The 47,531-nt window shown below is 36.2% G+C and carries 40 protein-coding genes and 3 tRNA genes; 20 read left to right on the top strand and 23 right to left on the bottom strand.

Annotation, left to right across the window (positions count from 1 at the left end):
• Positions 1-109: 109 nt before the first annotated feature.
• The 10 genes from HMPREF9144_RS07115 to HMPREF9144_RS07075 all read right to left on the bottom strand — a co-directional run bounded on the left by HMPREF9144_RS07115 (position 110) and on the right by HMPREF9144_RS07075 (position 8,982).
• Positions 110-433: a cupin domain-containing protein gene (locus HMPREF9144_RS07115; RefSeq protein WP_174262614.1), complete on the bottom strand. Its 324-nt coding sequence runs from the start codon at positions 431-433 to the stop codon at positions 110-112.
• A 342-nt stretch (positions 434-775) separates the two neighbouring features.
• A tRNA-Lys gene (locus tag HMPREF9144_RS07110) sits at positions 776-848 on the bottom strand.
• Positions 849-1,052: 204 nt separating this feature from the next.
• Positions 1,053-2,411, bottom strand: coding sequence for an MATE family efflux transporter (locus HMPREF9144_RS07105; protein WP_006045249.1), 1,359 nt, complete (start codon positions 2,409-2,411; stop codon positions 1,053-1,055).
• A gap of 7 nt (positions 2,412-2,418) precedes the next feature.
• Positions 2,419-2,556 (bottom strand): hypothetical protein, encoded by a 138-nt coding sequence (locus HMPREF9144_RS13535; protein WP_006045248.1) that lies wholly within the window; start codon positions 2,554-2,556, stop codon positions 2,419-2,421.
• A gap of 2 nt (positions 2,557-2,558) precedes the next feature.
• The gene (locus HMPREF9144_RS07100; RefSeq protein ID WP_006045247.1) at positions 2,559-2,804 is read right to left on the bottom strand and encodes a hypothetical protein; all 246 of its coding nucleotides are present in this window, start codon (positions 2,802-2,804) and stop codon (positions 2,559-2,561) included.
• A 22-nt stretch (positions 2,805-2,826) separates the two neighbouring features.
• Entirely contained in the window at positions 2,827-3,300 is a 474-nt protein-coding gene (locus HMPREF9144_RS07095; protein WP_006045246.1) for an alanyl-tRNA editing protein, read from the bottom strand.
• Positions 3,301-3,303: 3 nt separating this feature from the next.
• Positions 3,304-4,998, bottom strand: coding sequence for an alpha-amylase family glycosyl hydrolase (locus tag HMPREF9144_RS07090; RefSeq protein WP_006045245.1), 1,695 nt, complete (start codon positions 4,996-4,998; stop codon positions 3,304-3,306).
• Between the two features lie 174 nt (positions 4,999-5,172).
• Positions 5,173-6,072 carry an ACP S-malonyltransferase gene (gene fabD, locus HMPREF9144_RS07085; RefSeq protein ID WP_006045244.1) on the bottom strand — a complete coding sequence of 300 codons (900 nt, stop codon included), beginning with the start codon at positions 6,070-6,072 and terminating at the stop codon, positions 5,173-5,175.
• A gap of 555 nt (positions 6,073-6,627) precedes the next feature.
• On the bottom strand, positions 6,628-7,404 hold the full coding sequence (truA, locus tag HMPREF9144_RS07080; RefSeq protein WP_006045243.1) for a tRNA pseudouridine(38-40) synthase TruA: 777 nt from the start codon (positions 7,402-7,404) through the stop codon (positions 6,628-6,630).
• A 24-nt stretch (positions 7,405-7,428) separates the two neighbouring features.
• Positions 7,429-8,982: a ComEC/Rec2 family competence protein gene (locus HMPREF9144_RS07075; RefSeq protein WP_040595640.1), complete on the bottom strand. Its 1,554-nt coding sequence runs from the start codon at positions 8,980-8,982 to the stop codon at positions 7,429-7,431.
• A gap of 855 nt (positions 8,983-9,837) precedes the next feature.
• Between HMPREF9144_RS07075 and HMPREF9144_RS07070 the strand changes: the two genes are divergently transcribed.
• Positions 9,838-10,035, top strand: a complete 198-nt coding sequence (locus HMPREF9144_RS07070) for a hypothetical protein (RefSeq protein WP_006045241.1) — start codon at positions 9,838-9,840, stop codon at positions 10,033-10,035.
• Positions 10,036-10,092: 57 nt separating this feature from the next.
• Here HMPREF9144_RS07070 and HMPREF9144_RS07065 read toward each other — a convergent pair whose 3' ends face one another.
• The 6 genes from HMPREF9144_RS07065 to HMPREF9144_RS07040 all read right to left on the bottom strand — a co-directional run bounded on the left by HMPREF9144_RS07065 (position 10,093) and on the right by HMPREF9144_RS07040 (position 20,573).
• Positions 10,093-10,854 carry a hypothetical protein gene (locus HMPREF9144_RS07065; RefSeq protein ID WP_006045240.1) on the bottom strand — a complete coding sequence of 254 codons (762 nt, stop codon included), beginning with the start codon at positions 10,852-10,854 and terminating at the stop codon, positions 10,093-10,095.
• A 771-nt stretch (positions 10,855-11,625) separates the two neighbouring features.
• Positions 11,626-14,850, bottom strand: a complete 3,225-nt coding sequence (gene carB, locus HMPREF9144_RS07060) for a carbamoyl-phosphate synthase (glutamine-hydrolyzing) large subunit (RefSeq protein WP_006045238.1) — start codon at positions 14,848-14,850, stop codon at positions 11,626-11,628.
• Positions 14,850-15,926, bottom strand: a complete 1,077-nt coding sequence (gene carA, locus HMPREF9144_RS07055; RefSeq protein ID WP_006045237.1) for a glutamine-hydrolyzing carbamoyl-phosphate synthase small subunit — start codon at positions 15,924-15,926, stop codon at positions 14,850-14,852. The genes carB and carA overlap by 1 nt, the downstream gene beginning before the upstream one ends.
• A 36-nt stretch (positions 15,927-15,962) precedes the next feature.
• Positions 15,963-17,852, bottom strand: coding sequence for an amidophosphoribosyltransferase (locus tag HMPREF9144_RS07050; RefSeq protein ID WP_006045236.1), 1,890 nt, complete (start codon positions 17,850-17,852; stop codon positions 15,963-15,965).
• A gap of 25 nt (positions 17,853-17,877) precedes the next feature.
• On the bottom strand, positions 17,878-19,725 hold the full coding sequence (gene glmS, locus HMPREF9144_RS07045; RefSeq protein WP_006045235.1) for a glutamine--fructose-6-phosphate transaminase (isomerizing): 1,848 nt from the start codon (positions 19,723-19,725) through the stop codon (positions 17,878-17,880).
• Between the two features lie 71 nt (positions 19,726-19,796).
• Positions 19,797-20,573, bottom strand: coding sequence for a polysaccharide biosynthesis/export family protein (locus HMPREF9144_RS07040; protein ID WP_006045234.1), 777 nt, complete (start codon positions 20,571-20,573; stop codon positions 19,797-19,799).
• A gap of 393 nt (positions 20,574-20,966) precedes the next feature.
• Here HMPREF9144_RS07040 and HMPREF9144_RS07035 point away from each other — a divergent pair, with 393 nt between their 5' ends.
• On the top strand, positions 20,967-22,016 hold the full coding sequence (locus HMPREF9144_RS07035; protein ID WP_040595414.1) for an asparaginase: 1,050 nt from the start codon (positions 20,967-20,969) through the stop codon (positions 22,014-22,016).
• An 82-nt stretch (positions 22,017-22,098) separates the two neighbouring features.
• Here the strand turns inward: HMPREF9144_RS07035 and dapA are convergent, their stop codons facing one another.
• The gene (gene dapA, locus HMPREF9144_RS07030) at positions 22,099-22,989 is read right to left on the bottom strand and encodes a 4-hydroxy-tetrahydrodipicolinate synthase (RefSeq protein WP_006045232.1); all 891 of its coding nucleotides are present in this window, start codon (positions 22,987-22,989) and stop codon (positions 22,099-22,101) included.
• Between the two features lie 224 nt (positions 22,990-23,213).
• Between dapA and HMPREF9144_RS07025 the strand changes: the two genes are divergently transcribed.
• From HMPREF9144_RS07025 to HMPREF9144_RS06990, 8 genes are all read left to right on the top strand, one after another.
• Positions 23,214-25,184 (top strand): LTA synthase family protein, encoded by a 1,971-nt coding sequence (locus HMPREF9144_RS07025; RefSeq protein WP_006045231.1) that lies wholly within the window; start codon positions 23,214-23,216, stop codon positions 25,182-25,184.
• 617 nt (positions 25,185-25,801) lie between these two features.
• Complete coding sequence (xseA, locus tag HMPREF9144_RS07020; protein ID WP_006045230.1) at positions 25,802-27,100, top strand: exodeoxyribonuclease VII large subunit; 1,299 nt, start codon at positions 25,802-25,804, stop codon at positions 27,098-27,100.
• A gap of 18 nt (positions 27,101-27,118) precedes the next feature.
• Positions 27,119-27,298 carry an exodeoxyribonuclease VII small subunit gene (xseB, locus tag HMPREF9144_RS07015; protein ID WP_006045229.1) on the top strand — a complete coding sequence of 60 codons (180 nt, stop codon included), beginning with the start codon at positions 27,119-27,121 and terminating at the stop codon, positions 27,296-27,298.
• Between the two features lie 105 nt (positions 27,299-27,403).
• Positions 27,404-28,417 (top strand): branched-chain amino acid aminotransferase, encoded by a 1,014-nt coding sequence (locus tag HMPREF9144_RS07010; RefSeq protein WP_006045228.1) that lies wholly within the window; start codon positions 27,404-27,406, stop codon positions 28,415-28,417.
• Positions 28,418-28,434: 17 nt separating this feature from the next.
• Positions 28,435-29,439 carry a hypothetical protein gene (locus HMPREF9144_RS07005; protein WP_006045227.1) on the top strand — a complete coding sequence of 335 codons (1,005 nt, stop codon included), beginning with the start codon at positions 28,435-28,437 and terminating at the stop codon, positions 29,437-29,439.
• Between the two features lie 129 nt (positions 29,440-29,568).
• Entirely contained in the window at positions 29,569-30,480 is a 912-nt protein-coding gene (locus HMPREF9144_RS07000; protein ID WP_006045226.1) for a DMT family transporter, read from the top strand.
• Between the two features lie 98 nt (positions 30,481-30,578).
• The gene (locus HMPREF9144_RS06995; RefSeq protein WP_006045225.1) at positions 30,579-31,895 is read left to right on the top strand and encodes a toxin-antitoxin system YwqK family antitoxin; all 1,317 of its coding nucleotides are present in this window, start codon (positions 30,579-30,581) and stop codon (positions 31,893-31,895) included.
• A gap of 159 nt (positions 31,896-32,054) precedes the next feature.
• Positions 32,055-32,675, top strand: coding sequence for a DUF4738 domain-containing protein (locus HMPREF9144_RS06990; protein WP_006045224.1), 621 nt, complete (start codon positions 32,055-32,057; stop codon positions 32,673-32,675).
• A gap of 625 nt (positions 32,676-33,300) precedes the next feature.
• On the opposite strand, the gene HMPREF9144_RS06980 is transcribed toward HMPREF9144_RS06990, so the two are convergent.
• From HMPREF9144_RS06980 to HMPREF9144_RS06970, 3 genes are read right to left on the bottom strand one after another with little or no spacing between them, the layout of a single operon-like run.
• Positions 33,301-34,671: an MATE family efflux transporter gene (locus tag HMPREF9144_RS06980; RefSeq protein WP_006045222.1), complete on the bottom strand. Its 1,371-nt coding sequence runs from the start codon at positions 34,669-34,671 to the stop codon at positions 33,301-33,303.
• Between the two features lie 29 nt (positions 34,672-34,700).
• The gene (locus HMPREF9144_RS06975) at positions 34,701-35,333 is read right to left on the bottom strand and encodes a DUF4230 domain-containing protein (RefSeq protein ID WP_006045221.1); all 633 of its coding nucleotides are present in this window, start codon (positions 35,331-35,333) and stop codon (positions 34,701-34,703) included.
• The gene (locus tag HMPREF9144_RS06970) at positions 35,326-36,012 is read right to left on the bottom strand and encodes a DUF4230 domain-containing protein (RefSeq protein ID WP_006045220.1); all 687 of its coding nucleotides are present in this window, start codon (positions 36,010-36,012) and stop codon (positions 35,326-35,328) included. The genes HMPREF9144_RS06975 and HMPREF9144_RS06970 overlap by 8 nt, the downstream gene beginning before the upstream one ends.
• Before the next feature lie 195 nt (positions 36,013-36,207).
• On the opposite strand from HMPREF9144_RS06970, the gene HMPREF9144_RS06965 reads away from it, so the two are divergent.
• Positions 36,208-36,831, top strand: a complete 624-nt coding sequence (locus tag HMPREF9144_RS06965; protein WP_249031142.1) for a hypothetical protein — start codon at positions 36,208-36,210, stop codon at positions 36,829-36,831.
• A 427-nt stretch (positions 36,832-37,258) separates the two neighbouring features.
• On the opposite strand, the gene HMPREF9144_RS06960 is transcribed toward HMPREF9144_RS06965, so the two are convergent.
• The 3 genes from HMPREF9144_RS06960 to HMPREF9144_RS06950 all read right to left on the bottom strand — a co-directional run bounded on the left by HMPREF9144_RS06960 (position 37,259) and on the right by HMPREF9144_RS06950 (position 38,791).
• Positions 37,259-37,340 (bottom strand) — tRNA-Tyr (locus HMPREF9144_RS06960).
• 7 nt (positions 37,341-37,347) lie between these two features.
• Positions 37,348-37,422: transfer RNA gene (locus HMPREF9144_RS06955), tRNA-Val, on the bottom strand.
• A gap of 487 nt (positions 37,423-37,909) precedes the next feature.
• The gene (locus tag HMPREF9144_RS06950; protein WP_006045216.1) at positions 37,910-38,791 is read right to left on the bottom strand and encodes a DUF4339 domain-containing protein; all 882 of its coding nucleotides are present in this window, start codon (positions 38,789-38,791) and stop codon (positions 37,910-37,912) included.
• Positions 38,792-39,009: 218 nt separating this feature from the next.
• Here HMPREF9144_RS06950 and ffh point away from each other — a divergent pair, with 218 nt between their 5' ends.
• The 9 genes from ffh (at position 39,010) to HMPREF9144_RS06905 (ending at position 47,403) form a co-directional block, all read left to right on the top strand.
• Positions 39,010-40,362 (top strand): signal recognition particle protein, encoded by a 1,353-nt coding sequence (gene ffh / locus HMPREF9144_RS06945; RefSeq protein WP_006045215.1) that lies wholly within the window; start codon positions 39,010-39,012, stop codon positions 40,360-40,362.
• Positions 40,363-40,402: 40 nt separating this feature from the next.
• The gene (folD, locus tag HMPREF9144_RS06940; RefSeq protein ID WP_006045214.1) at positions 40,403-41,287 is read left to right on the top strand and encodes a bifunctional methylenetetrahydrofolate dehydrogenase/methenyltetrahydrofolate cyclohydrolase FolD; all 885 of its coding nucleotides are present in this window, start codon (positions 40,403-40,405) and stop codon (positions 41,285-41,287) included.
• A 118-nt stretch (positions 41,288-41,405) separates the two neighbouring features.
• Positions 41,406-41,585, top strand: a complete 180-nt coding sequence (locus tag HMPREF9144_RS06935; protein ID WP_006045213.1) for a tetratricopeptide repeat protein — start codon at positions 41,406-41,408, stop codon at positions 41,583-41,585.
• 13 nt (positions 41,586-41,598) lie between these two features.
• On the top strand, positions 41,599-41,832 hold the full coding sequence (locus HMPREF9144_RS06930) for a 4Fe-4S dicluster domain-containing protein (RefSeq protein ID WP_006045212.1): 234 nt from the start codon (positions 41,599-41,601) through the stop codon (positions 41,830-41,832).
• Between the two features lie 2 nt (positions 41,833-41,834).
• Positions 41,835-42,920 (top strand): 3-methyl-2-oxobutanoate dehydrogenase subunit VorB, encoded by a 1,086-nt coding sequence (locus tag HMPREF9144_RS06925; protein ID WP_006045211.1) that lies wholly within the window; start codon positions 41,835-41,837, stop codon positions 42,918-42,920.
• A 17-nt stretch (positions 42,921-42,937) separates the two neighbouring features.
• Positions 42,938-43,708 (top strand): thiamine pyrophosphate-dependent enzyme, encoded by a 771-nt coding sequence (locus tag HMPREF9144_RS06920; protein WP_006045210.1) that lies wholly within the window; start codon positions 42,938-42,940, stop codon positions 43,706-43,708.
• Between the two features lie 22 nt (positions 43,709-43,730).
• Positions 43,731-44,276: a 2-oxoacid:ferredoxin oxidoreductase subunit gamma family protein gene (locus HMPREF9144_RS06915; RefSeq protein WP_006045209.1), complete on the top strand. Its 546-nt coding sequence runs from the start codon at positions 43,731-43,733 to the stop codon at positions 44,274-44,276.
• A gap of 777 nt (positions 44,277-45,053) precedes the next feature.
• Positions 45,054-46,205 (top strand): OmpA family protein, encoded by a 1,152-nt coding sequence (locus HMPREF9144_RS06910; protein ID WP_006045208.1) that lies wholly within the window; start codon positions 45,054-45,056, stop codon positions 46,203-46,205.
• 427 nt (positions 46,206-46,632) lie between these two features.
• Positions 46,633-47,403, top strand: coding sequence for an acyl-[acyl-carrier-protein] thioesterase (locus HMPREF9144_RS06905; RefSeq protein WP_040595413.1), 771 nt, complete (start codon positions 46,633-46,635; stop codon positions 47,401-47,403).
• Positions 47,404-47,531 lie beyond the last annotated feature (128 nt).

Genomic DNA, 47,531 nt, shown 5'->3' with positions numbered 1-47,531 from the left:
TTTCTAATTACATTTTTCCCGATAATTATAAAAAATAACAAGACTATCTATGTAGAAATAGCCTTGTTAATATTTTGTATATATAATAGCCGCAAAAATATGCTCTATTTTATCCTCTTACCATTGTAATAATCATCTTAAAACGTTGTTCTGCTTTTACAGAATGAAGCGCACCTGCTGGAATAATAAAGCTTTCTCCAGCTTTAATATGGTTGTCTATACCTTCAACATTGAGCACCATTTCTCCATCTATTACTTGAATAAAAGCATCGAAGGGCGCAGTGTGTTGTGAAAGTCCCTGTCCAGCATCGAAACTAAAAAGCGTAACACTACCAGCATTGTTATGAATTAACTCTTTGCTTACTACGCCTCCTTCTGTATAATTAACCAATTCATTGGCATTGAAAATTTTTCCTTTTTCAAACTTCATAATCTCGTCTTTTTATTTTGTTGTTATTATTAATATAAAACAAACACACAATATGTGTGCCATAAGTGTGTAATATAAAGACTGTAAATAAAATTAAAGGGAAATAATATTAAAATATGGAAAAATAAGATAGAAATGGCTGAGAAATAGATGCGAACAGTAATAATGCGAATGGTATAATGTCAGTTCTTATCTGACAAACAATAACATTTGTTACTATCTTGTCTGAGCTTTTTAGCAAGATAGTGCTAAACAAACAGTAAATGTAGTTATAAATTCTTATGGAATACAGCAATAATGTATATAAAAAAGAAAGGATTTCGTAGTAGAAACCCTTTCATTTTGTGATCCGCATGGGGCTCGAACCCATGACCCCAACATTAAAAGTGTTGTGCTCTACCAGCTGAGCTAGCGGATCAAACCTAATTTTTTTGAAAACGAATGCAAAGGTATATCTTTTTTTTGTAGAATCAAATTATTCGTGAAGTTTTTATTAAATTTCATACCTTAATCGGTATCTTATAGACCGTAGGAATCTTAATAATGTGCACTATGTTGTAGGAAAAGAGTATTTTATGAGTAAATTAGAGTTATATTTTGGAGGCGCTAATGTTTTTAGACTTCATATTTTTTTGTTAGATGCACTGAAACGATTTAGAACAAATTTCTTCGCCCAAAAGAATTGAAGGATACCACGCAGAGAAAGAAATAAAAGGAAAGCTATCCATAATGCATTGTTCTCCCAAAACGGTTTGGCAATATAGTAGAAAGCAAAGAAACAAACCATTGCTATAGCAGAAGTAATGAGCATTCCTTTGGTTTCTGTCATTCCAATAAATATACCATCATAAATAAAACCAGCTACTCCTGTAAGTGGAATAAAATAAGTCCAAACAAGATAAGGCAAAGATGCACAGATAACAGAACTGTTGTCGGTGAGAAGATGGAGAAAGTTTTTCCCACTAAGTGTATAAATTGCAGTAAATAGAATCACCATAATTCCGCCGAACCCGAATAAACTATGTACCATTTGCATAAATCCGCTCTTGTTATTTGCACCATACAATTTTCCACTCAAAGCTTCTCCAGCATAAGCGAAGCCGTCCATAAAGTAGGAAAAGAGCGTAAACATTGTCATAAGCAATGTATTAACTGAGAGTATTAGTGCTCCTTGTTTTCCACCTGCACTGGTGAAGAATAAATTTACAGCTACTAAACATAGTGTGCGCAAGAAGATATCACGATTTACAGAAAAGAAACGCTGCCAAGCTTCTATGTGAGTAAGTGTAGATTTGAAAAGCGAGAACGATAACTGTGTAATAGTAGGCGATGTATAAAATGTTTTATTTTTAAGTCCACGGTGCACAAAAAATAAAGCTATTAGAAAACCACTCCATTGTGCAATTAGAGTGCCCGATGCAACACCTTCTATTTTCCACCCAACACCAAACACAAATAAAAGTGAGGCGAATATATTAATAAGGTTCTGCACAATGGCAATTAACATTGGTATTTTTGTGTTTTGCATACCAATAAACCACCCATTTAGTCCATATAAACCAAGCATAGCAGGTGCTCCCCAAATAACAATGTGAAAATATGAATGTACTAATGGTAAAGAACTTCCGGGAGTATTCATTGCGCAAATCATAATCCATTCTATAACAGATTGGCAAATAATAAAGATAACACCCATACCTACGCCTATAGTTAAGGCACGAAATAGCACTCTTATGGCTTCTTCCCAAACTTTTCTGCCGTATGCTTGCGATGTCATTCCGCTTGTTCCCATACGCAGAAACCCTAATATCCAATACATAATATTGAATATCATTGAACCTATGGCAATAGCTCCAATATAGTTTTCGTTTCCAATATGTCCAACAATGGTTAAATCTGCCAAACCTAAAAGAGGCACTGTGATGTTGCTAACTATTGATGGAAGTGCAAGACGGAGTATTTCTTTGTTTGTTTTATTCACGTTGTTCTTATCGTATATAGTCTTTTGATACTAAGTCGTAGTATAATGCTTCGAGTTCGGCAAGCGATAAATGTTCTACCGAATGTTCTATCATTCGTATTAGTTCTGTTCTTCTTGCGTCGTCGTGTATTTTATCGAAGTTCATTTTTATAATCTTGTTTCTAATTCGTTTATAGCCTCTTGCATATCAGCATCAAAAGTTGTATGGTTACAAAGAAATTCTTCTCTACCTTTGGCAAGCTGTGCATAAAGTTCTTTGTTCATCTCTTCTACGTAAGATGCAATGGCAAATTCTATGTCGTCGCGTTGTGTTTCGTTGTTAGAAAACTTGTATACACGATACTTCTGGTGTAAGAAACAATAGGCTGATTCTATACTGTCTTTACTTATCATAGGAGTTTATTTACTTGAAATATTATGGTATTACTTTAAAACGTATGCGAAACGACTTGCTGTGTTCGTCCCAATTTGTACCTAACAGCTCGAATTTGCCTATTTGTTTTGTAGAACGAACGTGTTTACCAATGCACGGACACACATCGTAATTGCCAATTCTTACTAGTCTTATTTTTTCAGAAGCATCTTCGGGCAATCGTTCTAGTGTTACGTTTTCTGGCAAATTGTTGCGTTCCACAAGTTCGTATGTTACAGGAAGGTCTTCGTCTATAAGTCTATTCATTTCATCTGTTATGGCTTTTTCTTCTTTTCGCGATGGTTTTTGTTGAAGCACGAAAGTCATTTTGCTTTTCTTTCGTTCTATGTGTGCATTTCTGCTGCGTTCTGTTCCAAACATTCTTACCATAAGTTGGTTTAGCAAATGTTCGGCTGTGTGTGCAGGTGGAAATTCCTCTTTGTTGTGTACATTGAATGTATAGTTGTCTACTTCCATAATCTAAAATTTATATACTCTTCCATTGAGTGCAGGAACTACTATTTCTATAGAACTGTCTTTCTGCAGTACCACAGATTGATGATTGCCTGAAAGTAAGTCTACCATATCCTTCTTACCTTCTTTAATTTCCATATAATCAAATGCGTGGGCAGGTATGTTTACACGAATATGTGCTTCTGTTTTGCTAAAGTTAGCAACAATAAGTAGGGTAGTGTTATTCGAACTACGCAAAAAAGCAAACTGTTTGTTGCTATCAAAGGCATCGTTTGTTTCGTTGGCATACATAAGGTCGAATGTTTTTCCATTGCTGATAGCTTTTTCGCTATTGCAGAGCGTTAATATTTTGCGATATTCTTTTTCTAATTGCACTTGTTCTGCCGACAATTTGCTACGTTCAAAGAAACCTTTACGAATGGCATCAATGCTCCAATAGTCGAAAATGGTAGACCGACCGTCTATTCCCGAGAAACCTTCACCGTCCATTCCTTTTTCGCCAAACTCTTGTCCGGCATAAATCATTATGGGATTGCACTGAAATAGGGCAGCAACAATAAGGGCAGGAATGCCTTTTTGCATATTCCCACAGAAGAAGTTGGACGCTATTCGTTGTTCGTCGTGATTTTCAAGAAAGTATAACACGTGTTTGCCAATATCGTCGGTTGCTTGCCATTGGCGTGTAATATCGTTTGCCGAGCGATGTTCGCACATTACATCGCGTAAGCAATCGTACATACCCACCTTGTCGTACAAATAGTCGAAACCTGCTGCAATGTATGTTCTGTATTGATTAGGGTCGTATACTTCGCCAATAAAAACAATGTGAGGATATTGTGCTTTTACCTTTTCTGTTGCATATTTCCAAAACTCGTGTGGCACCATTTCTGCCATATCGCAACGAAAACCATCTATTCCTTTGGCTGCCCAGAACAATAGTATATCGGTCATTTTGTGCCATGTGTCTGGTATTGGATTGAAATGGTTGCTTCGTCCGCCCCAATCGCAATAGTCTATGCCGTAGTTTAGTTTTATGGTTTCGTACCAATCGTTGGCTTGTGGGTGTGCATCAAACCTATCGTTTCCGGTGCAACGTGCCACTGTTTCTGTGTATTCTGCTGATTTGTGGTCGGGTTTTGTTGCTTCGTTGTTTATTGAGCGTGGTATGGCTGAAGTGTCTAATGGCTCGTTCGGACAATAATAGAAGTTGTTGTTTGCATCGAAGTGTTTATTTTTATCGTCGGTTTCTCCCAAATCTTTCACGCCATTTGGTTTACAAATGCTTTTGTATTCGCGTGCCACATGGTTAGGAACAAAGTCTATAATTACTTTTAAGCCTTCGTTATGGGTTCGTTTTACCAAGTCTTCAAACTCGTTCATACGTTTCGTTACGTTGTCTGCAATGTCTGGATCTACATCGTAATAGTCGGTAATGGCGTAGGGCGAGCCTGCTTTTCCTTTCACAACACGTGGAGTTTGGCGTGGTATTCCAAATGCAGAATAGTCGGTGCAGGTGGCGTGGCGTATAATGCCAGTGTACCAAATAGTGTTTGCACCGAGCTTTTTTATTTGTTGTAGCGTTGTTTTGTTAAAGTCGCTCATTTTTCCAACTCCGTTATCGGCAATTGTTCCGTTAGGTTGGTTGTTGGTATTTTTGTTGCCAAAAGTGCGTGTAAACACTTGGTAAATTACTAATTTCATTACTTATAGCTTATATCTGGTGAAACAAAAAGAGACACAATGCCCTGTAATCCTAATGTTCGCTTTATTGGGTTTACCAACTATTTGCGAGTTGTGTAAATGGATATACAGGGGCTTGTGTCCCTACATAGGTATTATTGAGGTTGCGAAGCAAACGCTACAACCAAATATCGATTACATTCTGTGTAGCAGTAATCCGTGTGCATCTACATTTTTGTCTATTCTGCCAATCATACCCTGAAGTGCTTTACCTGGACCGCATTCTATAAATTCGGTTGCTCCATCGGCTATCATATTTTGTACGCTTTCGGTCCAACGAACACTTGATGTAAGTTGTGCTATAAGGTTTGCCTTAATTTCGGCAGCATCGGTGTGTGGCTTTCCGTCTACATTCTGATAAACTGGGCATTTTGGCGATGTTATATTGGTGGCTTCAATGCCAGCTTGTAATTCGTCTTTTGCTGGTTGCATAAATGGCGAATGGAAGGCTCCACCCACTTTTAAAGGCAATGCGCGTTTAGCACCAGCCTCTTTTAGCAAGGCACAAGCTTCGTCGATACCTTCTTTTGAACCTGATATTACTAACTGACCAGGACAGTTAAAGTTGGCTGCAACAACCATTTTACCACCATCGGTAACTTGTTTGCAAATTTCAACCACTTTTTCGTCGGCTACGCCTATAATGGCTGCCATTGTTCCTGGATTTTGTTCGCAAGCTTTCTGCATGCTGTTAGCACGTAAGGCAACAAGTTTTAAACCATCTTCGAACGATAGTGCACCTGCTGCTACTAATGCTGAAAATTCGCCAAGAGAGTGGCCCGCTACCATATCGGGCTTAAACTCGCTGCCCAAACAGAGTGCTGAGATAACACTGTGGAGAAACACTGCTGGTTGTGTTACGTTGGTTTGCTTCAGTTGTTCGTCTGTTCCTGCAAACATTATATCGGTTATTTTGAAGCCTAAAATCTCGTCAGCTTTATCGAAAAGTTCTTTTGCTAATTGTTCGTTGTCGTAGATGTCTTTGCCCATACCTACGAACTGTGAGCCCTGTCCTGGGAATACAAATGCTTTCATTTTTTTGTTTTAATTAAATTGTTACGCTGCAAAAGTACAACAATAATATGAAACACACAAATTTCGTTCTTGTATGCTATATATAATAAGGTGTAAATAGGAATGGGAGCTGTTTGTTTCTGCGTTAGATACTATTTATATGGCATTTATTGGCTCTTTATGGCTTTGTGTTTATGGGTTTAACAGTCTAACAAGTTTATAATGCGCTTTAGGGTATAGCTTGTTAAATGTGTGTATGGCGAGGCGCGATAGTGCGAATGTGCGATAATTCTTTCATAGTGTTCTTTCGTTTCTTATATAGTTTCGCAACTTTTTCATAGGCGAGTTATGTTATTATTTACACGTAAGTAAAGTTTTACTTACATGTAAATAAAGTTTTACTTACGTGTAAATAAAACCATATCATCATTGTATCGTTGATGTGGTATGCGCATATAATTGTAATAAGATGCGTGAGAAAATTGCTACTTACACTCTACGTAAATGTAGAGTGTAAGCATTGGCACTGCACAGCGTGTGTGCATGCTCTAACTATTAAGAGTTAGGCTGTGATAGCTATAGAGATGGATACTCTATGTTCCAAAGAAACAATGCGTTGCCTGGCATACTTTCGCCAGCATCGCTACGTGTGCCTGTGTCTACTATTTTGCAGAAGTCGTCAATCGATAGTCTGCCACGTCCCACTTCTACCAGCGTGCCTACAACTGCTCGAACCATATTGCGAAGAAATCGGTTGGCAGTAATAACAAAGCACCAACTCTCGGTTTCGGCTGTATTGTCGTAAATGGAAAGTTCGGTATTGCAACGCACCCATTGTGCTTCGGTTAGGTTGCAGATGGTTGTTTTGTTGTCGCCTCCAGCCTTACAAAAGCATTTAAAGTTGCGTTCGCCAATAAGATAACTTGCAGCCTCGTTCATTTGGTTGTAGTTTAAGGCGTAAGGCATTTCGCACGAGTATGCTTTTTGGAATGGGTTTCTGGCATGGTGCATATAATAGTGATACGTGCGCGATGTGGCAGAAAAGCGTGCATGCAATTCGTTGTTTACTGGATAGGCTGCCGTTACAGCAACATCGCGCGGCAATATGCGGTTTAGTTTATAACAGAGTTGCTTGCAATCTATGCTGTTTTCTGTAAAGTCGAAATGAGCAACCATTGTGCGTGCGTGCACTCCAGAGTCGGTTCGTCCAGCACCTATAACACTTATTTTAGTGCGTAATAATGTAGATAAAGCTTTTTCTAAAACTTCTTGCACCGTTATTCCGTTAGGTTGAATTTGCCAACCGTGATAATTAGTGCCATCGTACGAGAATTGTATGAAATACCTTTGCATAAGTGGTTGCAAAGGTACGTAAATTTATTGCAAGTCAGCTTGTTTGCTGAAAAAAGTGGTTAAGCAGTACGCACAAAGCAGAAGAATATAGCAAAAAAACAGCTGCAATATGCTGGGGTGTAGCTCTTCTATGCTTGCACCTGGCAAATGGGCTATGCTATGTAGGGCAGTGTTCATAGCACCAACTATTGTTTGCAATGCTTTTCCTATAAATAGTTGCACAACTGGCATAAAAAAGCATACAAACAACAGAACTGTGGTGTAGAGAATAATAGTAGCACAAGGAATTACAATGAAGTTGGAAAGTAGGAAGTAGCAACTAAATCGTCCGAAGTAGTAAGCCACCAATGGTGCAGTACCCAATTGTGCCGCTACCGAAACCGTAATAAGTGTCCATATCCAACGCAACAGCCAATGGTGCTGAAGTTGTTCGTACGAGAATAATCCATAAAGTGTGGGTGCGAAGAGAATAATGGAAAGCACAGCCATAAACGACAATTGGAAGCCTACGTCCCATAAGTTCTGTGGGTGTAGCACCAATAGAATAATAGCCGTAAGCGCCAATGTGTTGAGCGAAGAACGGTCTCTATTCAGTAATCTAACAACACTGTACACAGTTATCATTGTTGCCGACCGCAATACTGATGGGGAGAAATCAACCAACAACGCATACAGCCAGATAAGCAGTAGCACCAACAAATCGCTAATGTGATATCGCACAAGAACATTTAAGTAGGGAATGCCTTTACAAAGATTGAATCCGAAAAGAAAGATAACATAGATAATACCAAGATGCAACCCCGACAGAGCTAAGATATGACTTGCCCCCGAGACGGAATAATCGTCTTTTACGTCTTTCGATATAAGTTGCTTGTTACCCAAAGTCATCGCAATAGTAACAGCAGCAGTCTGTTCTTCGAGTCCTACACGTGCATAAGTTCGTAACCATTGTTGTTTTGCTCGTTTTAGTTCAATCAATGTTCGGTCTACAATGCTAAGGAACGAAAGATTTACTGCAGTCTTTTTCCAATTCCTATAGAAAATAAAAGTTTCTGCACTAATACCGTGCAAATGTAACCAACGAGCATAGTCAAAGTCTGTATCGCAGAAGTTTACGGGCTTTTCCAACTCAGAGAAGGCAGTGATACCATCTCCTACGTGTAACCGTTTATAGTTTTCAGAAACAGTATCGCATAATATAGCAGCCTTAATTTTCATAGGGGCATCAGTCGTTTGAATAGCCAATTCGGTTTGTATAACTTTCCCGTGTCGCACAGGTTCGGTCAGCAATACCGCATTGTAGCGCAAAAGCTTTGTAGGAATAAACTTCTGCATCTCCATTTCTGTGTTTGCCATCAGCCATCCACCAATTGAAGCCACAGCAAGAAGCAATGCGCAGCTGTTAAATATTCGTCTATTCCTACTAAGAAAAATAACCACTAAACACAGCATAGCCATTGCAAGCCAACTCCATATTGGTATAATGGTTAAAGCAAATCGCCCCAGAACCATACCAATAATTAACGCTGTAGCAACTTTCACCAAAGGATTAATGTCGTTGGCAATACCTTGTTTCATAGTATAGGTAGTTATTTTTTGTTTCGTTTGCAAAAGTAATAAATATTTTTCTGCTTCTATCATTATATTAACCCATCTTCGCCCACCCCTCGTAATAAATCTCAATCGAATCATTAAACCATAATACCATTATGTATTGTTTGTACTATTAATTTCTGTTATTCTTTATTTTATTGCAAGTATAGTGTTATCCTTTTTAACCAACCGTAATACATTGCATCTACGTTATAAAGTCAATTAATCAGTCTAATAATGAAACGAAATCTACAGAGCTCTAACAACTAATTTAGAATAAATAGTCTCTTAATTTAAAATAAATAGTCTCCATTCTGCATACGAACCACAACACTTCACAAACAAATTTGAGTCGCCGTCCGTTCGTTCACTACTACCTTATATATTATAACTACTACCTTATATATAATAGCTATTACCTTATATGTATTATATCTGCTACCTTATATATAATAGCTATTACCTTATATGTATTATATCTGCTACCTTATATATAATAGCTATTACCTTATATGTATTATATCTGCTACCTTATATATTATATACGAACGAAGATACTTCACGAACCTTATTTCTCTATATATACACACCGAATAAATGTTTACTGTTTATCAGCATATATACTTGATGTACATAGTTTTATGGCGAGAATAAAAATGCTTTAATAATATTTAACAGCAATAACCATATTATAAATGCTTAATAATCAGTGATATATAGAAGTGCTTCAGAAAAATAAAAAAAAAGTATAAAAAAAAGTATGGCTATTAAAAAAAAATATCTACCTTTGCATCGTTTTAAGAAATTAATGATCGTTTTACAGATTAAAAAGCAAAGAAAATGAAAAAGTTATTATTTGTAGCAGTAGCTTGTGCAGCTATCTCTTTGACATCTTGCAATGGTAAAGGTAAACCTGCTGGTACAGCAGATTCTTCAAAAGTTGATACAACAAAAGTTGATACAACAAAGCAAGATACAAACAAGGTTGATTCACCTGCAGTAGGCACTCATACTGATTCAACACACGTTAATAAGTAATCAAGTTACTTAGCTATTAAAGAAATCCCGCTGGACTCTTAGAGTCCAGCGGTTTTTTTATTTATTTATGATGAACTTTTCTGATTTCTGAGTACCATTCTTGAATTTAGTTTGTTTAATAGCAATACCTTCGTTAGGTTTAGTGCGTTTGCGACCAGAAATATCATAGTATGTTTCTTCTGCCACTTCAAGTTTATTCTCCTTATTTATAATGTTTATATTATTCGCTGTTTTTTCTTTATTTAGGGTGTAAATAGCTCCTGTATATTCGCTCATTCTAAACCAAGAATCGTCTGCAGCTATACACGAAAGAACGTATGTCTTATCGTTTTTAGGAGCATCGAGTGTTATCTGGTCTTCGTTCATTGTATAGGTAATATCTACAGAAGGATTCATAGGAACAGCCTGATTATTGTCTATTCCATAGTATCCCATATAAATGGATACGTTCTCGCCTTGATCTGTTTGAGTAGAAAAAATTAATGATTTGTGTGGAATAGTGATTTTATTTCCTTTTATGCTTCCTTTAACCCAGCGATTGGTTACATCTGCAAATGTTTCGGGTAAGGCGACTATAGGATTCTTAACATAAACAGTTTTGTTATCAGCCATAAAAACAACCTCAAAATCAGTTGCTTCAGATAGATTGAGTGTTGTCATTTCAAGAGATCCGTCGTCAGCCTGTTGTAGTTTAATTCCCTTTCCAGAACGGTCGTAAACTTTAACAAGTCCATCAGGACGATTAGAAAGTAATGCCTCTTGTGCATTCATACTTAAGCCAAAATTAATGGCAAGTGCTAAAAGTAATAGTTTCCTCATATATAAAAAGTTTATTAATAAAATTATTCTTCAGATATTCTGTAAACCTTGCGGTCTATTTGTTTATAGACACGTTCTAAAATGCCTATAATTAGTTATTTTTTATTGTTACAAAGGTATACAAAACGTCTGAATGTACAAAATGTTTCTAACTTAAACTGCTATTTTAGCTAAGTCTGTTTTATTTATATTCTTCTTATCTGAGGTAGCTATATTAGAGATAATTGATATCTAATTTATAACAGATAGATATCTAAGACGTAGCTGATAGATATCTGAAATAAACGTGATAGATATCTGAAATAAACGTGATAGATATCTGAAACAAGAATAACTATAATTGAGAGACTTTTCGAGTCCTCTGCAATATTTTCTTGTGAGTAAACAGTAGGCATTACTTATAATTATCCTACTTATGATGATGGCGAATACTAATAATTGAAGCTAGTTTAATATAGATTAGTCGTTAAACCCAAATTAGTCATTAGACGGCAATAGGTATAGTTTTTATTACTATGATATTGTCTCCTAACATCTTTTACTTTCTTATTGGCATCTTGTTTGTCTTTGTAACTTGATGTAGCCCGCTACACATACGTTGCAAAGACAGATAATCTACCTGATAATAAAACAAAGTATGTTTAGGCTCTAATGACGGATTTGGGTTAAAACTTATATTAATTTTAGTATTCAATATCATTTGTATACAATAAAGACCTACACGAAAACAATAATCGTATAGGTCTTTGATTAATGGTATGGATTTGTAATTTAATATTCTCCCCAAGCCTTAATGTCAATATCGTTTAACTTAACATTGCAGAAGGCTGCAATAAATGCACTTGCAAGTCGGCTGTTTGTAAGCAACGGTATATTAAGGTCGATGGAAGCACGTCTAATTTTGTAGCCGTTAGTAAGCTCTCGTGGTGTAAGATCTTTCGGAATGTTTACCACCATATCAATCTTCTTTTCGTGTAGAAGGTCTAATGCCTGTGGTTGTTTTCCTTCGTCTGATGGCCAATATACTAATGTGTTATCTATGCCATTCTCTGTTAGGTAGTTAGAGGTGCCACCAGTGGCAAAGAGATTGTATCCGTGGTCTTTCAATATTTTTGCAGCATCAAGCATTTCTGCTTTTTGTTTTGCTCCACCAGTAGACAGCAGTATATTTTTTGCAGGTATTCTTTGTCCAACAGAAAGCATACTCTTTAGTAGCGCAGTATAGGTATCTTCGCCAATACAGCCAACTTCTCCTGTAGAACTCATATCTACACCCAGTACAGGGTCAGCTTTCTGTAAGCGATTGAATGAGAATTGCGATGCTTTGATACCCACATAGTCGAGATCGAAGAGATTTTTGCTTGGTTTTTCTACAGGTATACCAAGCATAATTTTAGTAGCTAAGTCGATGAAATTTAGTTTCAAAACTTTGCTAACAAATGGGAATGACCGACTGGCGCGAAGGTTACATTCAATAACAAGTATATCGTTATCGCGTGCCATAAACTGTATGTTGAATGGACCATTAATGTGCAGTGCCTTAGCAATTTGTCTGCTGATGCGTTTTACACGGCGTACAGTTTCTACATAAAGTTTTTGAGGTGGGAACTGAATAGTGGCATCACCAGAGTGAACACCTGCAAACTCAATATGTTCTGATATAGCATAAGCCATGATTTCGCCATTGCGTGCAACGGCATCCATTTCTATTTCTTTCGCATGTTCAATGAATTTGCTTACAACTACCGGGTGGTCTTCACTCACGTTGGCTGCTAATTTCAGGAATCGTTCTAATTCATCGTTGTTGGAACATACATTCATAGCAGCTCCAGAAAGAACATACGAAGGGCGAACGAGTACGGGGAATCCTACACGGTCTACAAATTCTTGAATGTCTGCCATACTTGTTAGTGCGCGCCACTCTGGTTGGTTCACACCTATATCGTTGAGCATAGCTGAGAATTTGGCACGGTCTTCTGCATTATCAATATCTTTCGCCTTTGTTCCGAGTATGTTCACATTTTCCGCATCAAGATATACAGCAAGGTTGTTAGGAATCTGCCCACCAGTAGAGACTATAACACCATGTGGTGTTTCCAAATCAATTATATCCATAACGCGCTCGAATGTAAGTTCATCAAAATAGAGACGATCGCACATATCGTAGTCAGTCGATACTGTTTCTGGATTATAATTTATCATAATAGAGCGATAGCCCTGTTTGCGAATCGTATTTAGTGCTTGTACACCACACCAGTCGAATTCAACAGAAGAACCAATACGATAAGCACCAGACCCTAGAACAATAACACTTTTACGGTCGGTTTCAAACTTAATATCGGAATCTACCCCCGAGTAAGTAACATAAAGATAGTTGGTTTGTGCTGGATATTCGGCAGCAAGTGTATCTATTTGTTTTACAACTGGTAGAATACCATAACTCTTACGTAATTGACGAACAACTAATACAGCTTTATGCATATTATCTACTTCGTCTTCTAATCCAACTGCACGTGCAATTTGGAAGTCTGTGAAGCCGTAGATTTTAGCAGTACGGAGTAAAGTCTTATCAAGTGTGTTGATATTACAATTCTTTAATTGTTCATCAACGTCAATAATATGTTTCAGTTTATATAGGAACCAATGGTCGATTTTAGTAAGTTCGTGAATTTGATCAACCGTATAACCCTTATGCATAGCCTTTGAGATAACGAAGATACGTTTATCCGTTGGCTCTCTCAATGCTGCTTCTATATCCTTAATTTCTAATTCTTTGTTTTCTACGAAGCCATGCATACCTTGTCCAATCATGCGCAAACCTTTTTGTATGGCTTCTTCAAAGTTACGACCAATTGCCATAACTTCACCAACAGACTTCATACTTGAGCCTAATTCTTTGTCTACGCCACGGAATTTACTTAAATCCCAACGTGGTATTTTACAAACAACATAGTCGAGTGCTGGTTCAAAGAAAGCTGATGTTGTTTTGGTAACAGAGTTCTTTAGTTCGAATAAACCGTATCCCATTCCTAATTTAGCAGCAACAAATGCAAGTGGGTAGCCAGTTGCTTTACTTGCTAATGCGGAAGAACGCGAGAGACGAGCATTTACTTCAATTACACGGTAATCTTCACTTTTAGGATCAAAGGCATATTGTACATTACATTCGCCTACAATTCCAATGTGGCGAACAATCTTTATTGCTAATTTACGAAGTTTATGATATTCACTGTTAGTGAGGGTTTGTGAAGGTGCAATTACGATAGATTCGCCTGTATGGATACCCAATGGGTCGAAATTTTCCATATTACAAACCGTAATACAATTGTCGTATTGGTCGCGAACCACCTCGTATTCTATTTCTTTCCAGCCTTTTAAACTCTTCTCAACCAATACTTGTGGTGAGAATGAGAATGCTTTTTCACAAATCTTATCAAGTTCTTCTTCGTTATCTGCAAAACCACTGCCGAGCCCTCCCAGTGCATAAGCAGCACGAATAATAACAGGATAACCTAATGTTGTAGCAGCTTTTCGTGCTTGTTCTACTGTCTCACACGCTTCGCTCTTAATAGTTTTAATGTCTATTTCGTCTAACTGTTGTACGAAAAGTTCACGGTCCTCAGTGTTCATTATAGCCTTAACAGGTGTACCGAGTACTTTTACATTGTACTTCTCAAGTATCCCGAGACGGTCTAATTCTACACCGCAATTTAAGGCTGTCTGTCCACCAAATGCTAATAGAATGCCATCAGGGCGTTCTTTTTGGATAACACGTTCTACGAAATATGGCTGTATTGGTAAAAAATAAATCTGGTCTGCTACGCCTTCTGATGTTTGAACTGTAGCTATATTTGGATTAATAAGAACGGTAGAAACACCTTCTTCACGTAGTGCTTTTAACGCTTGAGAACCTGAATAGTCAAATTCTCCAGCCTCACCTATTTTTAATGCGCCTGAACCAAGTAGCAGGACTTTTTTTATTGATTCGTCTTTCATTATTTCAGTGCTTCTACAAATTTGTCAAACATAAATACAGTATCTACTGGACCAGAACTTGCTTCTGGGTGGAATTGCGAACTGAACCAAGGATTCGTTTTGTGTCGGATACCTTCATTACTACCATCGTTCATATTTACAAATAGTTCTTCCCAATCTTTATTAAGAGTTTTTGCATCAACGGCATAACCGTGGTTTTGTGATGTAACATAGCATTGGTTTGTTCCAACCAATCGAACAGGTTGATTATGTCCGCGATGACCATATTTCAGTTTAAAGATAGTTGCGTTAGCAGCCTTTCCCATGAGTTGATTTCCCATACAAATACCACAGATAGGCTTTCTAGTCTCATTCATCTGTTTACGGATAATCTCTACAGCATCATTGCACATATCAGGATCTCCTGGACCGTTGGCAAGGAATAGACCATCATATTCTAATGATGTGTAATCGTAATTCCAAGGAACTCGAATTATTTCTATATTTCTGTTTATTAATTCACGCAAGATATTTGCTTTTACACCACAATCAACTAATACAACTTTCTTACCTCCACCTTCATTATAGCGAATGATTTCTTTTGTTGAGACCAGGTCTACAAAGTTAACTCCTTCATAATGCGCAGTAGGAATGTTGTCGGCTTCATCATCGAAAATAATTTGTCCCATCATTACGCCGTGTTCGCGTAAAACTTTTGTAAGTTCACGTGTATCAATACCTGTGATGGCTGGAACTTTTTCTCGTTTAAGCCATGATGCTAGACTTTCAACAGCATTCCAATGTGAGTATTCTTCGGTATAATCGGAAACGATAAGTGCAGACACATAAATCTTGTCACTTTCCATAAATGAAGGAATATGGTTTTTCTCCATTGTAAAAGGTGGAACACCATAGTTTCCAACTAACGGGAATGTCATAACAAGCATTTGTCCTGCATAAGAAGGGTCGGTAAGGCTTTCAGGATACCCCATCATAGCTGTATTGAATACTACTTCACCTGCAACAGGCTTCTCGTATCCAAATGATTTTCCATAAAATTTTGTACCGTCATTTAAGACTAAAGTTACATTCCTCATTTTTATTCGTATGTTGATGATTTAATGTTTGCTGATTTACTTACGATAATTCTGTTCGTAGAAGTTTATGAATGCTTTGTTTACAAGTAGCATTCCTCCAGGAGTAGGATAATTCCCTGTAAAATACCAATCTCCTTTATGTTTTGGTATGGCTTTGTGTAAGCCTTCTATACTTTGGTAAACAAGTTCTACTGGAGTTGTCATTTCTATAGGTCGTAGCATCTCTACGATCTTCTCGTTGATTTCTTCTATAGTAAACGGAGCATAAATTTTACGAACAGCATTATTAATTGTCTCACTCTTAGTTTTGTTTATCTCTCTTTTACAAGCTTCATAAACTTCTGTTAAGAGTGATTCCATATTCCGTTCTTTAATTAACTGAATAGTTGCACTGAACACACAAAATTCTTCTAAGCGTGGCATATCAATACCATAATAATCAGGATAGCGGATTTGTGGTGCGCTTGATACAATGATAATTTTCTTAGGGTGGAGTCTATCGAGTATTCGTAGGATACTTTCCTTTAGAGTTGTTCCACGAACAATAGAATCATCAATGATAACAAGATTATCTTCATTTGGTGTAATGCTTTCGTAGCTAATATCGTAGACGTGCGATGCTAAGTCGTTTCGTGAATTACTCTCTGTGATAAAAGTACGTAATTTAATATCTTTCCACGCCACTTTCTCAGAGCGGATAGATTGATTTAGTATTCTCTCTATATCTTTATTGGTTGCATTGTTTCCTAATGCTTTTATTTCTTGAACCTTTCTAGCATTCAACCATTTCTCGAATCCTTGTAATAATCCGTAGAAAGCAACCTCTGCCGTATTTGGAATAAATGAAATCACAGTGTGATTTGTGTCGTAGTCAATAGCCTCTAGGACTTTTTCAGTAAGTTGCTCACCTAATTTTTTACGTTCTTTATATATATCTCTATCAGAGCCACGTGAGAAATAAATACGTTCGAATGAGCAAGCTGAATTTTCCTTAGGTTCTAATATTTGATGCAACGAACTTTCACCGTGTTTGTTTACAATCAACGCCTGACCTGGTAAAAGTTCTTTTATATCTTCACAATCTAAATCAAATGTAGTTTGAAGTACTGGGCGCTCACTAGCCAATGCCATATATTCTTCGTTCTTATAGAAGAAAGCTGGACGAATGCCCCAAGGGTCTCGCATTGCATACATCTCTCCGGACCCTGTAATACCACATATTACATAACCTCCATCGAAATATTGCATAGTGGTTTGTAATACATTTTTCATTTCGACATGGTCTTCAATATAATGTGTAATATCGAATTTCTCTAACCCTAACAGTTTTGCTTCACGGTAATTACGTTCGACTTCACGGTCTAAACGGTGTCCCATAAATTCAAGGAGCAAGTAAGTATCGCTATATTTACGTGGGCATTGACCATAATCAGTGAGATGTTCGAATATCTCACTGATATTAGTCATATTGAAGTTACCACAAAATGAGAGGTTCTTAGCTCTCCAGTTGTTACGTCTTAAGAAAGGGTGAACATACGATAAGCCACTTTTTCCTGTGGTAGAATAGCGTAAATGCCCCATATAAAGCTCGCCTGCGAACGGTAAATTACGCTGTGCAAAATCGACATCTGCAATTTCTACTTCGGTGTAATCTTTATATTGTTTATGAATATTTGCAAAAATCTCAGTAACAGCATTCTTTCCTTCTGCTCGTTCTCGGAACATATATTCGTTTCCTGGTTGAGTTTCTAGTTTAACGCTTGCAATACCAGCTCCTTCTTGTCCTCGGTTGTGCTGCTTTTCCATCATAAGATACATCTTATTTAAGCCATACATCCAAGTTCCATATTTTTCTTTAAAGTAGCTTAGAGGCTTTAGCAATCTTAACATTGCGACACCACAATCTTCATGTATGTTCTTTTCCATTTACTAAGGTTTCTTTTTATTGTTTTTATTCTACTGTTACAGATTTAGCTAGATTTCGTGGTTGGTCCACATCTTTTCCTTTACATACAGCCACATGGTAAGCTAACAATTGTAATGGTATTGTTGCTACGAGTGGTTCTAAACAATCCATTGTATCTGGAAGTTCTATAACGGCATCTGCAATTTGCGAAATTGTTTTGTCCCCCTTCGAAACCAATGCAATAACACGACCATTTCGAGCTTTAATCTCTTGTATATTACTACGAACTTTCTCGTACATAGCGTTATGCGTAGCAATAACAACAACAGGCATATCAGAGTCTATCAGAGCAATAGGCCCATGTTTCATCTCTGCTGCTGGATAGCCTTCTGCGTGTATATATGATATTTCCTTTAGTTTCAGCGCTCCTTCCAAAGCAACTGGATAGCTAAATCCTCTACCTAAGTATAAGAAGTTGTGTGCGTAAGTAAATGTTCTAGCTAAATCGGCAATTGCATCGTTTGATTTCAATACTTCTTTTATTTTTTCAGGAATAGCCGTTAATTCTTCCACAACTTTTACGTATTCATCTCGTTTTATAGTTCCTTTTGCTTCTGCTAGCGTAAGTGCAAGCATAGTAAGAACTGTTACTTGTCCAGTAAATGCTTTTGTTGAGGCTACACCTATTTCTGGACCTACATGAATATAAGTACCTGTATGTGTTGCTCGTGGAATACTTGAACCGATAGCATTACATATTCCATAGATAAATGCACCATGTTCTTTTGCTAATTCTATCGCTGCAAGCGTATCAGCTGTCTCACCACTTTGTGATAATGCTATTACAACATCGTCAGCAGAAACTACTGGGTTTCTGTATCTAAATTCGCTTGCATATTCTACATTTACAGGTATCCGGCAGAATGTTTCGAGTAATTGTTTGCCAATAAGCCCAGCATGCCAGCTAGTTCCGCATGCTACAATAATAATGCGTTTTGCATTTAGTAGCTGTTGTCGATGGTCAATAATGGCACTTAATGTAACATTATCGTTATTAACATTGATACGTCCTCTCATACAGTTAATGAGGCAGTCAGGTTGCTCGAATATCTCTTTGAGCATAAAATGTGGATAGCCTCCTTTTTCAATTTGTCCAAGATTAATATCCACAGTTTTTATTACAGGTGCTAAAGATTCGTTCTGTATATTTACAATCTTCAGTTCTTCACCTAATTTCATTACAGCAATGTTCTCATCTTCGAGGTAAACAACCTTGTCTGTATATTCTATGATAGGACTTGCATCTGACCCTAAGAAGAATTCATTATCGCCAATTCCTACAACGAGAGGACTCTGTTTTCTTGCAGCAATAATTGTATCAGGGTGGCGTTTATCTAAAATTGCAATAGCATAGGCTCCAATTACTTGATGAAGAGCTACTTGCACTGCAGAAAGTAAGTCTAGACTTTTTCTTGTTTGAATGTATTCTACTAGCTGTACTAATACTTCTGTGTCTGTATCAGAAATGAAATGAACACCTTTACCTTGGAGTTTTTTCTTTATTTCTGCATAATTCTCAATAATGCCATTATGTATGATGGCTAAATTTTTAGACTCGGAGTAGTGTGGGTGTGCATTTGTAGAAGATGGCTCTCCATGTGTAGCCCATCTTGTATGTGCTATACCAATAGTACCTTCTATGTTTTTATCAGCACAAACGGTTTCTAATTCACTTACTTTACCTTTTGCTTTGTATACGTTTAATTCGTCGTTACTATTGATAAGTGCAACGCCTGCACTGTCATATCCTCTATATTCTAATCTTTTGAGTCCTTTTATTAGAACAGGATAGGCTTGTCTTTTTGTGCCTAAATATCCAACAATTCCACACATAATATATATAGTCCTTTTCTTTTTATTCTAGTTTTATCTTTAAACACTTTGTTTTGTTTGTTTAATAACAATTACCTTAATATTGTAACTAATAGTGTTACAAGCGACGATGTAATACCTATAATAGAATAGAATATGCTTGTATTGCTACCGAAGAATGTATTTCTAGCTTTCACCTTATGAGGTTCAACATATATAACGTCATTCTGTTGTAGGTAATAATATGGTGAGTTTATTATATTCGCATCATTCATATTTAAGCGAACCTTGTGTTTCTCACCAGTTTTATCTTCTCTAACAAGAAGAATATTATTTCGTTTTCCATAAATAGTCATATCTCCTGCTTCAGCCAATGCCTCTACAATACTAATTTTCTCGGTTGATACAGGAATAACACCAGGGTGATTCACTTCTCCGATTACAGTGATACGAAAACTACTCATTCGAACCGATACAACTGGATTTTCTGTTCGTGCCAAGTAAGGTTGTATTTTACTTTTTATAAGGTCTTCACATTCATTTTTAGTAAGCCCAGCTACATGAATTTTACCGATAATAGGAAAATTAATCATACCATCGTTATCCACCAAATAACCAGTAATAGCATTTTTGCTAGTAGATTGTCCTGTTGAATGTAAATTGAAAGGCTCTGAAGATAGAGGATCTGTTGTTTGTACTAAAATGGTTAATTCATCTTTCGGCATAATTTTCGCATCGTATAGTCCTTTAGATGCTGCTAAACTAATAGAGTCAATATTTCTCCAGTAAACCGTTTGTTCACTTGAACCGCAGCCTACCATTGCTAAAATTATGGCACATACCATAATAGGGAAAAGTAATTTCTTCATAAAATATAAGTGCGATAACGTTATTTCTTAGTCACCAAAGTGGTCTATTACATATCTCATAAATCTACCACCATAATTATGATGCAAAAATACTACTAATTTTTGAGAACGGCAAAAGTTTAATTGACTTTTATAATAAGGTACAGAAAATGGCTGATAATATTAGAGAAAACTTTTCTTTACCATTATGTTGTGTAATTCTCAATACTAGTGTCAGTTTGTAGTTATCTTATCGTTACTTATGTCTTGATGTATTCCTAGTTTTTGTTTTTACCTACTCATAGATAATAATGGCTTTATAATGAATTGAATATGAGTGAAAAAAAGATAAAGTTAAGTGAGTATTTACTAAAAATAAATTACTATCTTTGCGACAAAGATAATTATATAGTCATGAAAAGAACAGAAAAAGTTTTGTTGATCTATACTGGTGGAACTATCGGCATGGGTTGTAATCCTGCAACAGGTGCCTTAGAACCTTTAGATTTTGAGCATCTAGCCGATAATGTACCAGAGTTTAAGCTAATCCCAACAGCTATTGACACTTATCAATTTATACCTGCAATCGATTCTTCTAATATGTCTCCGAAGAACTGGGCTGATATTGTGAGAATAATAGTTGATAGATATAATAGCTATGATGGTTTTGTTATTCTACATGGTACCGATACTATGGCTTACACTGCATCTGCCTTGTCGTTTATGCTAGAAAATCTTACGAAACCTGTTATACTTACAGGTTCACAGCTTCCTATCGGTCAATTGCGTACCGATGGTAAAGAGAATTTAATGACTAGCTTGGAATTGGCTGCAGCGCATCATCACGATGGTACTCCTATGGTACCTGAGGTATGCGTTTATTTTAACGGTCATTTGTTGCGAGGAAATCGTTCTACAAAGCAGAATGCCGATGAGTTGAATGCATTTGAGTCGTTCAACTTTCCCCATCTTTGTGAAGCTGGAGTGAGTTTCAATTTTCAAACGCATCATATTCTAAAGCCAGACTATAGTCAGCCAATGGTACCACATTTTGAATTGGATAGTAATGTGTTTGTACTTTCGCTATTTCCTGGTGCTGAAGAAAGCATTATTCGTCATACATTTGATGCTCCTGAGCTTCGTGGTATTATTATGCGAACATACGGTAGTGGTAATGCGCCCCATGCGTCTTGGCTTGTAAATTTATTGAAAGAGGCTTCTCTGCGTGGTGTTGTTACTGTGAATGTAAGTCAATGTATTAGTGGGCAGGCTGATATGAATCGTTATGATACAGGTTACCAGCTGAAAGAGGCAGGTGTAATAAGTGGTTACGATACAACTGTTGAGGCTGCTCTAACTAAGTTAATGCTTTTGCAAGCTAAGTATAGCGACCATACTATAGTGCGCGAATATATGAATAAGTCTATAGCAGGAGAGATAACAATTCCTAATACTCTGATTTAGAAATATAAAAGCGGATAGCAAATATTTGTATATTCTATATTTAAACAAAGATGAGACTCTTTAATTGAGTCTCATCTTTTATTTATATATAAAGAAAGAGCCACTTTAATATATCGTTCATTTTCTGTTTCGTTTCAATACGTGTAGGCACAAGTGGTAGTCTTAACACGTTCTCAATCATTCCCATATCGTTTAGTAAAGCTTTGCACCCTGCTGGATTTCCGTCTACGAATAATAGTTTATAAAGTTCTGTAAACTGGTGGTGGATAATCCGTGCAGCATCATATTCTCCATTAAATTCTAATCTAATCATACGTGAGAACTCTTTTGGTAACGCATTTCCAATAACTGAAATTACACCAACCGCTCCACTTGCTATCATTGGAAATGTTAGTGCGTCGTCGCCACTAATCACTTCAAAGTGCTTTGGTTTATTCTTTATAATCTCATCTACCTGCTCTAAACTACCTGCCGCCTCCTTTATTGCAACAATGTTTGGAAAGTCGTTAGCAATTCTTACTGTGGTTTCGGCTTTCATATTTACTCCTGTCCGCCCTGGTACATTATATAGTACAATGGGAAGAGAACTTGTTTCTGCAATAGCTTTAAAATGTTGGTATAAACCTTCTTGACTGGGCTTATTATAGTAGGGACAGATAGAAAGAATACCATCAATTCCCTTCCAATTGGTTTGTTTTATTTCCTCCACAACGGCAGCTGTGTTGTTACCGCCACAGTATTTTAATATGGGAGCACGTCCACTAACAATAGAGATAATGGTCTCTGTGAGTTTTTCCTTCTCTTCGGCAGACAAGCAGGGGCATTCTCCTGTTGTTGCTAAAATAGTAAAAAAGTCTGCACCATTTTCTAATTGGTATTCTATTAATTTTTCTAATGCATCATAGTCAATCTCTCCATTCAGTTTAAATGGCGTAACTAATGCTATTCCGAGTCCGTGAAAGATATTTTCCATATATTTATTGGCTTAAAAAGCTTTTTTATTCGATTTAATTAAAATTCAACAACTTCTTTTTTGTAAAGTAAAGAGGTTTTTCTATTAATATGCAAAAATAAGAAATAAACATCAATCTACAAAGTATTTATATCTTATTATTTGCTTTTTTGTTTTATTCTCTTTTCTGTTTTATAGAAAAATAATATCTTTGCCCCCGATTTCTTAAAGTCTGAAAGCTATAAATGATGAATTATTTTACTGCAAAACTAACTGAAATACTAAAACATACGCTTGTTATAGTGAGTATATTCTTCATTGTCAGATTGCTTTTTGCTGTCTGCTTTGTGCCTTTTACCACTTTTGAAGCGTATGCCAAGTCGTTGCCTTTTGCAGCTTTCAACGCATTGCGCTTCGATCTTCAAGTAGCTGCATACGTTGCCATTCTGCCTTTTCTCGTTGTTTTGATATGCCTTTTTGTGCGCAACAGAAGTGTAGCAGGCTGGTTGTCGAAGTTTATCAGTACTTATTATGTGGTGCTCGAAATCGTCCTCCTCATACTTGCGCTTGTCGATATAGGCTTTTACAGCAATTTCCATTCGCATATCAACATTACCTTCTTCGACTTTTTCAATGAGAATCCGTTGAGTTTGCTGCAAACTATTTGGGAAGAATACCATGTCATACTCTATCTTTCAACAGTAGGTTTGGCGAGTTTTGGCATCTATATACTTGCCCGGAAGATTGCAAAAGGTACATTGAACTGCGAAAACAAGCAAGAAAGTTTGGCAGTAAACCGCAAAACCATCGTCCTCATCGTTCTGTTTTTAGTTGCCGAAGTGGTATGCCTTCGTGGGTCGGTATGGCGTTTCCCCTTGCAGGTAGAAGACTCTTTTGTGTCGAGCAGTAAGCAGATTAACGACCTTGTGCCCAACGCCGCCTATATGTTGAAGAAGGCTGTGAAGGAAAAGAAAAATGCTTTTGCCTTTCGTAGCATCGAGAGTTTGCTCTCCGAATATAAGTTCAAGTCGCTGCAAGAGGCCATAAACGTTTACACAAACTCGGATACGATACGTTTGCAGGGCGACACTTTGGCTGCCCTGCGCACGGCATTGTTCCGCACTGTGCCCGATACGATGAAGCACAGACAGCCCAATGTGCTGATAATCTATGAGAAAAGTTGGAGCAACTACTTGATGAATTTAGACAGTCGCCGCTGCGATATGCTGCTTGGAATGCGCCGCCATTTAAAAGAAGATTTGCTCTTTCGCAATTTCCAGTCGGTAGGCAACGGCACAATCGCTTCCATTGAGAACATCGTGAGCAGTGTTCCGTTTCCTCGTTTCTTCTCATCGCCCTATCGTTTCCATTGCTTGCCGTCGTCGGTAGTGTTGCCTTTTAACGAAAGTGGCTACACCACGGAGTTTATTTCGGGTATGGACGTAGCGTGGGAAAACTGTGCCGAAGCACTGAAATACCAACAGTTTACGAAGGTTACGGGTAAGTTCACACTGAAAGAGCAGCACCCTGAATACGAGTATAACAGCATCGGAGTGTTCGACCATTATCTTTTCCGCAGCATACAGGAACGGTTAGACCAGCATACAGCTAAGCCGCAAATGCTGCTGTGTATGACTACAACCAACCACCCGCCGTTTGAATTTCCCAAAGATGTGCAGCTGAAGGCAGTGCCAGACGACTATTATAATAATGAGTGCTTTGCTGAAAAGAACCACGAAGTGTTGCAAAAGTATATCACCGGCTTTCGTTATGCCAATAAAACCTTGGGCGACTTCCTCGATAAATTCAAGCAATCGAAGGCTGCTGAAAACACCATTGTCATCATATCGGGCGACCATAACGTGCGTTCTATTCTCGATTACACACAGGTAGACAAGCGTTGGGAGCGTTCTGTGCCGCTCTATATCTACCTGCCACCTTATCTTCGTAAAGAAAGCTATCGTAGCATGACCAATCGTTGGGGAAGCCACGACGACATATTGGCTACGCTTGCACCCTTTGCTTTTCGCAATACGAAATATATGTGCTTGGGCAACAACCTGCTGAAAGAGGGTGTTGCAGACAGCACGTATTACAGTGCCAACGTGGAACAGCTGCTTGCTTGTCCTGCCTATCAGGCACAGGCCCAGCGCATTGTAAATGCCCGCAACCTTCTTCGCATCGTGTTTTTCCAGCAAACCTTTGCGAAATGCTAATGCCATTGGCTTGGTTTCTATGAATACAAACTATGGGGTAGTTGCTGTTTATTAAGGAAAAATATAATGCAGAATGGCAGGTAGGGGTGTGATTTATCACGTTCCCGAACAAAAGAAGAAGTAGCCTAAATATGATGAAGGCAAAGAATCGTACCCCTATATTTACGCTACAATTTTGTAAAGATAACATTGTTAAAAAGTGACAACTACGTTTTGACATTGCGAAAGCGGCTCTTTTGCGCTGTAAAACCTACGTTTTTGTGTTGCAAAAGAGCCGCTTTTGGAATGCAGAACAATAGGTTTTGGAATGCGCTGACGATGAGATGATTACGTAACAGTTACGTTTGTGAAAAATATTTACAGGTATATTTCTCTCTTTTCGTTCATAAAATAGATAGTTCCCATTTAGTTTCCGTTACTTGGAAGCTCTTTTGTGGTTGCTGTGTAAATAGGCAGTGTTAAACGTGCGGGGTCGCTACAGTAAAACGAGAATGTTTTTATCGCTTTCCGTCATCATGGACTGAATACCGTGTTGGAAAAATAAAAGATTTTTAATACCATTGTAGTTTTATTCCAATTTTATTCTTATCTTTGCGACTGAAAGAACAAAAACATATATGGAGAACGCTCTAACACTCTATGAACTCAACTCTTTGGTTGTCGAACTTATTGATAAAGTTATGCCAAGCTCGTATTGGGTTGAGGCTGAAATTGCAGACGCAAGAGAAAGTAAAGGGCATCTTTATTTAGAATTAATAGAGAAAGACGAAAGTACCAATATACCCATAGCACGTGCTTCTGCCAAATGTTGGCGTTCTTCTTGGCTGATGATAGGACCCCATTTCGAACGTGTTGCAGGCGTAAAACTTCGAGCAGGTTTACAAATAATGATACAAGTGCATGCTCAGTTTCATGCGCAGTATGGCTTTTCGTGGATAATAGATGATATAAATCCCGAATACACAATGGGTAGTATGGCTCGTAAGCGTAACGAAATAATAGCCCAACTAAAGTCGGAAGGTGTGTTTGAGTTGCAAAGGGAATTATGTCTGCCTTTGTTTGCACAGCGTATCGCCGTTATTTCTTCGGCTTCAGCAGCAGGGTATGGCGACTTCTGTAATCAATTGCAACATAATGAATATGGATTTCGCTTTCAAATGCAACTCTTTCAGGCTTTTATGCAAGGCGAACAAGTTGAACAAAGTATAGTTGCAGCATTGAATTTAATAAGCACGAAAGAAGATGATTTCGACTGTGTGGTAATTATTCGAGGTGGGGGAGCCACTGCCGACCTTAGTGGCTTTGATACGTTAGTATTGGCAGAAAATGTTGCGAACTTTCCATTACCAGTTATAACAGGTATTGGGCATGAGCGCGATGAAAGTATTCTTGATATGGTGGCACATACAAGAGTAAAGACACCAACAGCAGCTGCAGCATTCTTGATAGACCATCTGGCAGCAACGTTAAACCGCATAGAGCAGGCACAGATTTCTATTCAGCGAATGGTGGAACATAGAATACAACACGAAAAACTGCATTTGCAACAACTATCGACCCATATACCCATACTTTTCTCAATGGTAAAAAACAGAGAGAATGCACGTTTAGACGACTATTGGCATGCGCTTTTACAACGTGTAATGTTGCATTTGCAGCAAAGTAAAATGAGGGTAGAACTCCTTTCAAATAAGGTAATTCCTGCAACTACAAATAAACTTATGGCAGAACAACACAAATTGCAGTTGCTGGAACAACGAGTAGATGGTGTAAACCCAGAACGAATGCTACGTTTAGGTTATAGCTTAACCTATAAGAATGGATATGTGTTGCGTAATGTAAACGAAGTAAAGGCGGGCGACGAAATTACAACGCGTCTTGAGGGGGGTATAATAACATCGGTAGTGAAGAAATAAATAATTATGAAATAGAGAATGAAATACGAAGAAGCTCTTAAAAAATTAGAAGCCATTGTAGATAAAATGGAACGTGGCGATATGAACATAGATACGATGGCAAACGAGTTAAAGAAAGCTCAAGAATTGATAAAAGTGTGCAAAGATAAACTGACACATACTGATGAAGAAATAAAAAAGTTACTCGAAACAAAATAACAGAGAAGCTTAAATAGTAAATAAAAACAATAAACAATTAATAACCGCCATGTCTTTATATCTCTTATGTAAGAAATATAGAGATAAGGCACAAGATTTAAGATTATGAAAAAAATAGATTGGGAGAACCTTTCGTTTGGTTATGAAAAGACCGACTATAATGTTCGGTGTTACTATCGTGATGGTAAGTGGGGAGAAATAGAAGTATCTTCTGATGAAAACATAAATATACACATGGCTGCAACGTGTTTGCACTATGGTCAGGAAGCTTTTGAAGGTTTGAAAGCATATCGTTGTCCTGATGGAAAAGTACGTGTGTTCCGTCCAGAAGAGAATGCAGCTCGTTTGCAACGTACATGTCGTGGTATTGTAATGCCAGAACCTCCAACCGAACTTTTTGTAGAAATGATAAAGAAAGTTGTACGCTTAAATCAAGAATATATACCCACTTATGAAAGCGGTGCAACACTTTATCTCCGTCCATTGCTTATAGGAACAGGCGCACAGGTAGGTGTTCGTCCAGCAGAAGAATACTTGTTGCTAATATTCGCAACTCCTGTTGGTCCTTATTTTAAAGGCGGTTTCTCTACTAATCCGTATGTTATTATGCGCAACTTCGACCGTGCAGCTCCATTAGGAACAGGTACTTATAAGGTAGGTGGTAATTATGCAGCATCGTTAAAAGCTAACCAAATAGCACACGAAAAGGGATATGCTTCTGAATTTTATCTCGATTGTAAAGAAAAGAAGTATGTAGACGAATGTGGAGCTGCAAACTTCTTTGGTATTAAGAATAATACTTACGTTACTCCAGAATCTACTTCTATTTTGCCATCTATTACAAATAAGAGCTTGATGCAGATAGCCGAAGACCTTGGAATGACAGTAGAACGTAGACCAATACCAGAAGAAGAACTTGCAACATTCGAAGAAGCAGGTGCTTGTGGTACGGCTGCAGTTATATCACCAATCTCTCGTTTAGACGATTTAGAAGAAGGGAAGACTTATAACTTTGGTGAGAAACCAGGTCCATGGTCATCTAAATTGTACGAAACACTACGTGGTATACAATACGGAACAATTGAAGATACGCACAATTGGACTATGGAAGTGATGTAAGATAAAAGACTTTTAAGATGAATAGACTCTTATCTTTCGTCTTATTGTCCTTTATTGCGCTTGTATCAGTAGCGCAAAATAAGCAGTACTATTGCCCGCAATTCGTTGTCGGGCAAAGTGCTTCTTATAGTTATGTGGCTAACTTAGACTGGAATTATAAAGACGATTGGCTGTTCAACGATGTGTCTTTTATGTTCTCACTTCAGTCTTTCGATGGCGAGTTAAACAACGACTTTAGTTTGAAAGTATTGGAAACAGATGAAAACAACACTACTTTCGAACTCAATATAACGAAGGTAGCAATACCAAAGAGTTTTACAGTTGAGAAAGACAAGTTACTTGTAGAACAGATTCAGCAGACTTTCCGATGCATAAAGCCTATCATAAAGGTGGAGTGGGGAAGACAACAATGGATATTGGTAAACCAAACAGACTTGTTATTGAACTTTTACGACTTCCTAAAATCGCAGTTTCCTAATAAGAAAGTTACCAAGGAAATGTTTGCAGAAGAGATAAAACATTTTCCAACGAAGATGATTAAAGCTGTCTTCTTGGGCTTTTGTCCTGGTCTTGATGCGTGGCTTAAAGCTTATTGGCAACCTTACGCAATGCCAGTGTTCGAATTTAAGACGATGAAACACTCTGAAACGACACAAGAAAACGTCGATAAATATTGTAGAATGAATGGTTCTGCTTATGTATCTGACGATAAAACATTGCATATAGAAGTTGATATAGAAACGGCACGAGAGCGTTACGATTATAGTGGACCAATTGAAATGAAAGATGATTCGATTGCTACTTCTGGTGAGAATACTGCTATTAAAAACGATAACACGACCTTGCAAGTCCAGTCTTTAAATTCTGTAACAGCTGAAAATAAGCCTGCTTTATACTTCATTCAGCATCATAGAATACTTAATTTCGCTACTGATTCGTGGGTAAAAAGCCTAACCGATAACGTAAATGTTAAACCAGATGAGTTGAAAAGTACGGCAAATATAGTATTGAAACAGAATTAACTATATACTAAAGGGCTATTCTGATATATAGCACGCAAAGTATTTATACCTTATATATATAGTTGTTTGTCCAATTATATCTTGTGCATAAACTACCATTATAAACAAAATCTGTATACCTTTGCACCTATGAATAACAACGAAATATCTAATAAAGCTAAGTCGAAAGGATTGCTTGCCCACATTATAGCATTGGTGGTAGTAATGATATGGGGAGGAACGTTTGTTAATACACGTGTATTAATAGACCGAGGTCTACTTCCTGAAGAAATATACGTGTTACGAACCTTGTTGGGGTATATATGTATATGGTCTATTTCGCCTAAGAAACTGTTTTGTGATACACTAAAAGACGAACTTATAATGGTGTTATTAGGCATCTTTGGTAGTTCGCTTTACTTTCTTACAGAAAACTATGCTTTAAAGCTAACAGTGGCAAACGATGTTAGTTTTATTGTTTGTACCACTCCGTTAGTTACTGTTATATTAGCTTTACTATTCCTTAAAGGTATAAAAGCGAGTTTTTCTCTTGTTATAGGCTCTGTTCTTGCCTTATTAGGTGTAGCACTTGTTATTTTTAATGGACATTTTGTGTTACAATTAAACCCTTTAGGCGATATTCTTGCATTGGCTGCTGCTACGAGTTGGGCTATTTATTCGTTGGTAATGAAGAACTTTGCATCTAATTATTCTCCTTTCTTTATTACGCGTAAAGTATTTTTCTACGGACTTATAACCATTCTTCCAATCTTTGCTGTACACCCTTGGACATTTCCGTTAGAACAATTGTTTACAGCTGAAATTGGTTTTAATTTGTTTTATCTTGGAGTTGTTGCTTCGTTTGTGTGCTTTGCTGCATGGGCGTGGGTTATGACACAGTTAGGTGCATTGCGTGCTTCTAATTATATTTACTTTAATCCTGTAACCACTGTAATAGCGAGCGCAATAGTTCTGAACGAACGTATGACGCCTATAGCATACGCTGGTAGTGCATTCATTCTTATTGGAGTATTTGTTGTAAATAAGTCTAAGAATATCTGATAAGATAAGGTACAGACACCAAAAGATAAAAAAGACAGATAAAACAACGTTGGTTTTCAACTTCTTTTGTATATTTGCACACCAAATATAAAGAGTTTATGAAACAATTTCTTTTATTTCTTGTTTTTTTGTTGTTGCCAGTTTCGTTATTAGCACAAGAGCGTATAAAATATCGTATTCCTAAAAATGCAATATTCTACAATCGTAATTGGAAGGGTGTAAACTCTGCTAAACAGGCATCTTATTACCGCATACTATCTGTAGACAAGCAAGGACAAAAGGTATTTTACGACTATAACATCTCTGGACAGCTCTATGCAGAAAAGCATTATATAAGCATTAATAAAGTAGACGACAGGCTTACTGTGCTTAATGGTGTTGCGCTTACATTTTATAAATCGGGACGAATAGAATCTATTATGATGTATAGCAATGGGAAAGCTAATGGGAGAGCGGTGTCGTTTTTTGCTAATGGTAATGTAGGAATGAAACTAAACTATACGAACGGAGTGTTGAACGGTACAACGTATACTTATTCTGAACGTGGAAAACTGGAATATACTGCGGTTTGGAAAAATGGAACAAGAGTGAGCGAATATGCTGGAGGTACTGATAAATATATAAATAAAGCTACGGGGAAAGACGATTTTGTGGAGAAATATCGCACCGTTAAAAAGGCTACGCGAGAACAACAACATAACGATGTTACTGAAACAAAACCGAAGCAGACACAATCTAATGTTAGAGAAATACCAATGGACGGATATGAACAATTCGGAAACACTCAACGCCAACGCCCTTTAGCTACAGATTCTCAAAATATATCTACAACCGATTTAGCATTAAACGTAAAGTATCCTCCTACCGAAGATATATCTACAACTCCCACAGAGAAGAAAAATATAACAAGCAACAACAAGCAGTTTAAGTTTGGACCATTATACGAACTATTAGTAGATGGAGACCAACGTACCAACGAAATGCGTTTTTTTGATGCTATAGGAGCTTCGTATGGATTAACATTGGCGCAAGTAATAAAAGGTTATGGAGCACAAAAAGAGCTAACCTATAGTTATAATATGCAGTACGATGAGGCTACAAACAAAGATATTGTTACTGGAACAAACCCTCGACAGATGGGATTTTGGGGTGTTGGAATGGGCGATCGCTTTACAACACAGCGTGTAAACTTATATACGTGGTCGGAAGAAGAAATGTTAGACTTTGCAGAAGAAGTACTTTCGTTTGGATATAAGTTGCTTGGTGGTGGCGATTACCGTTCAATGAATGGTAATTTTGTATTAGAACACCCCACGCATAATAAGATAGGCGATAGCTTTGCTGTGGTTGTGTCGTTTGCACACTTAGATGGAGCTTATGCAAACCTGTACCATATAACGCTAGATACAAAGTAGTTGGCTCGTGTTGCAAACAATAATGCCATTGTAAACGAAAGTATTTCTGCTTGATATACTATGTTGCAATGTAAACCCATAAGAAAGATTAACTTGTATACTGCTTGGCTGATTTAAGAAAAATCACTACTTTTGCATACACACATACATTTTTATCAGATGAAAGTTATAAAAAATACATCGTTGCTTTTATTATGTGGACTACTCTCAATGTCTGTAGTCTCTTGTAAAAAAGAAAAGAAGACGGATAACATCATAACCAAAATTAAACCTAAAACGGTATCATCGCGCGGACCACAGCAGCTTTCCAACTTTGAATATAAGAAACAAGTAGAGTGGTTGGGCAGTTCGTATACCATTAGTATTAAACGCCATGCCGATAAAGACCTGCCAATGGTTACGGATAGCGATGGAAAAAAATACTACGATAATAAAGTTGAGGTTGTGATTATGCGTGCCGATGGTACAGAATTTTTTAAACGCACATTTCAAAAAAACGATTTTAAAGCATTCACCGATAATAAATATGGCAGAGAAGGAGCATTTATAGGTTTTATGTTCGATAAAGTTGAAGGCGAGTATTTAAAGTTTGGAGCAAGTGTAGGTTCTCCTGATCCTAACAGCGATGAGTTTATTCCAATAGATGTAACCATTAACAAGATGGGAACTGTAAAAATAACATCGTCTATTCAGTTAGATACCGATAGTGATGATGCCGAGAAACAACCACAAGGAAAACCTAAAACAGAGTTGGAAATGGCTGAAGACGAAGGTATGTAGAACCAACATTGTAGAACCATAACTTCAGGTTTATTTATCCATAGATATACAAAAGTCAATTAGTTTAGCACCGTTGCTCATATTGTAGGGCATCGGTGCTAAATTGTTTTAGCAATGATGCTAAAGTGTGAGAATACATTTTGCACGTAAATATGCATATTCTTCATCGTATTTCTTGCTCGGTTACAAGTTGTTTGCGTTATGAAAATAAATTACATTTTTTAGATGCCTATATTCTTTCTGTTCAAAACTATCGTACCTTTTTTATAAACCGTCTGTACTTTCCAATAAAATCGTCCGTACTTTTTAGTAAAATCGTCCGTACTTTTTAGCAAAATCGTCCGTACTTTTTTGTGAAAACGTCCGTACTTTTTTAGCGAAAAGTATATTCTTTTTATTAGGAAAGTATAATATTTTTGCAAACAATTGAATATCAATTAATTGTATAATTGTATTCGTCGCATCAGTTGTTGCCTTTGCAGCAGAGAATATGAGCCGTAAAAATTGTATGTAGCGAATGAATTTTTCTGGCAAATGCAGTCCGACGATAGAATTGCCTGTATATTTTCTGTAATAAAAATTCAGACTAATTTTATCGATGAACAAAGAAATACCAAGCGAAAAACTATTCTGGCAGAATAGCTTCCTTCTTATTTGCAAGCTTGTTTAATTCTTTCCTAAAGAAATAATAGTAGAGCATACCAGCAGTGGTTAAGCCAAATGGAAACGCATACCATATTCCTTGTATTCCAAAGTTAAGTTTTATTCCAAGCAAAAAACCAATGGGCAAACTAATTAAGAAGAAGGCAACGAAAGCTGTAGGTACGAGTGGTTTTACATACGAAAGACCACGCATTGCATTACCGTATGCGCATTGCAAACCATCGCCTATTTGGTAAATCATTAAAGGCCATATAAGTTGTGCTACCATCTGGCAAACATCTTCGCTATCGGTAAAAAGAGCTCCCATTTGGTTACGATAAATAAAAACAGGAATAGCAACAATAAAGGCAATCAACATAATGAGATGGAAACCTGCCGACGACGATAATTGTACTGCTTTATAATCGCGTTGCCCCATAAAATAGCTCACACGTATAGCAATGGCAGCTCCCATACCATAATAAACCATATAAAACAGCTGCGAAATGGAAAGCATAACCTGATGGGCTGCTAAAGCTTTTGTTCCAATCCACCCCACCATAATAGAACTTAAACTAAAAGCAGCTGTTTCCATACCCATTTGTAGGCTTAAAGGGAAACCTATGCGAAGAAAAAATATAAGGTCGGCACGATTAATGGACTGTTTTAAAAAGCCATGGTGATATATCTTGTATCTTTTAGATACGAAGAATATAATTGTAATTACAATTGCCATTAGAATGCGCGAAGTCATGGTAGAAATTCCTGCTCCGTATAAACCAAGTTCTGGAAATCCTAACTTGCCATATATTAAAACATAGTTGCCCACAATGTTGAATACATTTCCACCTAACATAATCCACATTGGTATTTTAGTGTCGGTAGTTCCATCAAACAACTGTTTAAAGGTATTGAACCAACAAAAGAAAGGTAACGATATAAGATTTACAATGAAGTAGGGACGCATTAAAGGAAGTAGTTCTTCTGGCTGACCCAATTTATCAAGATTTAAATAAAGTAAGAACATTGCAGCCACAAGTAAAACAGCCAATAGCGTGTTTACTAATAGTGCATTCTTAAGCATTCCGCCAATTTTGTTGTTTTCTTCTCGTGCATAAAGCGAACCAACAATGGGAGTTAAACCGTATGCAAAGCCCAATCCAAATACTAAAACCAATACAAACATATTGTTTACGAAGGCAGCAGCACCAAGTTCGGTGGTACTATGCTGTCCAATCATTAAAGTATCGGCAAGTCCAAGAATAATTGTCCCTATTTGTCCAATAATTATAGGCAGACCTAACTGTGTAAGCGATTTGTAATGTGTGTAATAAGGTTTAAGAATTGTGTACATGTATTTGTTTCCTGAATGTTTTTGAATTGCTATTTTGTTTTGCTTCTTTTTTCAAATTCCACTCTAACATTTTTGTATCCCATTGCCTTTAGCATTTTTTCGAATTGTTGTTGCGCATTGTTTTCTGCTGTGGCAATATTCTCTTTAGTGAAACAACGTTTTAGCATTTTTTTGTAAGCAATGTTGTATAGTTTCTCTTTATCATCAGCCGACCATGACCCACTTTCGAAAAACGATTGCGTGCGTGCCTCGTCTATGAAATTACGGTCCAGTAATTCAACATTAGGCAATGTAGCAACAACAATAGAGTCGTTCTCCACATGAAGCCATTGTGGTTTAGCTTTGTGTAAGTCTATTCCTAAACGTAATGTTCCATAATAAATACGAACCAATTCGCGATCTACAAAGATGCTTTTCCGTACCGTATCAACAAGTTCTTCGTCGTTGATTGCAAGAAATTCCCATTGTCCTATGCTCTGAATAGATTGAACTTGTTGTGGTGTAACATCTATTCGTTGGTCTACATTCACCGATACTGAATTTGTATTGGTAATCCATTTCACAAGAGCAATGCCAACTGCAATGAGCACTGCAATGCCAAGCACTTGTAACCAGAAGGTTTTAAATGTTCTCCCGGCAAACTTTTGTATCTCGTTACTCATCTTTCTTATTGTTCTGAATAGTTGAATTTTCAATAAATCGTGTAATATCAGCCATTGTAAACTGCTTTCGGAAACTAATAGTAATGTTTTCTTGCTTATACCCAAGCATTTTCAACATCGGAATTAGTTGTTTTGCAGCACTCTCTTGCGCATGTTCTATAATACCCATCTGTCCGATAGAATTAATAATCTGCTTTCTGCCTTGTCGTTCGTAGTTTGTTAGTTCAGCATCGGTAAAGTTATGGCGCATAAACGGCACAAACTCTTTCATTCCTTTGTGGTCTATCTTTGTACTGGTAAGAACAATACGAGGATCGGGCAGAATAATCGTAATTTTCCCATTACCCTCTTTCTTTACGTTCTCTTCGTTAAAGTCAGAGAAATCTATATATGCCTTTACAACAGCATCGAGTGGTATTGCAACACGCCGGTCGCCAAATGGAAGATTTATAGAAAACTTCTTGTTAAAGAATGTTCCTTCTGCTTTAACTTCGTCGGTGTGCGTTATAATTTTGTGTATTCTATATTCTGAAGTGTACAAACGAGAGCTTTTTTGCACCCGTTCTACCAACATCGGAATTGTATCTATTGCTTTAGAAGCATCTGGTGTTTCGCTTTTCTTGCCGCACGACATTAGCAAGAATACTGTTAAAATGAGATATGCTAAGCTACTTTTCATAACTGTTAGTTTAGTGGTGCAAAGTTACTATATTTTTGTTGTATAAGCAAATAAAACAATTTGTTTGCTTGCCAAAGGCTATTAATATGGAAATAAAAATGTAGAATAATAAAATATTCAACTTGGTTTATAATCTTCTCCATCTTTTTTCACTATATTTGCAGGCATAATTACAAACTTATGTTTATGAATAATATGAAAGAAGCAACAACCGATGCTATGAAAGAAACAGCAGGCGAAGTTGTAAACGAAAAGGAGAAAGCGACAACCGAAAACATTGAAACAATAAAAAAAACGATGGAGAATACTGATGGTATTGACCCTAAATTGCCACGTTTTTTAGCAATTTGGTCAGGTTTTTGCATTGTTCTGTATGCATTGGGCTATTTTGTAGGCTCTTGGATAGTTTATTTGTATTGTGCTGCACCTTTAATTGCGTGGTGTACATTTGGTTTTACCTTCATTCGAAAGAAGAAAAGACTTGCGACTTACAATTTTATAGAACGTAGATTATTAACAGTATGGACATTTGTTGCTTTTGTAACAGCTATCTATGTTGTTTCTTTGAAAAGTGGACTTAGTAATTTTGTACCATTCTTATTGAGTCTACTAAGCATTGCCTTTTCTAGTATATGTATGAAAATGGTAGAACGAACAAATAACACTAGTGTTAGTACATATTTAGTATTCACATTTTATCCGCTCTTAAACTTAATAAACGGAGATTATGATTTAACTTTAACAGGTAAAATTATATTACCTTTATTCTTACTTAGCGTACTTACAGATGGCTTAGTAAGTAGAGATAATGTCTCCTAAGAAAAACTAAGACTATAAGCTATGAAACTGTACTTATATTCATTCTTTCTGAAATAAGTACTAGCTTTCTACTCTCAATTATAGCAACTAATAAGGAAACAACATTTCTTTATCTTTGCAAATATAATGGTGCTACGACAACGAAATGAATAAGCAGTTAGAATCTTTGTCAGCTGTACACATAACATACAATGTGAGATTATAACTGCTTTGTGAAAACATTTTTACTATAAAATAATAGTTTTGAGTAATCTTAAAAAGAAAGCTCAAAACTATTATTATATTTCATAGAATTTTTAATTATAAATTCAGAATTTGTAATTACATTTTTTAATTTTCTAATAATAAATTCTGGAGTTATAATAATAATCTTCCTAATTGGCATAAAAAAAGCACCTCCGATGTGGAGATGCTTTCTTTTTTGTTGTGGGTAGTGATGGATTCGAACCACCGAAGCTAGAAGCAGCAGATTTACAGTCTGCCCCATTTGGCCACTCTGGAAACTACCCTTTAATGTGGGCGTTGACGGATTCGAACCGCCGACCCTCTGCTTGTAAGGCAGATGCTCTAAACCAACTGAGCTAAACGCCCTTGCTTTTCTTGTAAGCGGTTGCAAAAGTAAGTATATTATTTTAAACTTACAAGTTTTATCAAACTTTTTTCAAACGTAGTATTTAGAACTCTCTATACACCTTATATATAATATAACGATTCTGTTTAAGTTTAACCTAAATTGGTTATTAAACTGTAACATAGTTGTATTTTGTTTATACCATAATGTTTCTGTAAGACAGTTTGCCTTTCTAATTTTTTATTTCATCTATAGATGTATTATAAAACCAATAAAGCAATTTTATAATAAAACAAAACAACAAAGTTCTTGCAACTTGTTTAGGCTTAACGATATGTTACAAAAAGAAATCAACCGATTTATCTAAATAGGTAAATCGGTTGATTTCTTTATTGTGTGGTAAATAAAATATATTCTGTTCTCTTTAGAAATCTACACCAGCTATTTATATTATTGTTGGGAGAAGTCTTACTTACTGATATGTTTTTTCGAATTTATATTTTCGCTTTAAATAGAATCTTTTGGTAGTGTAGATTTACTATTCGAAGATTTTTGTCCAGAAGATAAACCTATACCATCAAGTATTTCGTCTACAACCGAACCAGCCATCTCTTTTACTTTATCTTGTGCAGGGCCAATAACTTTCTCTTTCAAGAGTTTTTCCGTTTCTTTTTGGAAGTCAGATTGAACATCTATTTTTGTTTTCTTGTAATATTTCTCTGCAGCCAACCTTAGTTGGTCTTTATTTAGTGTAAATATGTGGTTGAGTATGCCCACCGAAACAATATAACTTTTTCCGGCAATATTTATTTTTCCTACCGAACCAACAAAGTAGTTATCAACACTCACTAAGTTGTCCATAGCGCCACTTATAATTCTTTTTGTAAACACATCGTTAAATGTTTGCAATGTTTTTGAAGTTAATTCATCGGTAGAATCATTAACAGCCGAAGTAGTAATGTCGTTTATAGTAGAAGTTACAACATCAGACAATACACGTTTATGTTCATCGGCAGAAGGGCACGTGAAAATTAAGAGAAAAATAAGTGCCACAAATGCAATAAGAAAACCAATAAAGCAACCATAATGTTTTTTAGGTTTCTCTTGAATAGGTCTTTCTATGTATACATTTTCTATTGGTTGTGCTTCTACATGAGGAATATCGTTAAAAGGCGTACCAGTTACAACAGAATCATTCCCTAATTTATTGGTTTTGTCATTTTTGTTCGCCATTAAAATAGGACGCAATTCGTCTATTTGCCATGCAGGTTGCCATTCATTTGAATTTGAAGCCATCAACAATGTGGTAGCTTCTATTTTGCGTTCAGCAAGTTCTTTTAAATTATATGGACCTTGTTTTTTGTTATCAACGTTAATATAATATTCCATTTCTTTCAATCTTATTATTTTGTTAAAACTTATAAGTTGCGAAATTATATATTATTTTTAGATAGACAAAATTTTTGCTAGCTTTTTATCTGTTAATGATTTTCATTAGATTATAAAAACTATGAACCACAAAAAAAATACATTTTTTCTTTGTCATTATTTGTCTTATTTATTATCTTTGCATATATTTATTTCGAAAAGAACACATATATAACATAATGTTTGAGAATTTAAGCGATAGACTTGAGCGCTCCTTTAAAATATTAAAGGGAGAGGGAAAGATTACAGAAATAAACGTAGCAGAAACGTTGAAAGATGTTCGTCGTGCATTGTTAGATGCCGATGTCAATTATAAGGTTGCGAAATCATTTACCGATACTGTAAAGCAAAAAGCTTTAGGAATGAACGTTTTAACAGCCGTGAAGCCAGGACAGCTTATGGTGAAAATTGTTCATGATGAATTGGTAAAATTGATGGGTGGCGAATCAGTTGGTTTAAAATTAGAAAATAAACCAGCCATAATCTTAATGAGCGGATTGCAAGGTTCTGGTAAAACAACGTTTTCTGGTAAATTAGCCAATCTGTTAAAAACAAAAGAACATAAAAAACCATTGCTTGTAGCTTGCGATGTATATCGTCCTGCAGCTATTCAACAATTAAAAGTTGTAGGCGAATCGGTAGATGTTCCCGTATATAGCGAACCCGATAGCAAAAATGTAAATGCTATTGCCGAGAACGCTATAAAAGAAGCAAAATCTAATGGAAACGATGTAGTAATTATAGATACTGCTGGACGCTTAGCTGTTGATGCAGAAATGATGGACGAAATAGAAAGTCTGAAAAAGCATGTAAATCCCGACGAGGTTTTATTTGTTGTAGACTCTATGACAGGTCAAGATGCAGTAAACACAGCAAAAGAATTTAACGACAGATTAGACTTTGATGGTGTTGTATTAACCAAACTCGATGGCGATACACGTGGTGGTGCTGCATTATCAATTCGAACAGTTGTAACCAAACCTATAAAGTTTATTGGTACAGGAGAGAAAATGGACGCATTAGATGTGTTCCATCCTGCAAGAATGGCTGATCGTATATTGGGAATGGGCGATGTTGTTTCGCTTGTAGAACGTGCCCAAGAGCAATTCGATGAAGAAGAAGCAAAAAGGCTTCAAAAGAAAATACAAAAAAATAAATTCGATTTCAACGATTTCTACAACCAAATACAGCAAATCAAAAAAATGGGAAATCTAAAAGATCTTGCTGCAATGATTCCTGGTGTAGGAAAAGCTATACGCGATGTTGATATTGACGATAATGCTTTTAAAGGAATAGAAGCAATTATACAAAGTATGACGCCAAAGGAGAGAACTAATCCGGAAATATTAAATAACTCTCGACGTCAGCGTATTGCAAAAGGGTCAGGTACCAATATACAAGAGGTAAATAGACTCATAAAGCAATTCGAGCAGACACGTAAAATGATGAAAATGGTTACGGGGTCTAAAATGGCAGGAATGATGGGTAAAATGAAAAATATGCCAGGAATGCCAAAGATGCCTAAACTATAGTTCAAAAAGAATAATATAATAAAACCTACATTCAAGCCTTATGAATTATAAACTTATTGATGGAAAAGCTACCGCAACAGCTATTAAAAAAGAAATTGCGGAAGAAGTACGTAAAATTGTAGAAGTTGGAGGAAAACGACCACATCTTGCAGCTGTACTTGTTGGACACGATGGCGGGAGTGAAACTTATGTAAAAAATAAAGTGTTAGCTTGTGAGGCTTGTGGCTTTAAATCTTCGCTAATTCGCTTTGAAAGCGATGTTACAGAAGAAGAACTGCTCGCATGTGTAGATAAACTAAATAAAGACGATGATGTAGACGGCTTTATAATGCAACTTCCATTGCCCAAACATATAGACGAACAAAAAATAATAATGGCAGTTGACTATCGTAAAGATGTAGATGGCTTTCACCCAATAAATGTTGGACGAATGTCTATTGGTTTACCATGCTTCATATCAGCAACACCATTAGGAATGTTAACTTTACTCCAACATTATAATATTCCAACATCAGGAAAGAAATGTGTTATTCTTGGCAGAAGTAATATTGTTGGTAAACCAATGGCACAACTAATGATGCAAAAACAATTTGGTGATGCAACTGTTACAGTGTGTCATTCTCATTCAAAGACTTTGAAAGAAGAATGTTTGGCTGCCGATATTATAATTGCAGCTATCGGAAAACCTGAATTTGTTACGGCAGATATGGTAAAAGAAGGTGCCGTTATACTAGATGTAGGCACAACTAGAGTTCCAGATTCATCTCGACCAAGTGGATTCAAATTAACAGGAGATGTAAAATTCGACGAAGTTGCACCTAAATGTTCTTATATAACACCCGTTCCTGGTGGAGTAGGTCCTATGACAATATGTTCTTTAATGAAGAATACACTGGCAGCAGGAAAAAAAGAATACTATAAATAAGAATTATTCTGATAAAATTGATATCACAAAATTGATATCATAAAAAATAAAAACAACGCGAATAGATTTTCACCTAATAATTTATTACAAAATAACTATAAACGAAAGGAGGACTATTATGACTGCGGAAGAATTTTTCCGACAGGGCAATGAATTCAAAAAGAAAGGCGATTTAAAGAATGCAATGAATTGTTACCTAGAGGCAATAGAACTCGATCCAGAGTCTCCAGCCTTAGAGGCAAAGAAAATGTTAGAAGACATTTTCAATTTTTACAACAAGGACGCTTATAATCCTTAAAAATACAAAAACAATGAGCAAGATTAAAGGAGCAATTGTCGTAAACACAGATAGATGTAAAGGCTGCCAATTGTGTATTGTTGCCTGCCCTAAAGATGTGATTGACATGGCTCAAAAAAAAGTAAATGTACACGGATATACATACGTAGAACCTGCACACGCTGATTTATGTATTGGTTGTGCAGCATGTGCAACTGTATGTCCTGATGGTTGTATTACCGTATACAAAAAAAGAGTGGAGGAATAAGAATGGCAGAAAAAGAAGTAACATTAATGAAAGGCAACGAAGCTATTGCTCACGCTGCTATACGTTGTGGTGCAGATGGATATTTCGGCTATCCTATTACTCCACAAAGTGAAATAATAGAAACATTAGCATTATTAAAACCATGGGAAACAACTGGTATGGTTGTTTTGCAAGCAGAAAGCGAAACTTCTTCTATTAATATGATTTATGGAGGAGCTGGTGCTGGAAAAAGAGTTTTAACTTCTTCTTCTTCTCCTGGTGTAGCTTTAATGCAAGAGGGAATAAGTTATATGGCAGGTGCCGAACTTCCAGGTGTTTTTGTAAATGTACAACGCGGAGGACCTGGATTAGGAACAATACAACCTAGTCAGAGTGATTATTTCCAAGCAACAAGAGGAGGTGGTAATGGAGATTATAACGTTATAGTTTTAGCTCCTAATTCTGTTCAGGAAATGGCAGATTTTGTAGATTTAGCTTTTGAATTAGCATTTAAATATCGTAATCCTGCTATGATTCTTTCTGATGGTGTAATTGGCCAGATGATGGAAAAAGTAGTTTTACCTCCTATGAAACCTCGTCGTACAGAAGAAGAAGTTGAAAAAGAATGTCCATGGGCTAGTATGGGACGTAAAGGTGGACGTGTTCCAAATATCATTACATCACTTGAATTGAAATCTGAAGTAATGGAAAAAAGAAACTTACACCTACAAGAAAAATACACAAAAATAAAAGAAACGGAGACACGTTTCGAAATAAGCCAATGTGAAGATGCAGATTATGTGATTGTAAGTTTTGGTAGTGCATCTCGTATTGGAGAAAAAGCTATGGAATTAGCACGCGAACAAGGTCTGAAGGTCGGTTTATTCCGCCCAATAACTCTGTGGCCATTCCCAAGTAAAGAGCTTGTTGAAATCTCTAAAGGAAAGAAAGGTATATTGGTAAGTGAGATTAATGCTGGACAAATGGTCCAAGATGTTAGACTTGCTATAGATGGTACTCTACCAGTTGAACATTTTGGAAGATTAGGTGGTATTGTTCCAGAGCCAGAAGAGATAGTTAAAGCACTAAAAGATAAACTTGTAAAATAAAAACGGAGGAATGCCTAATGGCAGAAAATAATATAATTTCACCAGAAAATTTGGTATACGAAAAACCAAAACTAATGAACGATACGACAATGCATTATTGTCCTGGTTGTTCACATGGTGTTGTGCATAAACTCGTAGCAGAGGTTATTGCCGATATGGGTATGGACGAAAAAACAATTGGTGTGTGTCCTGTAGGTTGTGCTGTTTTTGCTTATCGTTACCTTGATATTGACTGGCAAGAAGCCGCACATGGAAGAGCACCAGCAGTAGCTACAGCTATAAAACGACTTTGGCCAGACCGTTTGGTCTTTACTTATCAAGGAGATGGAGACTTAGCTTGTATAGGAACTGCAGAAACTATTCATGCTCTTAATAGAGGAGAAAATATAACTATCATATTCATTAATAATGCTATTTATGGAATGACAGGAGGACAAATGGCTCCTACGACATTGTTAGGGCAAAAAACGGCAACTTGTCCTTTTGGTCGAGTTCCAGATATTCATGGTTATCCACTTAATATGACAGATCTGGCAAGTCGATTAGATGGAACTTGTTATGTTACTCGTCAGAGTGTTGATACAGTCGCATCTATTAATAAAGCAAAAAAAGCAATTCGAAAAGCATTTACAGCAAGTATGCAAGGTAAAGGCAGTTCTCTTATTGAAATTGTGGCAACTTGTAATAGTGGTTGGAAACTTAGCCCAGTGAAAGCTAATGAATGGATGCGTGAAAATATGTTCCCACATTATCAAAAGGGAGATCTTAAAGATGAAACGGGAATGTAAACTAATTTAAAGCATTCACAATATGAAGAAAGAAATAATAATTAGTGGTTTTGGAGGACAAGGCGTCCTCTCTATGGGAAAAATATTAGCTTACTCAGGTTTAATGGAAGATAAGGAAGTAACGTGGATGCCTGCTTATGGACCAGAACAACGTGGTGGAACAGCTAATGTTACAGTAATTGTAAGCGATGAACGCATATCTTCTCCTATATTAAGTAAGTATGATGTTGCAATTGTGTTAAATCAACCTTCGCTCGAAAAGTTTGAGCCAAAACTTAAGCCAGGTGGAATACTTATATATGATGGATTTGGAATAAACACACCACCTGTTCGTTCTGATATTAAGATTTATCGTATTGATGCAATGAATAAAGCTGCTGAGATGAAGAATTCTAAAGTATTTAATATGATAGTGCTCGGCGGATTACTAAAGGTTTGTCCTGTTGTAAGTTTAGAAGGATTAAATAAAGCTTTATTTAAGACTTTGCCTGAACGTCATCATCATTTAATTCCTTTGAATATGGAGGCTGTAGAAGCTGGTGGTAATATTATTCAGGAAATTAGATAAATAGCATAATTTCTAAGAATTATAAGAAAGAGGTTTGTAGAATGGTTACGAACCTCTTTTTTGTTAAAATGTAAATGAAGATACTGAGAACTATTTCTCAGAATCTTTTAAAGAACCAAATTCGCAGTAATCTAAAACAGATATTAGCCCCCAACAATACTTCTTTTAATTGGAAATAGACCCTTTGTTTTTAATTTAAATGCAGCTAAATTTTAATTACAAAATGAAAAACTGTAATTATAATTTTTAATTTTCTTATTATAAATTCTGCTAAACCTCCTTTCTTTGCTCTTGATTTTTCCTTTTCCTACTTTTACTAGACACCTTTTTTTATATTTGGTAACTTTTGTAGATACTTTATTTGTTATAGGTGTTGGATAGTTGCATACAAGTGAACATATATGTAAGAATAATAGATTGGCTTTTCCAAATTTAGTTTACTCTTTTTTATTATATCAGCAAAAAACATAGATGATTAAATGAATGTAAACTGATAAATATTTTCAGCATCTCTTTTTCTATATAAGATAGGAGCGTGTAACTTTATTGATGCAACTATATTTTATTAGTATTATAAACAATAGAAACAACTTATTTTAAAACTCTAAAATGGGTAAAATAATATGTTTCTTGGCAATTTGACCATATAAAACATAAAAAAAAGACCTTTTTACACACTTTTCGGGAAAAATATTTGGTCATCTGCATATTTTTCTATTACTTTGCACCGTAATATAAAATTTTTATTTAAAAGGGTATTAATAAATTTTCAGAGAAATGAAAAAGTTAGGTTTATTGTTCGCTGCCTCAATATTCGCAGCATCTGCATCTGCTCAGACAGTTGCAGAAAGTAAGACTTTCGACAACATTTACATTGGTATTAATGGTGGTGTTGCTACTAAAACAACAGGTCACAAATGGTTAAGCGATCTTAATGCAAATGCAGGTCTTCGTCTTGGTCGTTATTTTACTCCAGTATTCGGTTTAGCAGTTGAGGGTAACGCTTATTTCTCAAACAAACCTTGGTATTCAACAGGTACTGTTGTACGTGCTACAAATGTTAGCTTACTCGGTACAGTAAATTTGAGCAATTGGTTTGGTGGTTATAAAGGTGAGCCTCGTGCTTTTGAAGTTAGCGCTCTTTATGGTCTTGGTTGGATGCATATATTCACAAACAACGATATGTTTGAGAAGGCAACAGAAAATCAACGTAATCGTATGACATCTAAAGCTGCTCTTAATTTCGCATTCAATTTCGGTGCTGAAAAACAATGGCAGTTCTATGTTGAGCCATCTATCAACTTTGCATTCTTAGGCAAGTCTCATTCAAAGAATATTACTGTTAATCCATCAGGTACATTCAATTATAACGACTACAATGTTGGTTATGATTACAAGACTGCAGCACAAGATGGTCAACCAGCTTACAACATCAACAATTCATTCGTTCAATTGAACGCTGGTATCATTTACAAGTTTGCAAACTCTAATGGAACTCACAACTTCACAATTGTAACTCCACGCGATCAAGCTGAAATTGATGCACTTAATGCACAAATCAACGAACTTCGCAACCGTAAACCAGAAGTTATCACTAAGGAAGTTGAAGTTGTTAAGGAAGTACCTTCAGTTAAAGTTAAGGAATTCACAGTTTCTGACCTCGTATTCGTAACATTTGCTCAAGGTAAGTACAATCTTACAAGAGAAGCAAAAGCTGCTCTCGATAACATTAAGGAAGGTAGCCATGTTCAAGTTGTTGGTACTGCTTCTCCAGAAGGTTCTGCAGCATTCAACCAGAAGTTATCTGAAAACCGCGCAACAGCAGTTGCAAATTACCTTTCTGGTCGTGGCGTAATTGTAGACGAAGCTACTGGTAAGGGTGTTCAAGGTGTAACTTCTAACCGTCTTGCAGTTGTTTACGTAAAATAAAAAATAAATAGAATAATTAAATTTTAGATTACACAATTAATCCTCAGTACGAAAGTACTGGGGATTTTTGTTTTACATAGTGAGTAATAAAATTATCTAAACTATGTATAACCTTGGTTGCGATTAAAGTCTCTAAAATTTTATAATTATAAAAGATAATTTTGTAATTATAAAATAAGATTTTATTATTATATTTTTATTGAAATCAAATCATATTTTTGCAGTCTTTTATTTAGTACAAATATATTTTTCATAGAATCATCTTCTCTATTTTTTCTATATTTTCTATTCTGGTGCGATTCATAATCTCGTTTAAATAGGTTGTTTTAAATTTTCCGTATAAAACGAAATTAATATATACGCTATGCAAATTTTCATAAGAATATCGTTATTTTTGCAAGAGTATATAATTAATCGTATATCGGATATGAATAACTTACCAAAGATAGGCAAATATAATTTTGTTGCAGAGCCATTTCATTGTGATTTCACAAAGCATTTATTTATCGGGCATTTAGGAAATAATCTTCTGAATGCTGCAGACTTTCATAGTAATGATAGAGGATATGGGGTAAACTATTTGAACTCTGTAAATAAGACATGGGTGTTGAGTAGACTTTCTGTCGAGTTAGATAAAATTCCTGCTATTTATGAAGATTTTGTTGTAGAAACTTGGATAGATAGCGTGATGCGTTATTTTACCAACCGTAATTTCAAAATAACTAATAAAGATGGATATGTGTATGGATACGGAAAAAGCATTTGGGCAATGATAGATACAACAACTCGCCAGCCTGTAGATATTCTGAAAACAAGTAATGAAACAATTTCTGAATATTTAGAAGCCGACTATGCCAATCCCATAAAAAAATCTTCGAGGGTAAAATTAGATGATGATTTGAAGCTACAGCAATCAATACTTACAACTTATAGCGATATAGACATAAATGGGCATGTAAATTCTATAAAATATATTGAACATATATTAGATCTTTTCCCTATTGAGTACTATAAAAAATACCGAATTAAGAAGTTTGATATAGCCTATATAATGGAATCTCACAATAATGATAAGCTAAACTTTTATACCAATATAGATAGTATAAACGAATGTAATAATACAGTGTCTGTTAGAGTTACAAAATCGGGTTTTAAAGAGGAAAAAGAAGTGTGCCGATGTCAATTTTCATTCGGTTAAAAAAGTATTGAAAGTGAAGATAAATATAATAAACTTGTCGATATTTATTTGGAATGCATATATGCAAACGAGGAATGTGTGTTCACAAAAAGTCTTTCAATGAGTTTATTATAAAATAATGCGAAAAA

Origin of the sequence: Prevotella pallens ATCC 700821, from assembly GCF_000220255.1 — a bacterium.
In the GTDB taxonomy this organism is placed as follows: Bacteria; Bacteroidota; Bacteroidia; order Bacteroidales; family Bacteroidaceae; genus Prevotella; species Prevotella pallens.
The sequence above is the reverse complement of the archived record's forward strand: the minus strand, read 5'-3'. Positions and strand labels throughout refer to the sequence as shown.

Bases quoted from the DNA above. Each gene is read 5' to 3' on its own strand.
- HMPREF9144_RS13535 (WP_006045248.1), bottom strand. From the start codon at position 2,556: ATGAACTTCGATAAAATACACGACGACGCAAGAAGAACAGAACTAATA.
- HMPREF9144_RS07100 (WP_006045247.1), bottom strand. From the start codon at position 2,804: ATGATAAGTAAAGACAGTATAGAATCAGCCTATTGTTTCTTACACCAG.
- HMPREF9144_RS07095 (WP_006045246.1), bottom strand. From the start codon at position 3,300: ATGGAAGTAGACAACTATACATTCAATGTACACAACAAAGAGGAATTT.
- HMPREF9144_RS07090 (WP_006045245.1), bottom strand. From the start codon at position 4,998: ATGAAATTAGTAATTTACCAAGTGTTTACACGCACTTTTGGCAACAAA.
- fabD (WP_006045244.1), bottom strand. From the start codon at position 6,072: ATGAAAGCATTTGTATTCCCAGGACAGGGCTCACAGTTCGTAGGTATG.
- truA (WP_006045243.1), bottom strand. From the start codon at position 7,404: ATGCAAAGGTATTTCATACAATTCTCGTACGATGGCACTAATTATCAC.
- HMPREF9144_RS07075 (WP_040595640.1), bottom strand. From the start codon at position 8,982: ATGAAACAAGGTATTGCCAACGACATTAATCCTTTGGTGAAAGTTGCT.
- HMPREF9144_RS07070 (WP_006045241.1), top strand. From the start codon at position 9,838: ATGAAAAAGTTATTATTTGTAGCAGTAGCTTGTGCAGCTATCTCTTTG.
- HMPREF9144_RS07065 (WP_006045240.1), bottom strand. From the start codon at position 10,854: ATGAGGAAACTATTACTTTTAGCACTTGCCATTAATTTTGGCTTAAGT.
- carB (WP_006045238.1), bottom strand. From the start codon at position 14,850: ATGAAAGACGAATCAATAAAAAAAGTCCTGCTACTTGGTTCAGGCGCA.
- carA (WP_006045237.1), bottom strand. From the start codon at position 15,926: ATGAGGAATGTAACTTTAGTCTTAAATGACGGTACAAAATTTTATGGA.
- HMPREF9144_RS07050 (WP_006045236.1), bottom strand. From the start codon at position 17,852: ATGGAAAAGAACATACATGAAGATTGTGGTGTCGCAATGTTAAGATTG.
- glmS (WP_006045235.1), bottom strand. From the start codon at position 19,725: ATGTGTGGAATTGTTGGATATTTAGGCACAAAAAGACAAGCCTATCCT.
- HMPREF9144_RS07040 (WP_006045234.1), bottom strand. From the start codon at position 20,573: ATGAAGAAATTACTTTTCCCTATTATGGTATGTGCCATAATTTTAGCA.
- HMPREF9144_RS07035 (WP_040595414.1), top strand. From the start codon at position 20,967: ATGAAAAGAACAGAAAAAGTTTTGTTGATCTATACTGGTGGAACTATC.
- dapA (WP_006045232.1), bottom strand. From the start codon at position 22,989: ATGGAAAATATCTTTCACGGACTCGGAATAGCATTAGTTACGCCATTT.
- HMPREF9144_RS07025 (WP_006045231.1), top strand. From the start codon at position 23,214: ATGATGAATTATTTTACTGCAAAACTAACTGAAATACTAAAACATACG.
- xseA (WP_006045230.1), top strand. From the start codon at position 25,802: ATGGAGAACGCTCTAACACTCTATGAACTCAACTCTTTGGTTGTCGAA.
- xseB (WP_006045229.1), top strand. From the start codon at position 27,119: ATGAAATACGAAGAAGCTCTTAAAAAATTAGAAGCCATTGTAGATAAA.
- HMPREF9144_RS07010 (WP_006045228.1), top strand. From the start codon at position 27,404: ATGAAAAAAATAGATTGGGAGAACCTTTCGTTTGGTTATGAAAAGACC.
- HMPREF9144_RS07005 (WP_006045227.1), top strand. From the start codon at position 28,435: ATGAATAGACTCTTATCTTTCGTCTTATTGTCCTTTATTGCGCTTGTA.
- HMPREF9144_RS07000 (WP_006045226.1), top strand. From the start codon at position 29,569: ATGAATAACAACGAAATATCTAATAAAGCTAAGTCGAAAGGATTGCTT.
- HMPREF9144_RS06995 (WP_006045225.1), top strand. From the start codon at position 30,579: ATGAAACAATTTCTTTTATTTCTTGTTTTTTTGTTGTTGCCAGTTTCG.
- HMPREF9144_RS06990 (WP_006045224.1), top strand. From the start codon at position 32,055: ATGAAAGTTATAAAAAATACATCGTTGCTTTTATTATGTGGACTACTC.
- HMPREF9144_RS06980 (WP_006045222.1), bottom strand. From the start codon at position 34,671: ATGTACACAATTCTTAAACCTTATTACACACATTACAAATCGCTTACA.
- HMPREF9144_RS06975 (WP_006045221.1), bottom strand. From the start codon at position 35,333: ATGAGTAACGAGATACAAAAGTTTGCCGGGAGAACATTTAAAACCTTC.
- HMPREF9144_RS06970 (WP_006045220.1), bottom strand. From the start codon at position 36,012: ATGAAAAGTAGCTTAGCATATCTCATTTTAACAGTATTCTTGCTAATG.
- HMPREF9144_RS06965 (WP_249031142.1), top strand. From the start codon at position 36,208: ATGAAAGAAGCAACAACCGATGCTATGAAAGAAACAGCAGGCGAAGTT.
- HMPREF9144_RS06950 (WP_006045216.1), bottom strand. From the start codon at position 38,791: ATGGAATATTATATTAACGTTGATAACAAAAAACAAGGTCCATATAAT.
- ffh (WP_006045215.1), top strand. From the start codon at position 39,010: ATGTTTGAGAATTTAAGCGATAGACTTGAGCGCTCCTTTAAAATATTA.
- folD (WP_006045214.1), top strand. From the start codon at position 40,403: ATGAATTATAAACTTATTGATGGAAAAGCTACCGCAACAGCTATTAAA.
- HMPREF9144_RS06935 (WP_006045213.1), top strand. From the start codon at position 41,406: ATGACTGCGGAAGAATTTTTCCGACAGGGCAATGAATTCAAAAAGAAA.
- HMPREF9144_RS06930 (WP_006045212.1), top strand. From the start codon at position 41,599: ATGAGCAAGATTAAAGGAGCAATTGTCGTAAACACAGATAGATGTAAA.
- HMPREF9144_RS06925 (WP_006045211.1), top strand. From the start codon at position 41,835: ATGGCAGAAAAAGAAGTAACATTAATGAAAGGCAACGAAGCTATTGCT.
- HMPREF9144_RS06920 (WP_006045210.1), top strand. From the start codon at position 42,938: ATGGCAGAAAATAATATAATTTCACCAGAAAATTTGGTATACGAAAAA.
- HMPREF9144_RS06915 (WP_006045209.1), top strand. From the start codon at position 43,731: ATGAAGAAAGAAATAATAATTAGTGGTTTTGGAGGACAAGGCGTCCTC.
- HMPREF9144_RS06910 (WP_006045208.1), top strand. From the start codon at position 45,054: ATGAAAAAGTTAGGTTTATTGTTCGCTGCCTCAATATTCGCAGCATCT.
- HMPREF9144_RS06905 (WP_040595413.1), top strand. From the start codon at position 46,633: ATGAATAACTTACCAAAGATAGGCAAATATAATTTTGTTGCAGAGCCA.